At 70.3% G+C, this 57,671-nt stretch carries 41 protein-coding genes (2 of these 41 running past the window's edge); 15 read left to right on the top strand and 26 right to left on the bottom strand.

The window, feature by feature from the left end; all coding sequences use genetic code 11:
- The 3 genes from MID12_RS13350 to MID12_RS13340 all read right to left on the bottom strand — a co-directional run.
- Positions 1–1,946, bottom strand: the 5' end (the start) of a protein-coding gene (locus MID12_RS13350) for a DNA repair ATPase (protein WP_263167261.1). The gene continues 3,160 nt to the left of window position 1, outside the view; the window shows 1,946 of its 5,106 coding nt (coding positions 1–1,946); the start codon lies at positions 1,944–1,946; the stop codon falls past the left edge of the window.
- A 64-nt stretch (positions 1,947–2,010) separates the two neighbouring features.
- A complete protein-coding gene (locus tag MID12_RS13345; protein ID WP_040250273.1) occupies positions 2,011–4,056 on the bottom strand; it encodes an SPFH domain-containing protein in 2,046 nt (681 codons plus the stop codon).
- Between the two features lie 136 nt (positions 4,057–4,192).
- The gene (locus tag MID12_RS13340) at positions 4,193–4,804 is read right to left on the bottom strand and encodes a hypothetical protein (protein WP_040250271.1); all 612 of its coding nucleotides are present in this window, start codon (positions 4,802–4,804) and stop codon (positions 4,193–4,195) included.
- Between the two features lie 275 nt (positions 4,805–5,079).
- On the opposite strand from MID12_RS13340, the gene MID12_RS13335 reads away from it, so the two are divergent.
- The 3 genes from MID12_RS13335 (at position 5,080) to MID12_RS13325 (ending at position 8,525) form a co-directional block, all read left to right on the top strand.
- Positions 5,080–6,135, top strand: a complete 1,056-nt coding sequence (locus MID12_RS13335) for a PucR family transcriptional regulator (protein WP_040250268.1) — start codon at positions 5,080–5,082, stop codon at positions 6,133–6,135.
- A gap of 599 nt (positions 6,136–6,734) precedes the next feature.
- Complete coding sequence (locus MID12_RS13330) at positions 6,735–8,033, top strand: ArsB/NhaD family transporter (RefSeq protein ID WP_263167258.1); 1,299 nt, start codon at positions 6,735–6,737, stop codon at positions 8,031–8,033.
- 186 nt (positions 8,034–8,219) lie between these two features.
- Complete coding sequence (locus MID12_RS13325) at positions 8,220–8,525, top strand: hypothetical protein (protein ID WP_078844946.1); 306 nt, start codon at positions 8,220–8,222, stop codon at positions 8,523–8,525.
- 21 nt (positions 8,526–8,546) lie between these two features.
- On the opposite strand, the gene MID12_RS13320 is transcribed toward MID12_RS13325, so the two are convergent.
- Together MID12_RS13320 and MID12_RS13315 are read right to left on the bottom strand one after the other, a co-directional pair.
- Entirely contained in the window at positions 8,547–9,743 is a 1,197-nt protein-coding gene (locus tag MID12_RS13320) for a cation:proton antiporter (protein WP_052482307.1), read from the bottom strand.
- A 3-nt stretch (positions 9,744–9,746) separates the two neighbouring features.
- A complete protein-coding gene (locus MID12_RS13315) occupies positions 9,747–10,232 on the bottom strand; it encodes a cation:proton antiporter regulatory subunit (RefSeq protein ID WP_078844945.1) in 486 nt (161 codons plus the stop codon).
- A 358-nt stretch (positions 10,233–10,590) separates the two neighbouring features.
- Between MID12_RS13315 and MID12_RS13310 the strand changes: the two genes are divergently transcribed.
- On the top strand, positions 10,591–11,646 hold the full coding sequence (locus MID12_RS13310) for a sensor histidine kinase (RefSeq protein ID WP_263167253.1): 1,056 nt from the start codon (positions 10,591–10,593) through the stop codon (positions 11,644–11,646).
- A gap of 74 nt (positions 11,647–11,720) precedes the next feature.
- Positions 11,721–12,356 (top strand): response regulator, encoded by a 636-nt coding sequence (locus MID12_RS13305; RefSeq protein WP_040257030.1) that lies wholly within the window; start codon positions 11,721–11,723, stop codon positions 12,354–12,356.
- Between the two features lie 52 nt (positions 12,357–12,408).
- On the opposite strand, the gene MID12_RS13300 is transcribed toward MID12_RS13305, so the two are convergent.
- Both MID12_RS13300 and MID12_RS13295 read right to left on the bottom strand, forming a co-directional pair.
- Complete coding sequence (locus MID12_RS13300) at positions 12,409–13,650, bottom strand: FAD-dependent monooxygenase (RefSeq protein ID WP_040250262.1); 1,242 nt, start codon at positions 13,648–13,650, stop codon at positions 12,409–12,411.
- Between the two features lie 186 nt (positions 13,651–13,836).
- Positions 13,837–14,340 carry a tetratricopeptide repeat protein gene (locus tag MID12_RS13295; protein WP_263167250.1) on the bottom strand — a complete coding sequence of 168 codons (504 nt, stop codon included), beginning with the start codon at positions 14,338–14,340 and terminating at the stop codon, positions 13,837–13,839.
- Between the two features lie 513 nt (positions 14,341–14,853).
- On the opposite strand from MID12_RS13295, the gene MID12_RS13290 reads away from it, so the two are divergent.
- Positions 14,854–15,309 carry a tellurite resistance TerB family protein gene (locus MID12_RS13290; protein WP_040250258.1) on the top strand — a complete coding sequence of 152 codons (456 nt, stop codon included), beginning with the start codon at positions 14,854–14,856 and terminating at the stop codon, positions 15,307–15,309.
- 130 nt (positions 15,310–15,439) lie between these two features.
- Here MID12_RS13290 and MID12_RS13285 read toward each other — a convergent pair whose 3' ends face one another.
- The 6 genes from MID12_RS13285 to MID12_RS13260 all read right to left on the bottom strand — a co-directional run bounded on the left by MID12_RS13285 (position 15,440) and on the right by MID12_RS13260 (position 23,993).
- Positions 15,440–16,471 (bottom strand): ABC transporter substrate-binding protein, encoded by a 1,032-nt coding sequence (locus MID12_RS13285; RefSeq protein ID WP_052483132.1) that lies wholly within the window; start codon positions 16,469–16,471, stop codon positions 15,440–15,442.
- Positions 16,472–16,482: 11 nt separating this feature from the next.
- Entirely contained in the window at positions 16,483–18,477 is a 1,995-nt protein-coding gene (locus MID12_RS13280) for an ABC transporter permease (protein ID WP_263167249.1), read from the bottom strand.
- A 100-nt stretch (positions 18,478–18,577) separates the two neighbouring features.
- Entirely contained in the window at positions 18,578–19,759 is a 1,182-nt protein-coding gene (locus MID12_RS13275) for a glycine betaine/L-proline ABC transporter ATP-binding protein (RefSeq protein ID WP_040250254.1), read from the bottom strand.
- Positions 19,759–21,480, bottom strand: a complete 1,722-nt coding sequence (locus MID12_RS13270; RefSeq protein ID WP_263167242.1) for a GMC family oxidoreductase — start codon at positions 21,478–21,480, stop codon at positions 19,759–19,761. Before MID12_RS13270 ends, MID12_RS13275 begins: the two co-directional genes overlap by 1 nt.
- Positions 21,481–21,871: 391 nt before the next feature.
- A complete protein-coding gene (locus MID12_RS13265; RefSeq protein ID WP_263173123.1) occupies positions 21,872–23,347 on the bottom strand; it encodes an aldehyde dehydrogenase family protein in 1,476 nt (491 codons plus the stop codon).
- 301 nt (positions 23,348–23,648) lie between these two features.
- Positions 23,649–23,993: a zinc ribbon domain-containing protein gene (locus MID12_RS13260; RefSeq protein WP_263167241.1), complete on the bottom strand. Its 345-nt coding sequence runs from the start codon at positions 23,991–23,993 to the stop codon at positions 23,649–23,651.
- 122 nt (positions 23,994–24,115) lie between these two features.
- On the opposite strand from MID12_RS13260, the gene MID12_RS13255 reads away from it, so the two are divergent.
- Positions 24,116–25,678, top strand: coding sequence for an HNH endonuclease signature motif containing protein (locus MID12_RS13255; protein WP_263167239.1), 1,563 nt, complete (start codon positions 24,116–24,118; stop codon positions 25,676–25,678).
- Here the strand turns inward: MID12_RS13255 and MID12_RS13250 are convergent.
- The 8 genes from MID12_RS13250 to MID12_RS13215 all read right to left on the bottom strand — a co-directional run bounded on the left by MID12_RS13250 (position 25,675) and on the right by MID12_RS13215 (position 41,708).
- On the bottom strand, positions 25,675–26,565 hold the full coding sequence (locus MID12_RS13250) for a phosphorothioated DNA-binding restriction endonuclease (RefSeq protein ID WP_263167237.1): 891 nt from the start codon (positions 26,563–26,565) through the stop codon (positions 25,675–25,677). The genes MID12_RS13255 and MID12_RS13250 overlap by 4 nt on opposite strands.
- 122 nt (positions 26,566–26,687) lie before the next feature.
- Positions 26,688–28,088 (bottom strand): MGMT family protein, encoded by a 1,401-nt coding sequence (locus MID12_RS13245; RefSeq protein WP_263167235.1) that lies wholly within the window; start codon positions 28,086–28,088, stop codon positions 26,688–26,690.
- A 583-nt stretch (positions 28,089–28,671) separates the two neighbouring features.
- Entirely contained in the window at positions 28,672–33,060 is a 4,389-nt protein-coding gene (locus tag MID12_RS13240) for a hypothetical protein (protein ID WP_263167232.1), read from the bottom strand.
- Positions 33,061–33,267: 207 nt separating this feature from the next.
- Positions 33,268–34,548 carry a TIGR02679 family protein gene (locus MID12_RS13235; RefSeq protein ID WP_263167230.1) on the bottom strand — a complete coding sequence of 427 codons (1,281 nt, stop codon included), beginning with the start codon at positions 34,546–34,548 and terminating at the stop codon, positions 33,268–33,270.
- Entirely contained in the window at positions 34,545–38,075 is a 3,531-nt protein-coding gene (locus tag MID12_RS13230) for a TIGR02680 family protein (protein WP_263167228.1), read from the bottom strand. Before MID12_RS13230 ends, MID12_RS13235 begins: the two co-directional genes overlap by 4 nt.
- Positions 38,076–38,104: 29 nt before the next feature.
- Positions 38,105–38,800: a hypothetical protein gene (locus tag MID12_RS13225; protein WP_263167226.1), complete on the bottom strand. Its 696-nt coding sequence runs from the start codon at positions 38,798–38,800 to the stop codon at positions 38,105–38,107.
- Positions 38,797–40,122 carry a TIGR02678 family protein gene (locus MID12_RS13220; protein ID WP_263167224.1) on the bottom strand — a complete coding sequence of 442 codons (1,326 nt, stop codon included), beginning with the start codon at positions 40,120–40,122 and terminating at the stop codon, positions 38,797–38,799. Before MID12_RS13220 ends, MID12_RS13225 begins: the two co-directional genes overlap by 4 nt.
- On the bottom strand, positions 40,119–41,708 hold the full coding sequence (locus MID12_RS13215; protein ID WP_263173121.1) for a TIGR02677 family protein: 1,590 nt from the start codon (positions 41,706–41,708) through the stop codon (positions 40,119–40,121). The genes MID12_RS13220 and MID12_RS13215 overlap by 4 nt, the downstream gene beginning before the upstream one ends.
- 289 nt (positions 41,709–41,997) lie before the next feature.
- Between MID12_RS13215 and MID12_RS13210 the strand changes: the two genes are divergently transcribed.
- The gene (locus MID12_RS13210; protein WP_263167223.1) at positions 41,998–42,642 is read left to right on the top strand and encodes a DUF433 domain-containing protein; all 645 of its coding nucleotides are present in this window, start codon (positions 41,998–42,000) and stop codon (positions 42,640–42,642) included.
- Here MID12_RS13210 and MID12_RS13205 read toward each other — a convergent pair.
- Both MID12_RS13205 and MID12_RS13200 read right to left on the bottom strand, forming a co-directional pair.
- On the bottom strand, positions 42,606–42,902 hold the full coding sequence (locus MID12_RS13205; protein ID WP_263167221.1) for a hypothetical protein: 297 nt from the start codon (positions 42,900–42,902) through the stop codon (positions 42,606–42,608). The two genes, MID12_RS13210 and MID12_RS13205, sit on opposite strands and share 37 nt — an antisense overlap.
- Positions 42,903–43,196: 294 nt before the next feature.
- On the bottom strand, positions 43,197–43,949 hold the full coding sequence (locus tag MID12_RS13200) for a hypothetical protein (protein WP_263167219.1): 753 nt from the start codon (positions 43,947–43,949) through the stop codon (positions 43,197–43,199).
- A gap of 470 nt (positions 43,950–44,419) precedes the next feature.
- Here MID12_RS13200 and MID12_RS13195 point away from each other — a divergent pair, with 470 nt between their 5' ends.
- From MID12_RS13195 to MID12_RS13175, 5 genes are all read left to right on the top strand, one after another.
- Complete coding sequence (locus MID12_RS13195; RefSeq protein WP_263167218.1) at positions 44,420–45,208, top strand: hypothetical protein; 789 nt, start codon at positions 44,420–44,422, stop codon at positions 45,206–45,208.
- Entirely contained in the window at positions 45,205–46,524 is a 1,320-nt protein-coding gene (locus MID12_RS13190) for a 7-cyano-7-deazaguanine synthase (protein ID WP_263167217.1), read from the top strand. The genes MID12_RS13195 and MID12_RS13190 overlap by 4 nt, the downstream gene beginning before the upstream one ends.
- Before the next feature lie 362 nt (positions 46,525–46,886).
- On the top strand, positions 46,887–47,078 hold the full coding sequence (locus MID12_RS13185) for a hypothetical protein (RefSeq protein WP_263167215.1): 192 nt from the start codon (positions 46,887–46,889) through the stop codon (positions 47,076–47,078).
- 5 nt (positions 47,079–47,083) lie between these two features.
- A complete protein-coding gene (locus MID12_RS13180) occupies positions 47,084–48,580 on the top strand; it encodes an SAM-dependent methyltransferase (protein WP_263173118.1) in 1,497 nt (498 codons plus the stop codon).
- Complete coding sequence (locus MID12_RS13175) at positions 48,580–49,797, top strand: hypothetical protein (protein WP_263167214.1); 1,218 nt, start codon at positions 48,580–48,582, stop codon at positions 49,795–49,797. The genes MID12_RS13180 and MID12_RS13175 overlap by 1 nt, the downstream gene beginning before the upstream one ends.
- 274 nt (positions 49,798–50,071) lie before the next feature.
- Here the strand turns inward: MID12_RS13175 and MID12_RS13170 are convergent, their stop codons facing one another.
- The 3 genes from MID12_RS13170 to MID12_RS13160 are packed head-to-tail and all read right to left on the bottom strand — an operon-like array spanning position 50,072 to position 54,038.
- Positions 50,072–52,534: a hypothetical protein gene (locus tag MID12_RS13170; RefSeq protein ID WP_263167212.1), complete on the bottom strand. Its 2,463-nt coding sequence runs from the start codon at positions 52,532–52,534 to the stop codon at positions 50,072–50,074.
- Positions 52,527–53,300, bottom strand: a complete 774-nt coding sequence (locus tag MID12_RS13165; protein ID WP_263167210.1) for a hypothetical protein — start codon at positions 53,298–53,300, stop codon at positions 52,527–52,529. The genes MID12_RS13170 and MID12_RS13165 overlap by 8 nt, the downstream gene beginning before the upstream one ends.
- A 12-nt stretch (positions 53,301–53,312) precedes the next feature.
- Positions 53,313–54,038, bottom strand: a complete 726-nt coding sequence (locus MID12_RS13160; RefSeq protein WP_263167207.1) for a hypothetical protein — start codon at positions 54,036–54,038, stop codon at positions 53,313–53,315.
- A gap of 479 nt (positions 54,039–54,517) precedes the next feature.
- Between MID12_RS13160 and MID12_RS13155 the strand changes: the two genes are divergently transcribed.
- Together MID12_RS13155 and MID12_RS13150 are read left to right on the top strand one after the other, a co-directional pair.
- A complete protein-coding gene (locus tag MID12_RS13155; protein WP_263167206.1) occupies positions 54,518–56,629 on the top strand; it encodes a hypothetical protein in 2,112 nt (703 codons plus the stop codon).
- Between the two features lie 41 nt (positions 56,630–56,670).
- Positions 56,671–57,671, top strand: the 5' portion of a protein-coding gene (locus MID12_RS13150; protein ID WP_263167203.1) for a type I restriction-modification system subunit M. Its footprint extends 640 nt past the window's final position; only the first 1,001 of its 1,641 coding nucleotides appear in the window; the start codon lies at positions 56,671–56,673; its stop codon lies off the right edge, out of view.

Below are 57,671 nucleotides of genomic sequence, written 5' to 3'. Positions count from 1 at the left end.
AGTTCGGCGTGCGCGGAGGCGAAGGCGTCGGCGCGGGCGAGGGAGGCGGTGGCGCGGCGGCCGAATCCGGCGAGGTCCTCCTCGGTGCGGGCGTCGAGTTCGGCGATGCGCGCGCGGTCGGCGTAGCGCAGGTCCTTCAGCGTCAGCAGGCGGCCGCGGGCGCGGCGCAGCGCGGTCAGCCCGTCGACCCAGGCGGTGGCCTCCCGCGGGCTCTCGCCGCGCAGCCGCCGCACCACCGCGGTGATCTCCCGCTCGGTCTCCGCGAGCGCCTCGGCGGCCTCCCGGGTCAGCTCCCGTACGGTCGCGAACTCGGCGAGCACCTGCCCGGCGGTGGCCCGCAGCCGCTCCAAGGGCTCGGCGAGCGCGCCGAGTTCGGGCTCGGCCAGCCAGTGGTGGCGGTCCGCGGCGGCGGTGCAGGCGGCGGCCAGCGCCTCGTAGCCGGAGGCCGTGCCCGAGGACTCGGCGACGGCGCGGGTCAGCGAGAGGCAGTCGGCGATGCCGGACACCAGGTCGGCGTTGCCGATCCGGGCGAGCGGCCCGGAGCCCGGGGGCCGGGCGGCGGCGAAGGTGTCCGCGACGAAGGGCGTGCGCCACAGCTGCACCGGGTGGACGCGGGCGCCCTCCTCGCCCGCGGCCCGCGAGGTGACCAGGGTGCCGTCGTCGAAGAGGGCGTGGCCGTGGCACTCCAGCGGGGTGGCGAGCTGCTTGCGGATGAGGTTGTAGGGGAGCAGGAGTTCGCGGCCGCGCTCCTCGTCGCGGAAGACGTAGAGCACGTCCTCGCCGTAGGGGGAGCGCACCAGGCGGACGAAGCGGAGGTCGCCGGTGCCGGTGCCGAAGACCTTGTGGGCGCCGGTGGCCAGCACATATCCGCCGGGGAAGACGATGCCCTGGTCCTCGGGCAGGCGGCGGCAGGACTGGCCGATGCCGTCGAGCCGCAGCACCTCGCCGGTGAGGGTGTGGAAGACCAGGTGGCGGTCGGCGCGCTCCTTGTAGGGGCGCACCTTGAGGAGCAGCAGGACGCCGACGCGGGCGTAGGCGATCTCGGCGTCGGCGAGCGACTGGAGCGGCTCCTCGACCGGTTCGCTGTACTCGGCCCGCTGGTCGGTGGTGTCGTCGCGGGTCTTGACGGTGAGCAGGCCGCCGGTGGTGCCGACCCAGACCAGGTCCTCGACGCGGACATGCGGGTGGCGGCCCGGCACATGGTGCTCGCGGCCCGGCACCTGCCAGGTGAAGTCGTAGGGCTCGGTGGGGAGTTGGTCGCGCTCGCCCTGGGCGTCCAGGAAGGAGACCTCGCCCGTGGCGGTGAGCGACCAGCGCAGCACCCGGACGTCGCCCGCCGCCTCGCCGGTGCGGAAGACCGCGAGCAGCCTGCCCTCGGTGCGCACCAGGCGCAGCAGCCGGGTGCCCCGGAAGTAGCGGTGCAGGGCCGCGAACTCCCGTACGAAGGCGGGGTCGTCGAGGAGTCCGGGCACCGCCGAGGCGGGCAGCGGCGCCAACTGCCGGTCGTAGAGGGCGAAGACGTCGCCGGGGACCGCGTCGCCGCCGCCGCGCCGGGCGCCGTGGTGGCCGAGCAGCAGGGCCTCGCCGACCGCCACCAGGTCGGCGGGGGCGCAGTTCTCCGGGGTGCGCAGGTCGCCGGTACCGGTGAGGGCGAGCCGGGTCTCGCCGAACTCGGCGGTCCGGCGCTCGTTCAACTCCTCGGCGCGGCGCGCGAGTTCGGCGGCCTCCGCGTCGAGGCGGGCGCGCAGCACCTCGTAGGCGCCGGTGTCCTCTCCGGAGGCCGCGCCCGCGTCCGGTGCGGGAGGCGCCGCCGTACCCGTACCCGTACCCGCGCCCGTACCGGCGCCCGCACCCGTACCCGCGCCCGCTTCCGTACCCGTACCGGATCGCGTACCGGTGTCCGCCTGCCTGCCGGTGTCCGCGGCGGGTTCCGTGCCCCGTGCCATCCTGGCCAGCCTTCCTTCGTCTCGGGGAGCCCGGGCCGCCCCCGCGGCGGCCCGGGCAGGGGAGTCAGCTCCGCACCGCGCCGCCGACTTCGCCGAGCGGCATGTCCGCCAGGCCCAACTCGCCCGCACGCTTGAGGAGTTGGTCCAGCCGTCCGGAGTCGGCGCCGCCGGACTTCATCAGCTTCAGCAGGAGCGCGGAGACCGTCATGTTCTGCACATCGGCGGTGGAGATACCGCTGAGGACGCGGCCGAGGTCCTCGGTGAAGCTGGCGGTGCCGTCCAGCCAGGGGCCCGCGAGGGTCTGCGCGGTCCGGGAGCTGTCGAGGAAGGCGTCCACGCCCTTGCCCAGCGAGACCGAGCCGACCAGGCGGTCGAAGAAGACCGACTCGCCGCCGACGATGCTGATGTCGGCGTTCTCCAGGCCGGTCGAGAGGACCGCGGCCTGCGCCTCGGCGACCTGCCGCTGCACATCGAGACCGGCGAGCCGGACCTCCTTGTCGGCCTCCAGGCGCAGCCGGTACTCCTCGTGCCCGCGGGAGGCCTCGTCGAGGGCGGCCATCGCCGCAGCCTTCTCGGTGAGTCCGGCCGCCTCCGCCTTGAGCCTGCTGCTGACGCCCTCGGCCTCGGCGAGCGCCCGGCTGCGCGCCCCCTCGGCCTCCGCGCGCAGCCGCGCCTCGGTGGCGCGGGCCTCGGCCTCGCCGGTCTTCGCGATGGCGTCCGCCTCCTTCTCGCGCACCTGCACCCGCGCGAGGCCCTCGGCCGCGGCCTCGGCCTGGACGCCCTCGGCGAGCCGCAGCTTCGCCCGCGCGTCGAGGTCGGAGGACTTCAACCGGGCCTCGGCCAGGGTGAGTTCCTCGGCGGCGCGGTGGGCGGCCGCCTGCTCGGCCGCCTCCGCCGCCTTGATGTCCTTGACCAGCCGCTCCTGCGCCTCGGCCTCGGCGGCGATGACGACCGCCTGCCGCTGCCGCTCGGCCTCCTCCACGGCCCGCAGCTTCTTGATGGACTCCTCCTGCTCGGCGACCGTGCGGTCCACGGCCACCCGCTCCCGTACGACCTCGGCGATCTCCCGCTTCTGGGCCTCGACCTCCTTCTCGGCGGAGATCCGGGTCAGTTCGGTCTCCCGGTCGCGGGCGATGACCTCCAGGACGCGGTCCTTCTCGATCCGCTCGTTCTCCACCGCGATGACCCGCTCGCGGTTCTTCGCGGCGACGGCCACCTCGCGGGCCTGGTTCTCGCGCTGCACGCCGAGCTGCTCCTCGGTGTGCAGGAAGGCGGTCTGCGCGCGCAGCCGCTCCTCCTCGACGACGCGGGCGGTCTCGGCCTCCTCGCGGGCACGTACGGTGTCGATCTCGCGCTTCTGCTTGATCTCGGCGTCGGCCTGGCGGCGTTCGAGTTCGAGGATGGCCTCCCGGGCGTCGACGTTCTGCCGGGTGATCTCCTTCTCCTCGTTGCGCTGGTACTCGTTGGTGCGCACGTGCTCGACCGCGGTCAGCTCGGTGATCTTGCGGATGCCCTGCGCGTCCAGGACGTTGGAGGGGTCCAGCTGGGCGAGCGGGGTCTGCTCCAGGTAGTCGATCGCCGCGTCCTCCAGGCTGTAGCCGTTGAGGTCGGTGCCGATGACCTGGATGATGCGGTCGCGCAGCTCGTCGCGCTTGGTGTAGAGGTCGGAGAAGTCCATCTGCTTGCCGACCGTCTTCAGCGCCTCGGAGAACTTGGCGTTGAACAGCTCCTGCAGGATGGCCTTGTCGCTGGCCCGCGCGGTGCCGATGGCCTGCGCCACCTTCACCACGTCCTCCACGGTCTTGTTGACCCGGACGAAGAAGGAGATGCGGATGTCGGCGCGGATGTTGTCGCGGCAGATCAGCCCGTCCCGGCCGCTGCGGGTGATGTCGATGGTCTTCACCGAGATGTCCATCACCTCGGCCTTGTGCAGCACCGGCAGCACGACCTGCCCGGTGAAGGTCACATCGACCTTGCGCATCTTGGAGACGATCAGCGCCTTGCCCTGCTCCACCTTGCGGAACAGTCTGCTGACGACGAGGAAGACGGCGAGGACGAGGAGCAGGACGACGGCGGCGAGTACGCCGATGCCCAGGGTGAGCGCATCCATGGCGGGTCCTTGGTCTTGAAGCGGAGGTGGACATGGGCGGCCGCGCGGCGGGCCCGGCCCCGGACACCCCCCGTGGGAGCCCGTGCCGTGCGCCCTCGCGGACCTGAGGGAGTGCGGTGCCGGCGGCCGGCGCCGCTCAGTCCCGGGGGTCGAGCGCCTCCTCGAAGGAGGCGACCCAGAAGAACTCCCCGGTGGAGTCGTAGGCGTACAACAGCCCGGTGCTGCCCAGGCGCAGCGGGTCGGTGCCCGTCTGCCGGACCTGGACGAGAGCGGTGGAGCCGTCCGCGGCGGCGACCTCCGCCTGGCCGAAGGCGCCGTCCACCCGGCCGGTGCGGATGGTGCAGGTCCGGCCGAGGAAGTCCTGCCGGGACGGCCCGGGTTCGTCGGGGAAGAGCCGGGCGAAGGGGCGTACGAGCAGCCTCGTCAGCCGCCAGGCGAGGAGCAGTGCCAGTACGGAGGCGAGGAGTTCGCCGAGCAGCCGTACGGTGCCCGCATCTGCCGGTACCGCGTCCGCGATCAGCAGCGAGGAGGCCAGGCTCAGGAACCAGGCCAGCGCGGTCAGCAGCGAGAAGGCGATGCTGACCGGCACCCCGCCGAGGCCCCAGGCCCCGAAGTCGGCGTCCGCGTCGAAGCTCTCGGCCTCGCCGACGCCGACGGCCACCAGGACCCAGAAGACGAGCACCACCACCAGGGCGGCGGTGAACAGGATGGTCGGAAAGCCCGCGGCGGTCTCGACGAACGTCCGCATCCCAGCCCCCGGTCCTCTCCCGCGCCTCCGGTCAGGAGGGCAGGAGGCATCTCCGGGCCCCGGTACGGACACCTTGCCGGTGTCCGGAACCGGAGCCACCCCCGTGTGTTCCCCTGGCGTCATTGTGCCCGGCTCCGCAGGGTCCCCGCATTGCCGGAACCCGGCAGACTTCACTACTCTCCGGATGCCGGGTCACCGTAGGGGAGGCGTCAAGAGGCGCGTTAACGGCCCGTCAAGATTGGGGAGTTGGGCGTGACAGCGAGGGGGCGGACGTGATGGGGGCGGAACTGCCCGCCGACTGGCTGGACGGCTACACCCGGCTGCTCGCCGAGGTCGCCGCCACCGGCCGCCGCCCGCGCCGCGAGGAGCTGGACGAGCGCCGCGCCCTCGGCGAACTCGCCGCCGCCTCCGGGCTCGGGCTGCGCGCCATGGTCTCCAGCCACCTCGCCGCGGCCCGCACCGACTGGCCCGGCGTCCCCGGCTCCGCGGACAGCGTCCTCGCCGCCCTCCAGCAGGCGGTGGACGCCTTCGCCGAGGGGTACGAGCGGGCCCAGCGGCTCGCGGTGCGGCGCGAGGAGGCGGTGCGCCGCGAGTTCATCGACGATCTGCTGCACGGCCGCAGCGACCTCGGCCGGCTCGCCGCCCGCGCCGAACGCTTCGGCCTGCGCCTCGCCCAGGCGCACGCCGTCGCCGTCGCCCAGGGACCGGAGTTCTACGACGAGGGGGACTCGGTCGCCCGCCAGGTGGAGCAGGCGCTCCTCGGGCGCTTCGGCGGCCGGTCCGTGCTGCTCACCACCAAGGAGGGGCGGCTGCTCTGCGTCGCCCCCGGCGACCAGGAGGAGATCCTCAGCCACTTCGCCAAGCAGGCCTACGCCGCCACCGACGGCTGCCAGGTCGCCCTCGGCCGCCCCCAGTCCGGCGCGGGAGGCGTCATGCACTCCTACGAGGAGGCGCTGAGCGTCCTCGAACTCGCCCAGCGCCTCGAACTCGACGACCCCGTGCTGCGCGCCGCCGACCTGCTCGTCTACCCGGTCCTCGCCCGCGACCGGCAGGCCATGGCCGACCTGGTGCGCAACGTCCTCGGCCCGCTCACCTCGGCCCGCGGCGGCGCCCGGCCCCATCTGGACACCCTCACCGTCTACTTCGACTCCGGCTGCGTCAGCGCCGAGGCCGCCCGCCGCCTCTCGCTGAGCGTGCGCGCCCTGACGTACCGCCTCGAACGCATCCACCGCCTCACCGGAGCCAGCCCCGCCGACCCGGCCCAGCGCTACATGCTCCAGACCGCGGTGATCGGGGCCCGCCTCCTGGACTGGCCCGCGACCGAGCTGTGAACGGCGGCCGGGGCGGGCTCCGGCCGCTTCCGGTCCCGGTCCCGCTTCCGGTCCCGCCCCCGCCCTCGCTCCCGCTCCCGTGATCCGGCGGTCCCGGTGGAAATGGGTGCTGGGCCCGATGCGGGAGAAACCGGACATGGGGGAGAGTGGTGTTCCGGTGGAGGACTCTCCGCCGCGCCTCGGGACCCGTGGCGCGGCGCGCTTCCCCGCGGGGCCCACCCGCCCCGGGCGCACCGCCTGAGGTGCGCGTCCACCGGGAGCGGAAACCGTCCGGCGCGACCGGCCTCCATGGGCCTCCTGCGCCCCGGTCTCCCGCGCAGCAACTGCCCGGTCCACCCGTTCCCTTCGCTCCGCCTCGGCCGACCTGCCAACCGGCCGACCTGTCGCACAGCCGACCGCCGCACCGCCGCAGAGCGCTCGACCGGTCCGCCGCCCGCGGACCCCCGCCCGCCGCGCGGCCATGCGGCCGTGCCCGCCTCCGCCGCGGCGGCCCGCTCCGTCCGGGGCGGCGCCGACCGCCTTCGGCGCCAGGGCTGTCGCGGGGAGTGAGGAGACCGACGCCGCCGCCCGACGCCGAGGAGCCGACGAGAGGGGACGACGTGAGTGTCACCGCCATGCTGGCGGTGGCGGTGTTCGCCGCCGTGTACGTCCTGATCGCCACCGAACGCGTCCACCGGGTCACCGCCGCCCTCGGCGGCGCCGTCGTCATGCTGGTCATCGGCGCCACCGAACCCGACCACGCCTTCTTCTCCCGGCACTCCGGCATCGACTGGAGCGTCCTGGTCCTGCTGCTCGGGATGATGCTGATCGTCTCGGTGCTCCGGCGCACCGGCGCCTTCGAGTTCGTCGCGGTCTGGGCGGCGAAACGCTCGCACGGCCGCCCGTACCGGCTGATGGTCCTGCTGATCCTCGCCACCGCGGTGCTCTCGCCCTGGCTGGACAACGTCACCACGGTGCTGCTCATCGCCCCGGTCACCATCTCCGTCTGCGAACGGCTCGGGGTGCCGGTGGTGCCGTACCTCATCGCGGAGGTGATGGCCTGCAACATCGGCGGCGCGGCCACCCTGATCGGGGATCCGCCCAACCTGATGATCGGGGCGCGGGCGGGACTGAACTTCAACGACTTCCTGCTGCACATGACGCCGGTGGTGGCGGTGCTGATCCTGGTGCTGCTCGGCCTGAGCCGCCTGCTCTTCCGCTCCGCCTTCCGCTACGACCCCGAACGCGCCGACCGGGTCACGCATCTGCGGGCCCGCGACGAGATCAAGGACATGCGGCTGCTCGTGGTCAGCCTGGTGGTGATCGGCGCGGTGATGGTCTGCTTCGTGCTGCACACCACCCTGCACCTGGAGCCCTCGGTGGTGGCGATCACCGGCGGTCTGGCGCTGCTCGTCCTGTCCCGGCTGAAGACCCGGGAGGTCGTCGGGGACGTGGACTGGGAGACGCTCGCCTTCTTCGCCGGGCTCTTCGTGATGGTCGGCGCGCTGGTGCAGACCGGCATCATCGGCGACCTCGGCCGCTCGGCGGCGAGCGTCGCGGACGGTCAGCTGCTGCCCACCTCGATGGCCCTGCTCTTCGGCTCGGTGATCCCCTCGGCGGTCATCGACAACATCCCCTTCGTCGCCTCCACCAGCCCGATCGTCGCCGAGATCGTCGCCTCCTCCGGCGGCCGCGAGGAGGCCGAGGTGCTCTGGTGGTCCTTCGCCCTCGGCGCCGACCTCGGCGGCAACGCCACGATCATCGCCTCCTCGGCGAACGTCGTCGCCGTCGGCATCGCCGAACGCAGCGGCCACCACATCTCGTTCTGGCAGTTCAGCCGCTACGGCCTGGTCGTCACCGCGGTCAGCGTCCTGGTCGCCGCCCTCTACGTCTGGCTGCGCTACTTCGCCCTCGCCTGAGGGCGGCAGTCCACCGGGAAAGGAGCCCACCGGGAAAGGAGCCCACCAGGAAAGGAGCCCACCGGGGAAAGGAGCCCGCCGAGCCGAAGGGAGCCCGCCGATCCGCCAGGAGGCCGCCCGGCCCGCGAGAGCCCGCCGGGCCGCACCGCCCAGGAGCCCGCCCTCGCCCGTGCCGAAGGAGGCGTCATGCCCCACCCGTACGAAGACGAGCCCCCCACGGACCGCCCCCGCATCCCGCACGCCCGGGCACCGCAGGACCGCCCCGGCGCCCCGCAGCCCCGAGCCCGGCACCCCCGCGGCGGGCACCCGCGCGGACCGGTGCGCGGCCGTGGCCCGGCCTGGCTGACGCTGGCCGTCTCCCTCGCCGCGCTGCTCTCGGGCGCGCTGCACGGGCAGGGCCTGCTGCTCGCCGCCGGCCTGGTCCTCGCCGGGATCGCCGCGAACCTCTTCGATCCGCCGCGCAAGAGGCCGCCGGGGCCGCCGAGTTGGTGAGTCCGCGGGCCCCGGTGCGGCTCAGCGGGCCGCGCCCGCCTTCTCCGCGGGGACCTCGGGGCGGCGGCCCGCCGTCAGCCGGGTGGCCAGCGGCTCGGTCCAGCGGGCGGTGAGCGGGCCGATGACGACGAGCAGGAGCACGTACGCGGTGGCCATCGGGCCCATGTCCGGCTCGATGCCCGCCGAGACGGCGAGCCCGGCGATGACGATGGAGAACTCCCCGCGGGCCACCAGGGTGCCGCCCGCCCGCCAGCGGCCGCGCGGACCGACCCCGGCGCGCTTCGCCGCCCAGTAGCCGGTGGCGATCTTCGTCCCGGCGGTGGCGAGGGCGAGGACCAGGGCGGGCAGGATGACCGGCGGGATGCTCGCCGGATCGGTGTGCAGCCCGAAGAAGACGAAGAACACCGCGGCGAACAGGTCCCGCAGCGGGCTGAGCAGGGTGTGCGTGCCCTCGGCCGCCTCGCCGGAGAGCGCGATGCCGACCAGGAAGGCGCCGACCGCCGCCGAGACCTGGAGCTGCTGGGCGATGCCCGCGACCAGCAGGGTCAGGCCGAGCACCACCAGGAGCAGCTTCTCCGGGTCGTCGCTGGAGACGAAGCGGGAGATCACCCGGCCGTAGCGGAGGGCGACGAAGAGCACCGCGCCCGCCACCCCGAGCGCGATCGCCAGGGTCAGGCTGCCCGCGGCCAGGCTCACCCCGGCGAGCAGGGCGGTGATGATCGGCAGGTAGACCGCCATCGCCAGGTCCTCCAGGACCAGGATGCTGAGGATCACCGGGGTCTCGCGGTTGCCGACCCGGCCGAGGTCGCCGAGCACCTTCGCGATCACCCCGGAGGAGGAGATCCAGGTGACCCCGGCGAGGACCACGGCGGCCACCGGGCCCCAGCCGAGCAGCAGGGCCGCGGCGGCGCCGGGCAGCGCGTTGAGCGCGAAGTCGACGATCCCGGCCGGGTACTGCGTCTTGAGGTTGGAGACCAGATCGCTCGCCGTGTACTCCAGGCCCAGCATGAGCAGCAGCAGGATCACGCCGATCTCGGCGCCGATCGCGACGAACTCCTCACTCGCGCCCAGCGGCAGCAGCCCGCCCTCCCCGAAGGCGAGCCCGGCGAGCAGATACAGCGGGATCGGGGAGAACTGGAGCCGGCCCGCGAGCCTGCCGAGCAGGCCGAGCCCCAGGATGATCGCGCCGAATTCGATGAGAAAGACCGCGGAGTGCACGGCTCACTCCTGTCCGAGGATGGCCGCGGCGGCGTCGACGCCCTCACGGGTGCCGATGATGATCAGGGTGTCCCCGCCCGCGAGCCGGAAGTCGGGGGTGGGGGAGGGCACCGCGCCGGAGCGCCGCATCACCGCGACCACCGAGGCCCCCGTCTCGGTGCGCAGCCGCAGGTCACCGAGGACGCGGCCGTTCCACATCGAGTGCACCGACACATCGATGCGCTCCGCGACCAGGCCGAGGTCGATGGTGTGCAGCACGCTCGGGCTGTGGTGGGAGGGCGTCAGCGCGTCGATCAGCGAGCCCGACTCGGCCGCCGTCAGATGGAGCGACTGGGCGCAGGCGTCGGGATCGTCGGTCCGGTAGACGTTCACCGTCCGGGTGCCGTCCCGGTGCGCGATCACCGACAGGTGACCGCGCTCGCGCGTCGTGAGGTCGTACTGGACACCGATGCCGGGCAGGGGCGTGGTGCGCATCCGGGGAGCGGGCACGGCCCGTCCCTCCTTCGTCTCGTCTCGGGTGTACGGGGTTCAGCTGTGCGGGGGTGGCCCCGGCCGCTGGGAGCGGTCCGTGGGGCACCTCGCTGACCAGCCAGAACCTCTGCATGGTGCCATCCGCGGCGGGGCCTTGGGGATGGGTGCCGGCACGGATGGACAGGGCCGGGCTCCGGCGGGCAGGGTGAACGGGCCCCAATGTGCGTCCTGGCCGCCCGGCCCGCGTTTGCGTCCCGGGGCACGGCGGCGAGGATGGGAGACCGGGCGGCACCGACCCGGCGGGGGCGGCCCCGGCTCCACGAGACAGGAAGACGGCGCGGACCCCGGCGGTGCGGCCAGGACGGAGGACGACGCCATGTCGCTGTTCTGGCGGATCTTCCTGCTGAACGCCGCCGTGCTGATCACGGCCACCCTGCTGCTGCTCGGCCCGGTGACCGTCTCCACCCCGGTGCTCCTCGGCGAGGCCCTGGTGGTGCTCGCCGGCCTGGTCGCCATGCTGCTCGCCAACGGGCTGCTGCTGCGCATCGGCCTCGCCCCGCTGGCCCGGCTCAACCGCGCCATGACCACCGCCGACCTGCTGCGCCCCGGCGCCCGGCCCACCGTCACCGGCACCGGCGAGATGGCCCAGCTCACCGCCGCCTTCAACGCGATGCTCGACCGCCTGGAGAGCGAACGCGCCGCCAGCAGCGCCCGGGTCCTCTCCGCCCAGGAGGACGAGCGCAAGCGCCTGGCCCAGGAGCTGCACGACGAGGTCGGCCAGACCCTGACCGCGGTCCTGCTCCAGCTCAAGCACGCCGCCGACCGCGCGCCGGGACCCGTACAGCAGGAGCTGCGGCAGGTGCAGGAGACCACCCGGGCGGGCCTGGAGGAGATCCGCCGGATCGCGCGGCGGCTGCGCCCGGGCATCCTGGAGGAACTCGGCCTGGCCAGCGCCCTGCGCGCGCTCACCGACGAGTTCGGCACCCGCGCGCTCGCGGTACGCCACCACATCGCCCCCGGACTGCCCCGCCTGGACGCGGAGAGCGAACTGGTCGTCTACCGGGTCGCGCAGGAGGGGCTGACCAACACCGCCCGCCACTCGGGCGCCGACCACGTCAGCCTGGAGCTGCGCCACGGCCCCGGGGAGAGCGTGGAACTCCTGGTCCGCGACAACGGCAAGGGCATCGGCCCCGCCGCGGAGGGCGCCGGAATCCGCGGCATGCGCGAGCGCGCCCTGCTGATCGGCGCCACCCTCACCCTGGCCACCGCGCCCGGCGGCGGCACCGAACTGGGCCTGCGGGTCCGGCCCGCGGGACCGTACGCGGAGCCGGGGGCGGTGGCGTCCGGTGCGGCCGACTCCGGTGCGGCCGACGCCGACCCCAAGTCCTCCTCCCCCGACCGCCCGTCCCCCGACAAGGAGAAGCCCTGGTGAACCGGCCGTCCGTTCCGGCGCCCGCACCGGATGCCGCCGCGCCCACCGGCCGCGGCGGCCCGGCGCGTACCCGCATCCTGCTCGCCGACGACCACGCCCTGGTGCGCGGCGGCGTCCGGCTGATCCTCGACAACGAACCGGACCTGGAGGTCGTCGCCGAGGCCGAGGACGGGGCCGAGGCGGTGGCCGAGGCGCGCGCCCGGCACCTGGACCTGGCGATCCTGGACATCGCGATGCCGCGGATGACCGGCCTCCAGGCGGCCCGCGAACTCAGCCGCATCAGGCCCCAGCTGCGGATCCTCATCCTGACGATGTACGACAACGAGCAGTTCTTCTTCGAGGCGCTCAGGGCCGGTGCCTGCGGCTACGTCCCCAAGTCGGTGGCCGACCGCGACCTGGTCCAGGCCTGCCGCTCGGCCATGCGCGACGAGCCCTTCATCTACCCGGGCACCGAGACCGCCCTGATCCGCCGCTACCTGGACCGGGCGGAGGCGGGCCGCGCGCTGCCCGACAAGGCGATCACCGACCGCGAGGAGGAGATCCTCAAGCTCGTCGCCGAGGGCCACACCTCCAAGGAGATCGGCGAGATCCTCGTCATCAGCGCCAAGACGGTCGAGCGCCACCGCGCCAACCTGCTCCAGAAGCTCGGCCTCCGCGACCGCCTCGAACTCACCCGCTACGCGATCCGGGTGGGCCTCATCGAACCCTGAGCGGTACGAGGGCGAGCCCGGCCCGACCCGGGCGGGACCCCGCGGACCCGGCCTAGCCCCGCCCCGACCGCGCCCGCCCGCCGTGCAGGGCCCGGGCCACCCGGGGCCCCAGCCAGCGCTTGGCGCGGCGCAGCGACTCCAACTGCTCCACGGCGTGGTCCAGCCGGTAGTACAGCCGCGGCGGCAGGTAGGGGAGCAGCGGGGAGTGCCGCTGCCCGAGCAGGGCGAACATCTGCTCCGGCGGCAGCCGGGTGTACCGCGGCAGGTCCTCGTACCAGCGGGCGCTGTGCCGGGCCGCGCTCTGGGTGGGCAGCAGGGCGGACCTGCGCTCGCGCTCGTAGCGGGTGAAGGCGGCGGTGAGCTGGTCGCGTCCGGTGGCGCCGCGCAGGGCGCCGGCCAGGCCGACCGCGTCCTCCAGGGCGAGCGTGGTGCCCGCGCCGATGGAGTAGTGGGTGGTGTGCGCGGCGTCGCCGAGCAGGACCAGGCGGCCGCGGTGCCAGGTGCGGTTGGTGAGGGTGCGGAAGTTCAGCCACTGCGCGCGGTCGTCGGGCTGGGCGCGGCCGATGAGCGGGTGCCCGTCCAGCGGTTCGGCGAACAGCTTCTCCAGGAGGACCAGGCCCTCGGACTCGCCCGCGCGGTCCAGGCCGAGCCCCGACCAGGTCTCCGGCGCGCACTCCACCACGAAGGTGCTCTGCTCCTCGCTGAACTTGTAGCCGTAGCACCAGATCCAGCCGTGCTCGCTCTCCACGAAGGCGAAGGTGAAGGCGTCGAAGACCTTGGTGGTGCCCAGCCAGATGTACTTGTTGCGGCCGAGCACGGTCGCCGAGCCGAAGTCCGCCTCGTGCGGGCGGCGCAGCGCGCTGCCCACCCCGTCGGCGGCGACCAGCAGATCGGCCCCGTCGAGCAGCTCCTCCCCGGCGTCCTCGCCGGTCCCGGCCTCCTGCCCGAACTCCAGCCGTACGCCGAGGGATTCGGCCCGCCCGGCGAGGATGCCGAGCAGCCGCCGCCGCCCGATGCCGAAGCCCTCGTCGCCCCGGTGGCGGACGGTGGCGCCGTGGAGGTGGGCGAGCCCGTCGCTCCAGCGCACCGAGTGCTCCAGGATCTGCCGCGCGGTCTCCGGGTCGCCGCGGTGCAGCACGTCGAGCAGCGAGGCCCAGTAGGTCACGCCCCAGCCATAGGTGGACCCGGCCGGATTCCGCTCGTACACGGTGATCTCGTGCGAGGGGTCCTGCTGCTTCAGCAGGACGGAGAGATACAGCCCGGCGGGGCCGCCGCCCACACAGGTGACCTTCATGCGTGCGCCCTTCGATGCTCGATGCCTGATCGGCACACAGCATGCGCAGGGTGGAGAAAAGGGAGCAAAAGGCAACGCCGCGAGGTGCCGCCGCGCCGCCCGGACGGTCCCGCGCCGGGCGGGCGCGGATTCTCCCGGCGTCGGCGGACGCGCCCTCCCCGCCCCCTGCGGTCGCGTTCTCCCGATTCAGGCGGTCGCGTCCAGATCGTTCGCATAGTGAAGGAGCGCACGCCGGTACTCCCGTACGGACGGATCCGTGCTCGTCTCGGCGAGCAGCCGCAGCAGCAGCGTGGTCGCCTCGTGGTGCGCCCCGGTGTTGTACAGGGCCATGGCGAGGAAGGCCCGCAGGCCGCCGGCCTCGGGGAAGAGGCGGACGCCCTCGCGCAGGGTGCGCTCGGCGTCCTGGTGGCGGCCGAGGACGCGGTAGGTGCTGCCGAGGCCCAGGAAGGCGCCGCGGCGGTCCTCCTCCGGCAGGGCGTCCTGCGCGCTCAGGGCGCGTTCGTAGTGGGGCACGGCCTCCGCCTCCAGGCCGAGGCGGTCGTGGAGGTCGGCGGTCTCGTAGGCGAGCGGGGCGTCGTCGGGGCGGGCGGCGGCCAGGCGCAGGAACAGTCCGCGTGCGGCGCCGAGTTCGCCGCGTCCGCGCAACCGCCGCGCCTCGGTGAGGAGTTCGTCCCGCTCGGTGTCGTCCATGGGGCCATCGTCGCAGTACGCGGGGTGCGGGGAGCCCCGGCGAGCGGGATCGGGCGGATCGCCGCGTTGAGAACTTGCACGGACTCTTCCCGGAGTGCGGCTTCGGTGTTAACTTCTCGCACACCCCGGTGACGTGGGCTCGACCCCGGCACCGCACCGAAACCCCGCCCCGGCCGGGCGGAGGCCCCCCGCGGGGCCCCACGCGCACGTCCGGCCGGGGCGGTTTCGTGCGCCTGTTCCCGGTCTCGTGCGCCCGCCGGCCGGTTTTCGTACGCCCGCCCGCGTACGCCCGCGTGCCTCACCGGCGGCTGCGAACTCCCCTGCCCCGCAGGCCTCTTGCGGCCTCGGTGCCGTCTCGTCCACCGCTTCCGGGTGAACTTCCGCTGTCCGCCGGGAACTTGTCGCCGCCCCCGTTAGTTTCTACTTTGCTGTAGATATATTTCCCGAGCCGGGTGCGACGGAGACCGGGCTGCCCGGTGTGACGACCGGCCGATGTCGAGTGATGGAGAGTTCATGGCCCTGTGGGACCGCTTCAAGGAGTCCGCGTCGACGATGCAGACGCAGCTCCTGGCGAAGAAGAACGACCTGAAGAGCGGCGCCTTCCGCGATGCCTCCATGGCGATCTGCGCCCTGGTCGCCGCGGCCGACGGCCAGGTGGACCCGTCCGAGCGCCGCCGCGTGACCCAGCTGATCACCAGCAACGAGGTCCTGCAGAACTTCGACGCGAACGACCTGCAACGCCGCTTCGAGCAGAACCTCGACAAGCTCGCCGCCGACTTCGCCCTCGGCAAGGTCAGCGTCCTCCAGGAGGTCGCCAAGGCCAAGAAGAAGCCCGCCGAGGCCCGTGCCGTGGTCCAGATCGGCATCGTCATCGGCGGCGCCGACGGCGACTTCGACAAGGACGAGCGCGCCGTCGTCCGCGAGGCCTGCTTCGCCCTGGACCTGCCGCCGCACGAGTTCGACCTCTGAGCGGACCTCTGACGGGGCCGCAGAACATCTGACGCGGCCTCAGAACCATTGACCGGCCCGGCCGGAGCGCGGCGGACAGTGCAACTGCCCCCGTGCTCCGGCCGGTTCGGTGCGGGCTCGGCCGCCCCGGTCACTTCTTCGGCAGCCACCCCTTCCAGACCTCCGGGTTCTCCTCCACCCAGCGCTCGGCCGCCTCGTCGGCCGACAGGCCCTGGGAGGCGATGAGTTCGGAGACGGTGTTCTGGTCGTCCTTGGTCCAGTGGAAGGCCTTGAGGAACTTCGCCGCCGCGCTGCCGCTCTTCGCGAAGTCGGTGTTGAAGAACTTCTGCAGCGGGGTCTTCGGATAGGCGCAGTCGACCGTCGTCGGGTCCTCGGTGCCCTTCTCGGCGCACTCGTCGGTGTACTTCGGGAGTTTCACCTCGGTCATCGGCACCTGGTTGAAGAGCCACTGCGGCTCGTACCAGTAGGAGAGGAAGGGCTTCTTCTCCTTGGCGAACTGCTGGATCTGGGTGATCTGCGCCGCCTCCGAACCCGCGAAGACCACCTCGTAGTCCAGCTTCAGATTCTTCACCAGCGCCTTGTCGTTGGTGACATACGACGGCGAACCGTCCATCAGCTGGCCCTTGCTGCCGCTCTCCGGGGTGCGGAGCTGCTTGGCGAACTTGTTCAGGTTGCGCCAGTCGGTCACCTCGGGGTGCTGCTTCGCCCAGTAGGTGGGGACGAACCAGCCGATGTGCCCGGTGACGCCGAGGTCGCCGCCCGCGGTGATCGTCTTCTTGTCCTCGATGTAGCGGGCCTCCTGGTCCGGGTGGCCCCAGTCCTCCAGGATCGCGTCGACCCGGCCCTGGCTGAGCGCGTCCCAGGCGGGGATCTCGTCGATCTGGACGGTGTCGACGTGGTAGTCGAGCTCGTGCTCCAGGAGGTACTTGGCGACGGCCACATTGGCCTGCGCGCCCACCCAGGTCTGCACGGACAGCGTGACCGACTTGCTGCCCGCCGCGGCGGCGAACGGCGAGGCCTGCTTGGTCATGTCCGCCTTGCCGCAGCCGGAGAGCGCAAGGAGCGCCGCCCCCGCGAGCAGGGCGGCCCCGGCGGCCCGCGTACGGGTGCGGAGGCGCCCGCCCGCGGTGGCCGGTGGCTGGGTACGGGTCCGGTACCGGATACGGGACACGGTCAGGCCCCCTTTCCGGTGGAGCGGCGTTCGGTGGGCTGGGTGACGCGGTCGAGGACCAGGCCGAGGCAGACGATGGCGACGCCCGCGACCAGGCCGAGCGCGAGGTCGCCGGTGGCGAGGCCGGTGACCACGTCGTAGCCGAGCGCGCCGCCGCCCACCAGTCCGCCGATGACGACGACGGCGAGCACCAGGACCACGCCCTGGTTGACGGCGAGCAGCAAGGCGGGCCTGGCCAGCGGCAGTTGGACCTGGCGCAGGGTCTGCCAGCGGGTCGCGCCGAGCGAGCGCGCGGCCTCCACGGCGGCCGGGTCGACCTGGCGCAGCCCCTGGGTGGTGATGCGGATGACCGCGGGCAGCGCGTAGACCACGGCCGCGGCGACGGCCGGGGCGCGGCCCACCGCGAAGAGCGCCACCACCGGGATCAGGTACACGAACTGCGGCATCGTCTGCAGGACGTCCAGGACGGGCCGCAGCAGCGCTTCGAACCGCCTGCTGCCCGCCGCGAACACGCCCACCGCGAAGCCCAGGACCAGGGTCACCGCGAGGGCGGCGAGCACCTGGGAGAGCGTGTTCATCGAGGGCTCCCAGACGCCGAGGACGCCGATCGCGGCCATCGCGAGGACCGCGGTCAGCGCGGTGCGCCAGGTGCCGATCAGCCAGGCGAGGGCGGCGACGACGAGCAGGGTGCCGTACCAGGGCAGGGCGGTCAGGCCGTCCCGCAGCGGGTTGAGCACCCAGTCGGTGAAGCGCCCGGCCCAGTCCGCGGTGCCGCCGACGACGGGCACCCCGGAGTAGAGGTGGTCGACCATCCACTCCTTGAAGTCGTTGACGGGGCGGGCGATCTCCAGGGTCCAGCCGGTCGGCCACACCCGGGAGCCCGACAGCCGCCCGGCGACCGCGAGGACGGCGGTGACCGCGGCGAGCGCCGCCCACAGCAGGGGGCCGCGCAGCGCCCCGGGTCCCGGCGGGGCGCCGCCCGCGCCGAGGCGTTCACCGGCGGCCGCGGTGGTGCGGTCCATCACGATGGCGAGCAGCACGATCGGCAGGGCGGCGGCGAGCGCGGCACCGACGTCGACGGTGGACAGGGCCTGGTAGACGCGGTCGCCGAGACCGGCGGCGCCGATCATGGAGGCGATGACGACCATGGAGAGCGCCATCATGATCGTCTGGTTGAGGCCGAGCAGGAGCTCCTTGCGGGCCAGCGGCAGCCGGGCGGTCAGCAGCTTCTGCCGACCGGTCGCGCCGAGCGAGCTGACCGCCTCGATCACGGTGGCGTCCGCGCCGCGCAGGCCGAGCGCGGTGAGCCGGGCCATCGGCGGGGCCGCGTAGATCACGGTGGCGAGCAGCGCGGCGGGCACGCCGTTGCCGAAGACCAGGGCGACCGGCAGCAGATAGGCGAAGGCCGGGAGCACCTGCATGGTGTCGAGCACCGGCCGCAGCAGCCGGAACGTCCGCTCCGACAGGCCCGCGGCGAGGCCGAGCAGCGCGCCGACCAGCGCCGAGACGAAGACCGCCACGACCATCAGCGCGAGCGTCTGCATGGTCGGCACCCACATCCCGAGGCCGCCGGAGACCAGGAAGAAGACCAGGGTGAGCGCGGCGATCCGGGCACCCGCGAGGCGCCAGGCGAGCAGCGTCCCGCCGGCCGTCACGCCGATCCAGCCGAGCGCGAGCAGCAGCAGGTAGACGCCGCGCACGGACAGGACCACGGCGTTGCTGAGGTGGCCGAGGAAGTAGACGAACAGCGGGTGGCTGTCGCGGTTGTCGATGATCCAGTCGGTGGTGTCGCCGAGCGGACCCGAGACGTCGACGGTCAGGTCCGCGGGCCACTGGGCCCCGGACCAGGTGAGCGCCGCCACCGGCACCAGGACGGCGGCGAGCAGCGCCAGCAGGGCGAGCTTGCGCACCGGACGGGGGCGCAGCAGGGCGCGGGGCCCGCCCGCCGGGGGCGCGAGGTCGACGACGGGGCGGCGCGGGGGAGCGACGGTGCTCATGCGCACCACCGCCCGGGACAGCCGGGGGCCGCGGCGGGGAGGTGCGCGCGGGTGCCGGGTGCGGGGCCGGCCGTGGCGGGGGTCGGCGGGGTGGCGGACATCAGGCGGCCACCTCGTCCCGGGGGCCCGGCTGGTCGAGGCGGGCCACCACGTCGAGCAGGCAGGCGTGGTCGACGACGCCCAGGCAGCGCCCGTCCTCGACGACCCGGACGGTGCCGCCGGAGCGGACCACCGCCTCGATCGCCTCGCTGATGAGGGTGCCGGGCCGCAGCGCCGGACCCTGCTCGGCCTCGCCCTCGCGGGCCGGGCGCATCGCCCGGCGCACGCTGAGCACCTGCTCGCGCGGCACATCGCGGACGAAGTCGCGGACGTAGTCGTCGGCGGGCGAGCCCACGATCTCCTCGGGGGTGCCCAGCTGCACGATCCGGCCGTCCCGCATCAGGGCGATCCGGTCGCCGAGCCGCAGCGCCTCGGAGAGGTCGTGGGTGATGAAGACCATGGTGCGGCCCTCCTCGCGGTGCAGGCGGACCACCTCCTCCTGCATGTCCCGCCGGATCAGCGGGTCGAGCGCGCTGAACGGCTCGTCGAAGAGCAGGACTTCGGGGTCGGTGGCGAGCGCCCTGGCCAGGCCGACGCGCTGCTGCTGGCCGCCGGAGAGCTGTCCCGGGCGGCGCTGCTCCAGACCGTCGAGGCCGACCTTCGCCACCATCGCGGCGGCCTTCTCGCGGCGCTCCGCCTTGCCCATGCCCTGGATCTCCAGGCCGTAGGCGACGTTGTCGAGCACGGTGCGGTGCGGCAGCAGGCCGAAGTGCTGGAAGACCATCGAGGCGCGGTGGCGGCGCAGTTCACGCAGCGCGGTGCGGTCCATGGCGCGGACGTCCTCGCCGTCCATCTCCAGGCCCCCGCTGGTCGGTTCGACGAGCCGGGTCAGACAGCGTACGAGGGTGGACTTGCCGGAGCCGGACAGGCCCATCACGACGAAGACCTCGCCCTTGTGCACGTCGAAGGAGACGTCCCGGACCGCGGCGGTACAGCCGGTCCGCTCGCGCAGCTCCGCCGCGGAGAGTTCGGCGAGCGAGGCGTCCTCGGGTATCCGCTCCGCCTTCGGCCCGAAGACCTTCCACAACTTGCGTACGGAGAAGACGACTTCACGCCCGTCGGCGGCGGACCCGGTGGTCGCGGACCCGGGAGCCGCGGGGGCGGCCTGCCCGGGAGTGCTGCTCTTCGCCGGGGTGTTCTCGGACTTGGCTTCGGCGGATGCGCCGCCGGAGGTGCCGGTCATCACGCGTCACCTCCTTCGGTGCGGGGCTGTTGTGGTGCCGGGGACTGTGGTGACGTGGACTGCTGTGCCGGAGCCGGGGTCTGCCTGAGCAGGTCGGCGCACTTCTCGCCGACCATCAGGACGCCGAGCATCGGGTTGACGGCGGGCATCGTCGGGAAGACGGAGGCGTCCGCGATCCGGATGCCGCTCAGCCCGCGGACCTTCAACTGCGGGTCGACCACGGCGAGTCGATCGTCCGCCGCGCCCATCCGGCAGGTGCCGGCCGGGTGGTAGACGGTGTGCGCGGCCTTCCGCACCAGCTCGCTGATCTGCGCGTCCTCGGTGACCTCGGGGCCCGGGAAGACCTCCCGCTTCAGCCACTTGGCGAAGGGTTCGGCCTGTGCCACCTTCCGCGCCAGCTTGATGCCGTCGACCAGGGTCTGCCCGTCGTAGTCGCTGCCGTCCGCGGCGGGCTCGAAGTAGCGGAAGTCCAGGGCGGGTTTGACCTCCGGGTCGGCGGAGGTCAGATAAAGGCGGCCGCGGGAACGGGACTTGGGGATGTTCGGCGTCATCGAGACGCCGTGCTCGGGCCGTTCGTAGCCCAGCCGCTCCGGATTGTCCGTGAACGGGATCTGGTAGAAGTGGAACATCAGGTCCGGGCCCCGGTGCTCCGGGTCCCGCTTGACGAAGAGGCCCGCGTCGGAGTCCATCGCGGAGTTGTCCGGGATCGGCCCGTGGGTCTCCCAGACGATGACCGACTCCGGGTGGTCCAGCAGGTTCTCGCCGACCCCCGGCAGATCGAGCACGCAGTCGATGCCCAGCGCCTCAAGATCCGCGCGCGGCCCGACACCGGAGTGCAGCAGCAGCCGCGGGGTGTCCACCGCACCGGCGCAGACGATCACCTCGCGCCCCGCCTCGACGTAGACCTCCTCGCCCTCGGCGGTCCGTACGTGCACGCCCTTCGCGCGGCCCTCGGCGAGGTCCAGCCGGTGCGCCCAAGTCTCCAGGAGCAGACGGAGGTTGGGGCGGTCCCCGGCCTTCAGATGCGGGTGCAGATAGGCGACCGAGGCGGAGGAGCGGTGGTTGTTCTCCGGGTGGTAGGAGAGGTCGAAGAAGCCGACGCCCTCCTCGAAGGGCCGGTCGTTGAAGCCGACCACCTCGGGCACCCCGAGCGCCGACTTCACCGCCTCGATCCAGTCCGCGGCGACCTCGTTCTGGTCCTTCTTCGCCACCCGCACGATGTTGTTGCGCAGCCTGCCGAAGTACGGGTCCATGGCCGCCGCGTTCCATCCGGCGGCGCCCGCGGCCTCCCACTCGTCCCAGTCGGAGGGCAGCGGCCTGAAGGAGATCAGCGTGTTGTGCGAGGAGCAGCCGCCGAGGACCTTGGCCCGGCTGTGCAGGATGTGCGAGTTGCCGTGCGGCTGCTCGGTGGTCGTGTACTCGTAGTCCAGCTCACCCCCGAGCAGACCGAGCCACCGGCGCAGCGTCAGCACCTCCTCGCGGCCGAGGTCGCTCGGACCGCCCTCGATCACGAGGACGCTCAGCTCGGGATCCTCGGCGAGCCGCGAGGCGATCACAGACCCGGCGGTGCCGCCGCCGATGACGACGTAATCGGCGTGGAGGGTGCGGGGCGGGTGGGGGGCCGTCCCCGCGGCGGGATCCGCGGCGGGATCCGCTGCCGGATCTGCCGCGGGATCTGCGGACGGGTCGGTGGGTGAGGCGTTCGCGGGCGAGGGGGGCATGGGGAGGGCTCCTTCTGCGCGGGGACGGGGACGGGACGGCGATGCGGGACGGGAGACGGGGAGAGGGAACGAGGGGCGGGAGCGGGATGCGGGAGGCGGGAGGCGGGTTGCCTGTGGCCTGTTGTGCCTGTGGCGGACGGTCGTCGGTGCCGCCGGGCCGGGTCGCGAGGACCGGGCCAGGGGGTCCGATCACCGGTACCGATCACCGGTACCGATCACCGGTACCGATTCACGGGCCCGGATCACGGGGCCCGGATCACGGGGCCCGGATCACCGGGACCGGTGACCGGTCCCGGTGCCGCGGAGACGAGGTCGTCATCGGCACGAGGTCGTCATCGGCACGGGAGAGCGGCCGGGCGGGCGCGGGGCCTGCCCGGCCGGACGGCGCCCGTCAGCCGGCGAACCACTTGACCGGCTCCGGCCGCAGGTTCTCGTAGATGTGCTTGCTCTCCCGGTACTCGTCGAGCCCCGTGGGCCCCAGCTCCCGCCCGATCCCGGACTTCCCGAAACCGCCCCACTCCGCCTGCGGCAGATACGGGTGGTAGTCGTTGATCCAGACCGTGCCGTGCCGCAGCCGCGCGGCGACCCGGCGGGCCCGGGCGGTGTCCGCGGACCAGACGGCACCGGCGAGCCCGTACTCGGTGTCATTGGCCAGCGCGACCGCCTCCTCCTCGGAGGCGAAGGTCTCCACGGTGAGGATCGGCCCGAAGGTCTCCTCCCGGACCACCTTCATCTCCCGGTGGCAGCCGTCGAGGACCGTCGGCGCGTAGAAGTAGCCGCCCGCGGGCCGTACGTCGGCGGGCTCCGGCCGGGAGCCGCCACAGCGCAGCCGGGCCCCCTCCGCGAGCGCCGAGGCCACGTACGCCTCCACCTTCTCCAGCTGCTGCCGCGAGACCAGCGGCCCGCACTCCACGCCCTCCTCGGTACCGCGGCCCAGCCTGATCCGCTCGGCACGGCGGGCCAGCTCGGCGACGAAACGTTCGCTCACCGAGGCCTCGACGATCAGCCGGGCCCCGGCCGAGCAGACCTGCCCGCTGTGGATGAAGGCGGCGTTCAGTGCCTGGTCGACCGCGGTGTCGAAGCCCTCGGCGCTCGCGCAGGCGTCGGCGAAGACCACGTTGGGGTTCTTGCCGCCGAGTTCGAGGGCGATCTTCTTCGCGCCCTTGACCGCCGCGGCGCCGGCCGTGGTGCCGCTGGCCAGACCGCCGGTGAAGGAGAACAGGTCCACGTCCGGGTGCTCGGCGAGGCGCTGCCCGACCGGCACCCCCGCCCCGGTCACGAGATTGGCGACCCCGTCCGGCAGCCCCGCCTCGGCGAGCAGCCGCACCAGGTGCACGGTGGACAGCGGGGTGACCTCGCTCGGCTTGACCACAAAGGTGTTCCCGGCCGCCAGCGCGGGCGCGATCTTCCAACTGGCCTGCAGCAGCGGGTAGTTCCACGGCGTGACCAGGGCGCACACCCCGACCGGCTCGTGCACCACCACGCTGTGCACCTCGGCACTGCCCGCGTCGACGACCCGCCCGCCGCTGTCGTTGCTCACCGCGTCGGCGAAGTAGCGGAAGGCGTTGGTCACGTCGTCGACGTCGACCCGCCCCTCCTCCAGCGTCTTGCCGGTGTCCCGGCTCTCCACCAGCGCGATCTCCTCGCGGTCGCGCTGCAGCAGCTCCGCGACCCGCCGCAGCAGCGCCGCCCGCTCCGCCACCGGCGTGGTCGGCCAGGCCCCCGCCCCACCCCCGAAGGCCCGCCGCGCCGCGGCCACCGCCGCGTCCACGTCCTCGGCATCACCCTCGGACACCACCCGGAGCGTGCTCGCGTCCGCGGGGTCGAGGACCTCCCGGGTCCCACCGGCCGCCGCCGCGCGCCACACCCCGTCCACGTGAATGGTCTCGATGTCCACGGGAACGCTCTCCACGTCCACGCCCACGTGACCGGTCTCGATCGACGCCACCTTGTACTGCCTTCCGCTCACACAGTTCTGCCACTGGTCGAACCAGCGACCTGGTTACCTCCCCGGCTCCGCCCGAGATATGCCCAAACCTTCACGGAAAGTGAGGCTGCTCACGGGGGAGGCGGAAGGAACGCGCTTACTGGGGAACGTGTGTACGGGCGGGCGGGCTGCTCGTGGTGCCGGTGATCTCTACGAGCTGCTGGTCGGGCTGCGAGTGGGGCTACTGGTAGGGCTGCTGCTGGGGCGGCTGCCCGGGCTGCCCGTACTGGCCCGGCTGCCCGTACGGGTTCTGGCCCTGGGCCTGGCCGTAGCCCTGCCCCTGACCCTGCATGTGCGCCTGAGCTTCGAGCTGCTCCGCCTGCGTCTTGGGGACCTGGACCTCGGCCCCGCAGAAGGTGCACTGCGTCGCGTACTTCGTCGAGAACGGAAACAACGGCACAAAGAACAAGGTGAACTTCGTGACCCGCTTCCGCAGCGTGTGCGCGGCGGGGGTCCCGCAACGCCCGCAGACGAGGGTGAGTATGGCCAACTGGTAGAGGTAGCCCTTGGTGCCGAAGATGATCAACGGTGCACCTGCCCTTCTTGGTTGAGTCCCGGACGCGGCATCGCCCTGCGACCGCGATATCGCACTCCAGCCCGTCCTACGGAACGCCGCTGTCAGTGTCGTCTGATCAGATAGTCCCACTAGTGCTGGTACTGGAGGAGTGGAGCGACGACGTGACCGAGGGCCGGACCCTGATCAAGCGCATCGGGCAGTTCAAGGACTTGGACGCTTCTCAACGCACCGGCCGGCGCCGCCATCGCCCCTTGCTCCTGCTGTGGGCAATTGCTCAGGCGGTCCACGGACACCCGAGACAGCACTCATGGACAACAATCCGCGATGCCGTCGGCCCACTGCTCACCGAGTTCGCGGGCGCCGCCGAGGGTCCTCAGGCCACGCTGCGCGCCTTCTGGGAGCTACAGAAGATCAAACGGGAGAACAAGCTGTGGGAGGTGGCGGAGTCCGCTGATCTTCTCCCGGCGAGCGGGGGAGGAACCCCAAAGCTGCCGGCCATGAATAAAGCAAACCCACTCGCCGGTCTTCCGGAGCAGGACTACGACCGCCTCACCACAGACTTTGCGTTCGCTGCCTGGGCGGTCAGCACGCTGCTTGTACGCTTCTTCGATCACGAACCCGCGCCCCTGATCAACGCGTTGGGCCTCCAGGCACTGATGGCCGGAGAGGCCGTCGATGGTCTCCGCCCCCTGCGCGGGGAGCCGTATCGGCACCGCGGAGAAATCGGAGATGCCTACGGTGGAAATCGCGTGCTCGGCATCACCCCTCTCGCCGACGGAATTCTCACCGTCTACTCGGACGATAAGGGTCCCTACGATGACCAGCGTGTGCCAGATTCGGACTGGATCGCCTATACGGGAGACGGCCTTTCCGGCGATCAGACCTTGTCAGCCGGCAATCACAGCATGGCGAATTACCAGATTCAGAAGAAAGCCCTGCGCTACTGGCACAAGCCCCATAACGGTGACTGGACATTCGAGACCTGGGCGGTCATCGTGCAACGCCGCCGGCGCTGGGGCCGAGGTGAAGACGGCAAGCAACGCCGCGAGTTCGTCTGGATCCTCGCCCCGGTTCCCTCGCCCCTACGCGACTCATGGCCTCCCTCGGTGCGCGAAGCCCTCGAGCAGGACGACGGAATGCTCCACGATGACTCTGAAGATGTCGTACCCCTTGAGGCGCGGTCCGCTCCTACGGTTACCCCTAGTACGGCATTGACCTCAGACTCCGCATCGCCGTCATCGAAGGCACCAAAGTCGAAGGCACCAAAGTCGAAGGGGCCAAAGCCGAAGGGGCCACGCCTCAGCGACCGCGAGCTGTACCAGCGGCTCACCGCGGCAGCAATTAACACCGCGAGCAGTCGTTCAACTCCCGCCAAGCTGGCTCACGTAGAGCGATATCTCCGCTCACCGGCAGCCCGCGATGCCGTGCTGATTCGTAGCAAGGGCAGCTGCGAAAACCCTTCCTGCCTCGGACATCCCACCGAACGCACCGATAAGGGCGCCCCTCTCCTGGAGGTCGACCACGTCAACGACTTGGCGCGAGGCGGCCCTGACGTCCCCGACGCGATGGTGGCACTCTGCCCAAACTGTCACGCCCTCAAGACACGAGGAGAAAACCGACGCGAGCTGACAAAAAAGCTCCGCACCGAAGCCCGCGCCCGTCATGCGGCGTTTCTCAAAGAGGACCTCGACTAGGCAACGCTCCGCGGGGAACCTTGGAAGACCTGGCTGGTATGCCACGAGCGGTGCGTCGCCGCGACGGGTGGGATACCGATTTGCGGACCGAGGATCGGACGGTCCGCGAGCGCGGTGACGTGTTCGCGGGCGGCGGCGCTTCGGCCCACAAACCGCTGCGAGACCAGGATGCGATGGCCGTCCCCAATACCGAGGACGCCCTTGTCGAAGAGCTTGTGGTGCAGCGAGCACAGGCACAGCCCGTTGTCGATATCGTCGGGCCCGTCGAACGCCCACCACCGCACATGCGCCGCCTCCAAACCGACCGGCACCGCCCCGATCATGCCGTCGTAGCCGCAGAAGGCGCACTGGTACTCGTAGGCCGTCAGCACCAATTCCCTCATACGTCGATCCCGCGGCTGCCGCGTGGAGGGAGCGAGGGCATCCGTCTCCGCCAACTCCAGCTCCAGGCCCACAGCTTCGCACAGGTCCTGGTGCAGCGAGGGCGGGAAGTGCAGGTCCAGCAGCACCCGTGCCATACGGCCCAGCAGCGACGGTTCCCGGTGGAGCGCCGCCCGCAGCTCCGGCACCAGCCGCCCGGTGGCTCGGCTAGCCCGAAGCTCCCGTACTCCGGTGCCGGGACTGCCGACCCCACGGTCGGTCCGTACCTCCCACACACCGTCGTTGACCAGGTGGTGAAAGGGATAGGCGGGCGTGGTGCCGCGCGCCGGACCGTACTCGACAAGCAACTGCTTCAGATCCGACTCCACCGCGCTATAGGCCAGTTCCCCCTCAGCATCCACCTGAAAACGGCCCATCGCATACAGCAACAACAACGGCTTATGCGGCGCCCGCACCCCATCCCGACTCCACTGCCGCAACGTCGCGGCGCGCTCCAGCCAGTCCATGGGGGGTGATCGTAGTGACGCCTTGGCTCACCGCAGGTCGTGAGGTCTCCCTTCGACCCTCATCGCCCGGACCCTGCCGCGATTCCCGTCCTCCGTAGAGTTGTTGAGAGCGGTGAAGGCTCTCAGGCATCGAGGAGCTGCCGGAGTTCTTCCTCGCACATGCGCTGCTCCGGGTCGGCGGTTCCTCCGTCGAAACGCACGCCTTCCCCCGCCAGGACAGAAGCGGCCGTGTCCGTACGCGCGGGGTCGGGCCATTGGAAGCCGGGGCTGACTTCTCCGGTGGCCGTGAGAACGCGCCAGGGGCTTGGACATCGGCCGCAGGCCCTGAGGTGCTGGCCTATGGGGACCGGATGGCTGCCGACCACCGCCGCCAGATCGCCGTACGTGGTCCACCGACCTGCGGTGACACCGCCAAGCAGGGTGTGCAGCTCGGTCCAGTCCTTGCGGGTGCCGGTGACCTGTCGGGCCAGAGCGGTCAGGTCGGAGCCCGCCAGCGTCGCCCATGCTTCGGGGTCGACACCGGCGGGCACGTGGGCGGTGTCCACGTCCCACCACTTCGTTCCCTGGATGCCGTCCACGCTGCGGCCGGTCACACTGGTGAAGATGTGGTTGGCGAGCCCGGTGGGGGAGTAGGCGGCTCCGTCCGCGTCCCAGAGCAGGGGTTTGGCGGTGTCATTGGTCCAGGTGGCGGCCGCTCGGGCAGTGTCCTGCGCCACCCAGGACCGGATGTCGGCGCGGATGGCCTCCGTGACGCCGTGGCGCGGCGTCATCAGCAGCCTGGTCCCCTCGGGCAGCAGGCCCGCATCGACGAGCACATGGACGGCCTTGCGTGAATGCGAGCGCTCCTGCAACTTCCTGGCCACCGCCTCGCCTTCGACCCGGGCGGGAGCAAGCGTGAACTCCTCCACCTCCGGAGTCGGGTACACCTTGGTGAATCCGGCGACGAGATGCCCCTCCACCCGCCACAGACCGACCTGTACGAGATCGATGTCGATGCCCATCTCGGAGAGCCAGACCACGGAGTGCGTGACCTGTTTCGGAAAGTCGGCGGCCACGATGACCTGCCGCGGACGCTGGAGCAACGCGGGGCTCCACTCGCCGTCCACATGGTCCAGCAGCCGCTGCCTGCACGCCTCGACGTCAAGTGCCTCCCCTCTACGGGACAGGAAGGCGCAGTGCGCATGGGCGAGGGTGTCGAGGTCGAAGCGCGAGACCAGGGCGGCGTACGTGATCGCCTGGAGGTGGACGTCCCGGTCAGCCGTGCCACGCTTCAGCTCGACCACGACGAGGCGCCCCGTCGCATCCAGCCCGAGGACATCCAGCCGGTCACGAGCCGGCACCCCGTCGGTGTCGGCCCATCGGTCGTACTCCGCGGTGATCACGAGCACCGACTCCCCGAGCACCTGGGGATGAGCGATCACCCACTCCTGAAGGTGCTGCCGCTCCAACAGGTTCTCGGCGGCCATCCCGGTCCGCGATATCGGCGTGGCCCGCTGGCCGTCGACGGTGAAGAGATGATCCACGGTGTCCCTGGTGCGTCCGTCCGGCTGGTGAGTCGGGCGCACTGAGCGTACGCGGGCGGTGGCACCCGTGAGGGCCGCCCCACGGAATCACCGGATCGCCGAACCATCGAAAACCGACTGCTTCGAGAATCAAGGGGGAGCAGGACTGAGAGGGGCGGTGACTCCCCGACGATTCCCAAGAAGGCCGAGAAACCACTCAGGGACCCGACCCGCCACGCGGATCAAGTCCCTGATCTGGTACTTCCCTGTCGGGGTGGCGGGATTTGAACCCACGACCTCTTCGTCCCGAATGAGGTTCGGATGGTGATCTTGCCAGCGTAGACGCTGTTCTACCTGGTCAGAGCGTTGAAGGGGTTTGGGGAGCGGGTCGGCTCCCGGATGGCTCCCAAGGGGCCCAGCTCTCGGGCAGTAACCAATCGGCGGTTCTGTGCGTTGTCCGCAGTTCGGCGTCGAAGCGTATCGACGTAGTCCGTGCGGAGCCTGCGGCGGCATCGTGGACGCTTCCCTGCGTTGATGTCGGTCAAGCCTCTTGCGCTACTTTCGCCTATCTCGGGCTGAGCAGCCGGGTCTTGGGTCATCCAGATCAAGGCTGACCGAGTTCGACCGCCCACGCCTCGGGGCCGTCGTAGCGGAAGGCGATCAGTGCGGTAACAGGCCAGTTCTCATGCACGCCACGCACCAGCCCGGCCCGGCTTGGCACGGTGAATGCCTGGATGCCCCGACCGAAGTCGATGGTTCCTGAGGCCCGGCTCTTGATCTGGGAAACGCGGCCTTGCAGGCGAGCCAGATGAGCAGGTGGCGGTTCTCCCTCTCTGCGGTTCCACTCCTTCAAGTCCTGGTGGGAGACCAGCCGACCTATCTCCTGTCCCTCCCCCAACCACTCGTAGGCGGTCGAGTGACGGTTGGCGAAGCCAGTAGTGCGATCGCGGCACCTGTTCAACTTCGCGCGGTACTCCTCGATAGCCGAGTCCTGGCCGTCGAGAACTCGCAGACAGGCGAGCACGTAGTCATAAAAAAGGGCATCCCGGGTGGACTCCGTCCGAGCCCACGTGGTCACGTAATCGGCCGCGCGGTCGAGAGACGCGGGCAAGAACCGCGCCGCCTGTAGCCATTCCCGCAGACTCGTAAAGTCGCGCGGGTTGTCCACGAGGTTCGCGTTCAGAAGCTCAACCGCCTGACGCACGTCACTCGTCGGCGCCTTGCGCCACGACCCGCTGCGCTGGCGGTACGCACGGGCCAGCCGACGCCGCACGGGCGGCTTGTACACGTCGGCGCGGGAGAGGAGATTCCGCCAACCCTGCAATAGCGCCTGGTAATTGTCGTAGAGCTTCTGCAGTTCGACCTCCGCTTCCTCCGCCCGGTAGGACAGGCGGTCCGAGCCGCGAATCTCCAGCACCGCGTCGAGAGCGTTCTCGGCCTCCTCCAGCAGTGCCCGATAGGCGCCAGCACTCTGCCGGGCAAGGAACTGCGAGTAAGTGGCGGCTCCGGACTGCGAGAACCCGAACTCGATGACCTTGATACACATCTGAGCCACGGCGATGTGGCCGTACTCGCTGGAGTCATCCAGCTCTGTGGCCTTGTCGAAGGAAGCCCGGGCGGACTCCACGAGCTCAAGAATGCGGCCCTCGCGAGTCTTCATGTCCAGGCGGGAGTAGGTCCGGTTTTCAATCACGGACCTGATCTCGTTCCGGAAGACCATACCTCGCATGTGGTGCAGCAGCGGGTCGCTTGGAGCGAGCAAGATGGCCTTGTCCACCGCGCCCAGGGCCCCCTCGAAGTCCCTCGAGTCGTAGGACAGCAGGCGACCGTAGTGGCCCCAGTAGTGCGATTCGTTCGGGAACGCCTGTACTAGGGCATGCATCACCTGCTTGCGCCCGGGCACGGTCATCTGCTGAAGCAGCTCCGTGTAAGTGCCGGTCCGCTGGAACTCCACGGGTTCCCGGGCATCCCTCATGATGAAGAGGCGGTCCAGCAGGATCTTCATGTCGTCCGGGAGGCGGTTCTGGAAGACCCGGCCAGCTTGAGCGATGAGCGTTTCGGACCAACCCGGCAGCGCGGCTTTCCAGTCCTCCGGACCCGTGGTCGCTCCAGACGGTGCCAGCAGCTGACGCAGCACCTCCTCGGCGATCAGGCTGTGCGACAGCCGCCACATTCCGTCGCTCTCCTCGATCAGAAGTGGCAGCACTCGATCGTCGACATGCAGACGGAGATCCACGTCGTCGGCTGGCGCCACCCCGAGCAGGTCCGTGAACAAGTCCGAGGACACCGGAACACCACTGAAGCGGTGGGCCAGGGCCAGCAGTATGCAGATCTCCCGGTCGACGTCCGAGATCTGGCCGAGGAACGGGGCGACGTAACCGGGCAGCCCCTCGAACTCATTGTTGAATGCAGTCAGGGCGAAGAAGAACGGAACGCTGTGGTCGGAATCCTCAGTGAACAACTCAAATAGGGCGTCCTCTCGGTCCGGTACTAGATCAGTGAAGTGCCGGGCCATCTTGAACCGGTCGTCCCGCTGCATCGCCCCGACCCGCAGGCTGCGCTGGGTCGACGCCTGGGCGACACCGTGGCCGACAGAACTGCGGCGTGCGGTGATCAGCATTACGACCGGCACACTGCTCGCCCGCAGCAACTCGTACAACCGCTCCTGGGAGGACTCAGAGAGCAGCTCCAACAGGAGAAGGACAGGGCTTCCCGTCTCGGACGACAGGTCGGACGCCAGCTGAGAGAGGACTGCTTCGTCCTGGCTGCTGCGGGCCACGACCGTGGGGAACTCGTCCTTGAGAGTCCAGGCCACCCGGCGGGCGATGGTCGTGCCCCCGGCGCCGGGGCTGTGGGCGAGCATCACCCGCAGGGTGTCGCGCTGTTCCAGAGCCGTGCGCACCTGGCCGATAAAGTCCTCAGTGATCGCCCGCGGCAGATCCAGGTGGAGGTCCAGCTCGAACCACGAGATGGGACGGCCCCGGTAAAAGGCACCCACCTCGTACTCGCCCGCCTCCGATTCGACCCCGACCTCGGAATGCAGCAGTACCGCCGCGTCCTCGAAGCGCGACAGCAACCCGTCGGGGACATTCACGAAGCCCTTCTCGGCCGGCACCCTCGGCCGCCGACGTAGCGCCTCAACCGACGAGGGCTTAGGCAACGCGCCCAGAAGGTCCGCGGGCTCGCACGCGAGGAGTTCGGCGTCGTACTCGGCAAGGCTGCCCTCGCCGGTGCCCGAGATCGAGAGAATCCTCGCCCGGTCGCCGAAGACGTCGATGCAAGCTTCGACTAGAGCTCGTTCAGCGCTGCCGCCCTCGCCGAAGCAGACGACGGTCGCTGGCCTCCCTGAGTGACGGTTGAGCGCTTCAATTGACTCCCGTACGAACGGCAGATACGTGGAGCGCCAGCGGCGCAGGGCGGTGGTTGGAGAGACCGGGTCCGCGCCGCGGATCCCTGCCGCCGCGATCCAGTTGGTGCTGTTGCGGCCGAACATCATGTCCTGATCACGCAGCTGGAGCCGGTGGATCCGGCCGCCGCCCGTGGAGGTAGCCGCTTTCCAACCGCCGTCGACATCGGTGTCCGGGTTGAGCTCCACGACCAGGTTCCAGCCGAGCCCGGCGAACTTTTGGAGATCTTCCTCCCCGAAAGCGGCTGAATCGATGACAGCAATGGTCGTACGACGGGCGGTCCAGCGGTCGCAGTTCTCGGCAAGCCGGTCGACTGCGGCCGAGACCTGTGGAGTAGCTTCGACGGCCCGAGTGAGGGTGCATCGCGGAGCAGTCGCTGTGGGCGCGTGCAGTCCGTGCATGGAGAAGAACCGACCCAGGGACCTGCAGGCCAACTGGAAGCACCACGCCCGCTCCTGAAGCCCAACCGTCGTGTCCCGCGTCGCGAAAAGCAGCGCGTTCCCCGCCAGCGACAGGAGGTACTGGTCCTGCCAGTCGTCCGGCATCGACAGCTGTCTCGCGTACACCTCACCGGCCTGGGCGATGTCATTTGAGAGGTTGCCCAGACCCACAACATGGAGCACGGCATCCGTGTCCGCCTCAGGATCGACCAGGAACTCAGCCAGGACGCTGCGTTGGCGTTCCGTGAGCTCCGGCAACTCTCTGAGAATGAGAGCGAGCGTCAGGTGGGTGAGGTCTTGGGAGAGCGGTGCATCAGCCCGGTATCCGGAGAGATCGATCAGCCGGTACGCGGTGGCGTCCGCGACTGGTGACATCGGCAGCAGAATGTTGTCGGCGTGAAGATCGCCGTGGGCCCGGCCGAGGATCGCGAGCACGTGGGCGCTGTCCAGACCGTCCCAGATGGGGCGTTCTAGCCAGGCAACAACGTTAGGTACGACCCCACCGGTTGCGAACGTGATCCATAGTGGCACTTGATCGTCCACCGGATCGTAGGCCAGCTGCTCGGCCAGCTTCGCGACCGGGCCGTCCTTATCCGTCCGGGTGCCCACATGGTCCAGAACGAAGTCTCGCACTGCCATGCGGCGGATGTCCGTCAGAGTAGGGTTCCAGTCGCTGAGGATCGAGCGCGCCACCTCCCCGACGAGTTCCGGCAGTTCACGACCACGCAGAGTGGCCGAGAGCGGCCGGACATCGCGAATGCTGCCGCCGGCGATCTCCTGGAACATCACCTTGATACCACCCGGAACGCTGACGGGTTCAACTGGCTGCCTGACCAGATGCCGCTCGGCGAATCCCTCGGGGGCTTCCTCAAGTGCCTTGGCGTGCCGACCGGGCTCCCGGCCAGTGGTCGTACCCGGAGGACACACCTTCATGACGACTTTGCCGTTGAAGACCGGGCCAGTCAGTGCGACCGCCGCCAGAACTGCCCTGCTCTTGCCAGGGGTGAGCCATCGGTCGAAGACGATCCGCGTGTTGTGTGCCTGCTGCCACTTCTCGAGCTCGGATGCGACCACCTCGCCGACCTCGGCCTGTCTCAAGACCTCCGTCAGCGCCAACTCGTTCTTCTCTGCAGGCACTTCCGGCATGCCCCATCCTTCCGTCACACGTGTTTGTCCACATTAGTGCTTCGGCAGGAGACAACAGGCGGCCTTCCAGAATCACCGCGTTGCGCCCATGGACTGCTGCTGACGCTCCGGACAAGGTCGGCCGGGATCATGCGTCTGGCGGCGGTGACGGACCGGCTGAGGGACGCTGGCGATCTTCCCCAGAACCCAGCATGGCGCCGCCGCCCCCTACGTCTGACGCGACAGGTCGTCCACCAGAAGGTCGAGAGTGGCCTCCTCATGGAGCGCGACGCCGAGGGCGATCATGGCGTGGGCGAGATCCGGGTCCCAGTCCGCGTCGACCGGCTGGCCGTCGAGGGCCAGTTGAGGGATGCCCTCGGCCTGACTGCGAGCGGCCAGGTGCTCGTAATCCGCGGTGCCCATGCGCCACGGCCGGGCTTCGTAGCGGCGGATGACCCGGTTGGCCAGAGCGATCCCCGGCCAGTCGAAGTCGCCGTGGTACGCGAAGCGGCAACCCGTGGCGGCGAGGGCGTCGAGAAGTGTGAAGACCACGGTGGCCGCGCTGCCGGAGGTGCACACCAGGGGCTGGACGCAGGCCGCGTCCGCCGCGGCTTCCACCACGCGCGGGTTCTCACAGATGTGGATGAGCGTTCCGGCGGGGAGCTGCAGCCGCAGGCCATGCAGGTCGCGTGGCGTGACGTGCACTTCGGCGTGATGGTCGGCCCGCTCCCGCAGAGCACGCTCCCGCCAGCCCTCGCCGTCGGATCGCAGCCCGTACGTCAGCACCGTGCTGGAGACCTCGTCCGGCGTGACGGACACCAGCCGCCACAGAGCGCGTCGGCCGGCCGCGTCGTCGGGGAACTCGGTGCCGTGCGCGAGGGCGACCCCGCGTTGGACGAGGCGTGCGAGCCAGGTGCCGTCGTCCAGGCCGTGCGCGGAGCCGGTCGTCATGGCGGCGAGTTCTCCTCGACCGCGTGTGCCGTTGCGTTCAGGTCCGTCGGGTCCGAGGAGAGCGGTGAGGACTTGGACCGCCTGCTGGAGGGTCCATGTCGCCGCTTCGGGCGTCACTCCTCTCGGAACACCGGCACGGCGCAGCAGGTCGTACCACTGCCGGGGCCATTCCTGGTCGGCGAGCGGGGAGGCGTCCAGTGACGATGCAAGGGACGACCACACCTGCTCCCGCCGTGCCGCCACGTCCGCGCGGGCGGCACGGCGGTCGGTGAGTGGTGGGCCGAGTTCCTCCAGGGTCCGTCTGAGTCCGAGTCCGGCGGCCGAAGCGCGAAGCCGTGCATCGAGCACGTCGAGCCGTATGGTCACGGCGGCGCCTGTGAGAGGTTTGCCCAGCAGGAGAGACAGGTCGTTGCGTTCCTGGGCGTTCATCGCGGTCAGCCGGAGCGAACCCGTGTCCTGTACGCCGTTGCTCTCCAGGCGTTTACGTGCACCCTGCCAGAGCCGGGTGAGTCCAGGTCCCGTCAGCCAGTCGCGCGTTGCGGCGGGCAGCCCGCTCATACGGACACCAGACGCCGGTGCCGACCGTTCCAGGTGTAGTGCAGGGTGGCCACCCCGCGCACATGGGGATCACGGAGGCACTCGTAGATGTGCAGGGACGGAACCTCGGGCCAGTTGCCCATGAGCCGCTCGCTGGTGAGGACGAAGTCGAGATCGAGGTCGACGAGGATACGGCCCAGCCGGCCATGGGTGGGTTCGTCGACCTTGGCGAAGGCGTCGTCCAGGAGGATCAGGCGCGGCGCGTGCGGTGCCGACTCGGCGAGGCTGGTGAAGTGGGCGGCTGCCGCGGCGAAGAGCACGAGGTAGGAGAGGACTCGTTGTTCGCCCTGGCTGAGACCGGTCCGCCCGGTGAGTTTCCTACGGCGGCCCGGGGCCGCGTCCTCGACCACGAAGGTGTGGAAGCGGAACCAGTCGCGGTAGTCCAGCGCGGTCCGCAGATGGGCGGCGTAACCGGCTGAGGGGTCGGCGCGGCGGGCGTCCTCGATCCGGCGTTGCAGCACCTCGCGCAGCTGCTCGGTCTGGTCGCGCGTCCTGAGGCTCGACGGACTGCGCAGCAACTCGACGGCCGCGCGCACATCCGCGTCCACGTCCTCGTCCAGCTTCCACAGCAGCTCGACGCCGAGGCCGTGGGAGGTGCGTACGGTCTTCAGAGTGTCGTTGAGAGCCGCGACCAGGTTCGCCGCGGTGATGACCTGCGCCGAGAGGTGGTCGCCGAGCTCACCGGTCAGGAACCGCTGGAACACTTCGCGTTCGCGCTCGGTGAGCCGTCCCCGAGCCTCCGCCGCCTGGACCGCGATCCGCTCGCCCACGGCCGCGACGTCATGGGACCCGTGGTCGTCGACCAAGCGGCACACCTTGATCCCGTCGCGCTCCTCCAGCTGCGCGTCGAACCCGCCGGCCAGTTGGTCGCGCAGATCGGTGTGGCGGTTGAGCAAGGTGCTGTCCGACACCTCGCCCTTCGGGCGGCCGAGGGCCTGCGCCACGGCTTCGGCGAGGGCCCGCAGCGCATGCAGACGGCTGCGGACGTCCGCGCCGGGATCGTCCGAGACGTACTCGGGCAGCGAGGACCGGTCGAGGCCGGCGCCGAGTACCACCTCCGGTCGGCCGAGAGCACCGCGGAGAGCGCTGCCGGTGTCGATGACCGCCGTTTCCTGGTCCGCCAGGGTCCCGCGCAGGCGCTTCTCGTCCTCTTCCGCGCGCACGCGAAGGTCGTGGAAATCGTCGCGAGCTCGTTGTGCCGCGGGGAGCGCTTGGACGGCGTTCGTGATGCGCTGCTTGGCGTCCTGCTCGCGGGAGAGGATTTCCTCCTCGGACGACCCGATGGCCTCCTCGCGGGTGCGCAGGTCCTGCTCGGCGGTGCGCAGTCCGGCGAGGTGGAGCCGGTAGCTTTCGTCCGCGGCCAGGCGATCCTCGCGGGCGCGTCCGTACCGGTCGGCATCGGCTTGGTTCGTACCGAGCCGCTCGCCCGTGCCGCTGACGGCCCTGCGCAGATGCCCGATACCACTGAGCAGACCGGCCAGTGCGGTGCGCACACGGTCCAGGGAGGAGGAGTCGCCGGGCAGGTCGTGGGCGGTCGCGGTGGCCTCCGCCTCGGTCCGCGCCGATACCGCGAGAGCGCGTGTCTCCTCGGCCAGCCGTGCCGCCCGGGTCGCCTTGGCGGTCAGGTCGCGCAGGGTCCGCTCGGCTGATTCAGTCCTGCTCCATGCGTCCGCGAGATTCCGTGCCCTGGGGAAATCGCGTTCCGCGAGCGTGAGAGCCCGACGCATGGCATCGGCTACGGCGAGCTCTTCGCGGACATCGGCCAGCCGCTGTTCCGTATGCGCGATCCGCTCCTCCAACTCGGCGAGGGCGCGTCGCCGAGTCTCGGCGCGTACGGCGGCCCCCACGTACTCGGTGTCGCCCTTGTCATGACGGCCGCTGAGTACACCCAGGCGCCAACTGCCGTCGTAGAAAACCGTGTTGTGCGCGGAGGTCTCCTGTGTCGATGCGAGTGCGATGGTGGCCAGGAGACCTCTGACCTGTTCGGAGGTGACGCCGCAATCCGGTTCAGGGGCTGGGCGCAGGGCCGAGTCGAGAGATGGCCCGTCGGACAGTACGGGACCCGACTGGAGAAGGGTGTCCCGGGTGCGCGGATCGAGAAGGACGCCGTCCGCACTCACCCACGCGTCCAGGATTCCACTCGCCTCCAACGCCCCTTCCAGGCCAGCCCGTTCGGCCGGAGCCAGGTCGTCCGCGAAGTCCACGAGCCGGTAGAAAGGGGCTCCACTGCCCGGCGTCCTCGCGGCGGCGCGATGGTGCGGGGCCGGTGGCTCGGGGTCGGTACGTTGCTCCCAGTCCCGCTTCTGCTCCGCCAGGTGGTCGAGTTCCTCGCCGAGCCGGTTGACGCCGAGTGCCAGGGCGTCCCGGCGTCCGGTGAGTTCCTCGCCGTACGGCTCCAACGCGGCCTGAGCTGTCCGCCGCGCCTGGCTGTCGACGTCGGGCGGCAGAGTGCGGTCCGCGAAGGGTGCGTCGGTAGAGGTCTCGTGGCCGACGGTGGCGTGGACGGCGTTCAGCGACGGGCAGTCGGGGCCCAGCGCATTCTGCGTGCGCGCCGCCCACTCAGCGACTTGACGGGTGTAGGCGCCGCTCTCGTCGGCGACCTTCTGACGGCTGCCGTCGAGATGGCCGGCGGCGTCTTCCGCCTCGCCCTCCAGCCGTTCCCGCTCGGCATCGGCCTGAGCCGCCGTGGCCCGGGCCTCGTCCGCCCGTGAGATGAGGCGGGTCACCTCCTGAACCATCCGGGCCCGGTTTTTCGCGACCGCCTCGGCGTCCTCCAACTGGGCCTGCCAGGACCGCAGCCCTTCCCGCGCCGTGACCGCGTCCACGCGGGCCACCGACCGGTGCCGTACGGTACGCGTCTCCCCTTCCGGAGTCGTCAGCTCGGTCTCGGTGGCCTGGGCGAGAACCGTGCGCGGCAGAGCCACTGCCTCGCCGAGATGGCCGGTGGGAAGCTCGGCCTTCTCCGCCTGCGTCAGCAGCTCCCGGTGTTCGGTTCCCAGCTCGGCCAGCCGACTTCCGAGGTGTTCGACACCTTCGGCCAGCCGCTCCGCCGAGCCCTCCTCCGCGTCGTGGGCGTTGCGCAGGGTGGTGAACGCGGCCGCGGCTGCGGTGTGCAGCGCCTCCACCGTGCCGCGGCGCTCCGACAGTTCACGCAGGCTGCGGTAGGCGTGACTGGCGTGCAGGGCGGCCAGGTCGGTCCGGGCGTCCTGTTCCTCCTCGCGCAAGGTTTCCAGCCGGCCTTCCGACTCCTCCTCCTGCGTCCTCAGGTCGCTCGTCCGCTGTGCGGCGTCTCCCGCCGCCCGGCGCCGCTGAGCGAGGACACCCAGCTCGTGGCTCACTCTCTGGGCGGAGGTGCGCAGGACCCCCGCCAGGTAGCCGCGGTAACTGGTGAGGAACGTGCGCAAGGCCGCGTCGGTGCGTTCCAGGCGGCCGAGTTCGTCCCGTACGGCGTCCAGGTCGTGGAGGTTGCGCGCCACCTTCTCCACCACGTCCTCGTCGAGCCCCGGCAGGGTCTCGCTCAGCAGGGAGACCAGGCCCCATGTTCGATCCGGTCGCCGACCGTCGGGCGCCGCAGCCGGTGGAGGAGCTGGGTGAGGTTGCGGTAGCGCGTCGTGTCGGTGATGCCGAACAGTTCCCGGGCCACGCGTGAGCGGTGCTCGACCGCACGGTCGGTCGTGTTGTCGGAGCCGACGATCTCCTTGAGCCGGTCGACCGGCAGCGGCTTACCGGCCTCGACCAGATGCAGGTCCTCACCGATCCGCAGCGGGGTGACGAAGAACGTCGGCAGCGCCTTCTGCGTCGACTTCGAGGCGCGGATGGCGGCACCGAGCGTCAGGTGGCGGTGACCGCCGTCGTCGTCCGTGCCCCGGAACTCCACCCACAGATACCCGAGACGGTTGGTCTGCTCGAACCCATCCAGCATCAGCCAGGCAAGTGTGGTGCGGCCGGTGCCTGTCGCGTCCAGTGCCCGGGAGTCGCCGTCCAGAAGATACGGAAGCAGCATCTCCAGAGCCTTGGACTTGCCCGCGCCGTTCTTGCCGCGCAGCAGCAGCCGTCCGTCGCCGAAGGAGAACTCCTGCTCGTCGTACTGCCAGACGTTCTGAATGCCCGCCCGGTGCAGCCGGAAGCGGGTGCCGGCGGTCGTCGCAGGGCCGGCGGTTGTCGCAGCGCCGGAACGCGGCAGCGGAACGAGGTCACGCGCGTCGGTGGTCATAGCGGCAACTCCTCTTGAATGTCCGTGCCTTTGCCGACTGCGGTGGCCGGGCGCACCGTGACTTGGGTGGCGTAGCGAGCCGCTGCGGCCAGCAGCACCCAGCCGTCGCCGCCGGGCCGTGCGCCATGGACATCGGTCACCGTGCGTCCTTCCGACGCCTCCTCGGCGTACCCCTCCGGCAGTCCTTCGCCCTCGGCGCGCAGCCGGCCCGCGCGGGCCATCAGCCGCATGCGGACCAGCAGGTCCAGTACGGCTTCTCGCAGGGAGGGAAGGTCCTCCAGGTAGCCGCGTTGCCAGTTGCTGCGCTGCCCGTACTCGGTGATGAGCTCGGCCAGCACCTCATCCACCAGGCCGTCCGGGACGGCCACCCCGATGACGAGCGTCCCGCCGGTCGCCGGATGCCCCGGTTCCTGCGGCCGAAGCCGTTCCACGAGCCGTTCCGCCAGCAGCAGCGCGGCCTGTGCGACGGTCCCGGTGCCCGGCAGGTGCAGATCCGTCAGCTCCTCGTCGGGGTCCACCAGCGCCACGCCCTCGGCACGGATCTCCATTTCCAGGCCCAGGAGTTCGGAGAAAGCCTGGGCCTCCCGGCGCTGCCGGGTACGCAGCCAGTCACGCTCGGCGTCCGTCAGCTCGTCGAGGTGGACGACGGGTGTCTCGACGAGCATCCGGCGCACGTAGGTGCGTGGTCCGCCGAAGCCCGGGTCCGCTGCCCGCCGGACCAGGTCGGCGCCGTCCCGTGCCTGGGAGAGCGGGCCGGCGACGACCACGCGTGCCAGCTCCCGATCTATCGTGATCAGGGCTTCTCCGCCCGCCTCCTGCGCAAGCGCGGCCACCTGGCCCTCGGTCTCGATGAGCACGCCCCAGTCGACGAGTTGGCGCAGAGCCGCGACCAGGGTCCGCTTCCCGGCCGCCCGGCCCGTTTCCTCCAGCTCGATCCCGGCGTCGGCTGCGGCAGCCCTGATATCGGCGACCAGGTGTGACAGCAGCATCTGCTCGGGCGCGGTCACCAGCACGGACAGGGCCAGCGCGAGGCAGGCGTACGTGTGTGGGGTGAACGGGGTGCCGGTGGAGCGCTCCAGCCGATGACCCGAACCCGCCCCCAGCCCTGCCTTGAACAGCCGGGCGTAGGAGCTGTCGACCAGCAGGCGGTAGCCGAGCACCTGCTGGAACCGTTTGCCCAGCCAGTCGGCGTGCCGGCGGATCAGCGGGAAGAGGTCGGCGTGGGGGCCGTCCGACGCGACCAGCGGGTGGGCGAGCAGCAAGCGGGCGGCGGTGCGGCGCTCAGCTGCCAGGGCTACGTCGTGAGTCGAGGGGAGGCTCATGACACGCTCGCCTCCGCTTCGCCGTCGACCGCGGCGGAGGTGCGCCCGATGTCCAGCTCCAGGTCGTCCAGCAGCAGGTCGCCGTCGGCCGAGTACAGCACCGTTCGCGAGCCTGCCGTCCGGCGCACGGTGAGGCGGATACGCAGTTCGGCGTCTTCACTGCTGGCCGAGTCGAGGTCGAACCCCGCCGTCCTCTCCCCGTCCGTGCTGACGGGCCTGCTGAGCTGTGCGTTTCCGAGCGCTGTGGCCAGCAGCTCCAGGAGCAGGCTGAGTGCCGCTGACGTGAGGCGTACCTCGGCGAACCGGCCGGATGCGCTGCGCAGTTCGTCCGCCGCCGCTGCTCTGGCCGCTGCCCGCTGACGGGCTGCCTCCCTCAGCAGCTGCTTCTGCGCGGAGTGGTCCTCCACCGCGGAGGCCCGGCCCCGCTGGGCGCGGCTGCCTCTCTCCCGCAGGGCCACCGGTACCTCGACCATCGGACCGGTCCACCAGCTCGTGTAGGCGGGCACCACCTCGTCGGCGGCCGGAGGTATGCCCAGATGGCGGGCGCCGTACAGCCCGAAGGCGGCGACGGCGATGTCGTGTGCGTCCCGCGGCGCCGCTTCGTCGAACCAGCGGGCCAGCCGCAGCAGATCCTTGCGCCGGGACATCTCCCCGGTGGCCGACCGCAGCATCCGCTTGGCGTTGGCGAGCAAGGACTGCAACGCGCGCAGGGTGGCATCGCGTAGCTGGTCGACCTGGCTGCCCTGGCCGTCGGTGTTGCTGAACCAGCCGCGCAGGCCCTCCCAGTCCGCGAGCTCGCGGCCCCGGCTGCGCTGGATCCGGACATCCGGGCGACTTTCGCCCTCCGTCTGCGCCTGCACCTGCGTCTGCGCCGAGAGCCCGGTGAGCCCTTGGGCGTGGGAGTCCAGCCGGTCCAGCAGAGCCGGGATGTGTGGCCACAGGGTGTCCAACGCCGCCGAGATCCGGGGCGCGCGGAACGCCACGTCCTCCGTGATCGCCTCGACGTAGTCCAGGAGCAGCTCCTTGAAGCCCTGGTACTCGGCGCTGTCCAGGTCGTAGCGGGACAGCACCTGGCCGAGGTAGGCGTAGAAGTCGCGTATGGAGTCCGCGAACTCGGTGAACTGCACGAACAGCGTGCTGATCCGCTCCAGTCCGTCCTGCGGTTCGACGCCACCCGGCGCGGTCACAAGGTCGGCCAGCTCGCGTAGTCCGCGCTCGACCAGTGCCAGCAGTTCGTTGCTCACCTCGCGGGCGGCGTCGGCTTCGGCCAGGACTCCGTCGGCGTCCCGCTGGATACGTTCGCCCAGTTTCGACAGCTGGTAGCGCGAGCGGGATCGCTGGTACTCACTGATGCTGGACGCGTTCACCGTGTGGCTGCTGCGGAGCAGGTTTCCCCACTGGACCAGCTGTTCCAGCCGGACCGTGAGAGTGTCGGCGTCGAGTCCTGCGGCGGAAGCACCGGCCTGGCGCAGTTTCGCCATGATGTCCGGGACGGCGAGATCCGCCAGCAACGTTCCGCAGAAGACCCGCATGATCGCGACGTGCTCCAGCTGCTCCGGCGCGCTGAGGTACGTGTACGCGTTCAGCCGCCGCCGCGCCTCCTCGTCGGCGTCCTGACCTGCACCGGATGCTTATGCCCCCATGCCCGTGAGGTTACGCGGCGCATACGGGCGCCACCGGTGGGTGGCCGAAAATGCCACAGACGTGTGCCGGCCTGTGGCGATTCCCGTGGCAGCGGCGTGTGCGGCATGGGGGCGGCCGACGTCCCCGGCTCACCCTGAATGGGCCCTTCGGTTTCTGTGCTGAGTGGCCTCCAGGAGAATGGGGTACGTTCAGGCCGATATCGATGGGGGCGGAGACGGAAGGAGGCACGCGGTGTCGTACGAACCCAAACTCGCCGCGGCCCTTTCCGGCGCGACGCTGCGCCAGCTGTCCCACTGGCGCCGAGCCTCCGGGCCCAAGGGCGCCGTGCTCGTGCCCGAGATTTCCAGCGAGAGGCCGATCCTCTACTCGTTCCGCGACGTTGTTGCACTCCGTATCTGTGTGCAGCTGCGCGAAGAGGCTTCGTTGCAGAAGATCCGCCGTGCGCTGAACACACTTCGAGAAGACCTCGGCGAGTGGGAGCACCTCTCCTCTTACAAACTCGTCGCAGGCCCGGACACGATCTATCTGGCTGAACCCGACCACGCCGTGTACCTGATCAAGGGGGGCAACGTGGTCATCCACCAGATGGTGGATGTTCTCGCGCCCTTCTATAAGGACGGCCGCAGCATTCCCGCTCTGCTCACCCCCCGTGAGCATGTCGCGGTCGACGAGTCGGTCCGCGGCGGAGAACCGGTCATCCAAGGCACCAGGATCCCGGCGTCAGATGTCGCTGCCCTCGTAAGAGACGGCATCCCGCCGGACCAGATCGGTGAGTTCTACCCAGGCGTGACGGCCGAGGCCGCCCGGGACGCCGCCGACTTCAGCGAGTACGTCGACAGCTATGGCAGCAGCGAGCCCCGGCAGGTCGTCGCTTGAAACTGCTGCTCGACGAGAACGTGCCCCGCCCCATGGCCGAGATCGTGCGCATCCTGTTGAAGGCACATGAAGTCGTTCACGTCCACGAGCTCAAGGGCTGAACGGGCACGAAGGACATCGAGCTGTACGCCAAGGCCAAGGCCGACGGCTTCGAGGTCGTCATCACCAACGACACCAAGCAGCTCGGCCGGCCACTCGAAGTAGCCGCCATCGCACAGTCGGGCCTGCATCGCATCGAGTACCGCCAGAACAACAAGCACGGTGGTCTGGTGGGCCTGGGCACGGCGATCGCCACTGTCTGCGCGGCCCTTCCTCACGCCCTGTCCGAACTCGAAGCAGCTGACGGCCAGCGTCTCGTCTCTCTGACGTCGATCGACCCGACCCGGCAGAAGCGCCTCCAGATCACGGACCGGCCGTCGCCCTGCCTAAGCACTGGCCGGGGCGCGATTCGGCCGCTGAGTCCTGACGCCTCGATACACGAGGGTTCCCGGCCGGTACCCCATGGGAAGCGATGCCGGGAAATGATCTGGCATCGCCGCCTGAGCTGCGTCTCATCAAGACTCACTGCCGAGCTCTTCCTGGAGTTCGGCGATGCGGCGTTGGGTTGCCGCCGCGTTCTTCTGCTGACGGGTCAACTTCGCCTCGGCGGCAGCCAGTTCCCGGGCAAGCCGCTCTCGATCAGCTGCCGCCCGCTCACGGATGGTCCCGTCATCGCGGTACGCCGGCCCTACCCGCTCACTGCTCACTACACCGCGACGCTCTCCGCACTCCGGGCAGTCGACGAGGCGGGTGGAGACGTAGGTGTTCTCGCGATGCTGAATATAAGGCACCACGTGGTCGCAACGGAGAGTGGGATCCCAACTATCGAAGTCCTTCTTGCGTTCCTCCCGTGAGGGCCAGGAAGCGAACAGCCTGGCGAGCTTCTCCATCTGCTTCGGCCCCATCGGCGGTGGCGGGCAGCAGAAACAGCAGTGCGTTACCCGAGAACCGCTGACGGTCCACCGGGCGTCCCGGCAGTCGGCGTGCCGCTCCCGGAACTTCTGGTCGGCTTCCTCGTATTCGCGCTTCTCCGCCTCGGACAACTTCAGGAGGGGTGGCCAGCTCCCCAGCTCATCCGTCATGGGCAGTCCGCATCCGCGGCAGGGCTCACCAGCCACGTACTCCGCCCAGCTTAGGCGTGTACCTTCTCGCTCCCACCGCTCATCCCGCTCGCGGCGCCGCCGGTCATCCGCTTCGGCTTCGAGGGCCGAGCGCAGAGCACGCTTGGCGGCTCGTTGCCGCTCCTGCTTCTCCGTGAGCTTGGCCATGGGCTTCACCCTCCGCTCGCCGGGTTCCTGTGCACGACCGCGGGAATCCATGCTGGCGTGGCCGCTCCGTATGCCGACTGTCCGTGTGGTGGATGACAACTTGCAACCGGACTCGGATCGCAAGCGGCCTTCAGGCGACTGATGTCGTCTGGTGCGGGCAGTCGGAGGTTGCTGATTTGATACGCCGTCAGCGAGCCCTCTGCGGAGGGCATGAACAGCAGGGCAAATGACGCAAGGGGCAATCTTGCCAGCCCGGCACCTGCCCTGAACGGGGATTTGCGTGATGTCTGTGACTAAGCGCTACGGCTGGTCACGCTTCTAGGTGTAGGTGTCACGGGAAGTGATACCCCCCGGCTGTTTCAGCACCTGGCTGGTCCGTGAGGCCCTGGCCGAGTCCCGCCCTACCTGGGGATCGTCCGGTCTGATGCCATGGACGAAGTGCAGGTTGGAGCACCATCGTTGGGGGCGATGTGGGGACATCCACGCGATGGAAGGGGCCGAACGGCGATCCGTGGAGCTCCGCCGGGAGGCGGCTGGCGCGCTGGCGGGATGACTCGCGCAACGCGGATCAGCGGCTGGAGGAGATCGCGGCGGACCACCTGAGCGCCCTGCACGAGACACTCCGTGCCGATCGATCGGCCTTCGGATTGTACGACACGGCCTGTGCGGCCGGTGAAAGGCTCGCCGGGGCTCTGGGATCGCTGGCCACAGAGGGCGCGGAGTCGGAGGACGCGCTTGTCGCACGTCTCGTGTCGGAGGTCGGAGGGGACGGCGGCACACTCGCCGACGCCGCGGTGCGCAGGGGCATGGCCGCGGCGGTCCGCGATGTCCGGAGCAGACGTCCCGAACTGGACGACGCCATGGGCGGAGGCGCCGGCGGCGGTGGCTTCACCTGGGACATCCTGTGCGACCTCTACCAGGTGTTCTTCGCCGACATGGTGGGGGAGTTCCTCAGGTCCGTTGTCGCCGAGCACGTCAAGCTGTCGGTCCCGGTGCTCATCGCGACCGATCCGGAAAGCAGGATCGCCGACTGGGTCGCGGAGAAAGTGGTGGACCTGGTGCCGAATCCCTGTGAGGAGTCCGCCGAAGCGACGGACCTCGCACAGGCTGTGGATACCGCGCAGTCGGTGGTGGGCGCTGTGCAGGATCCGGCGGCTGCACTGCCCAAGATCGCCGAGTCGTTGGTACCGCGGGCGGTCGGAAAGGTACTTGGCCTGATCACTGAGGAGATCACCGGAGAGGAGGGAGCTGCGGCGTGACCGATTCCGACGACTTCTTGTGGTGGCGCGGCCCCCAGGGCGACCGACCTCGTAGCGACCGCTGGACGGAAATCGGCGAGGAAGCCTTCCAGGAACAGGAGCGCCGCATCACTGGCCGGCACCATCTGCCCGGTCCCGTCCCCGACTGGGCCGAGGATCTGTTTCGCGTCGCCAGGGCTGCGTTCATCGCCGACAAGTACGTACGCCGGACCGGAGTACGGGACCGGTGGACCCGGCGGATCAGCCTCGCCGTACCTGTAACGGAACACGAGCGATGGGGAAGCGCAGCAGTCCGTACCCACCTCACCGCGCTGCTCCAAGTCCTCACCGGAGACCTATGGAATGTGGACTTCCGGCCTCTCACCGGTCACTACGTCGAGGAGGCACTGGTCTCTCCGGACGAACCACGCGCCTCGGAAGTCGCCCTGTTCTCCGGCGGACTGGATTCGCTCAGCTGGGCCGCCACCCGTTCGCACGCTGACGACTCCCGACCGCTGCTGCTCGTGATGTTCCGCGAGATCGGCTTGCTGCGTCTCCAGCAGCGGGTGTACAAGGCCGTCGAACGGCTGGGCGCAACACGACCGGTGCTGCTGTTGCCGATGAGCCAGACCCCGGCGGGCGACGGCTCGGGGTCACGGCTGGAGACCTCCTCCCGCACGCGTGGCCTGCTGTACGCGGCCGGCGCGATCCGGGCCGCTACTGCGCACGGGGTGGGCACCGTCCACATCCCCGAGAACGGCCAGCTTGCCCTCAATCCGCCTCTGACACCCGCGCGTTCGGCTGCTTGCTCCACACGTTCCGTGCACCCGCGGACGCTGGCCAGTCTGAACGCCTTGGTAACTGCCGTGAGCGACACGGAGAGCACGGTGCAGGTGGTCAACCCCTTGGCACAGCTCACGAAAGGCGAGGTGTGCAAGGCCGGACGTACTGCGGGCCTCACCCCGTTCGACCTGGAGTCCACCCTGAGCTGCGGCAAGCCGCCAACCCGCCGAAGCGGCGGCCCTCCCATCGCCAACTGCGGCGTCTGCTTCCCGTGCCTCGTGCGCCGCTCCGGGCTACTCCACGCCGACGGTATCGACGGCACCGAGTACGAGGCATCGCCATGGGCGGACGACCTACCACTTGACCGGGGTGCCGACTGGCGGGCGCTGCAGCGGTGGCTGCTGGGCCGGTACACCCTTACGGATGTCTTCACCGATACCCCGCTGCCGCCGGACACGGACCCGGCGCTGGCGTTCGATTTGATCAGGCGCGGGCGGGAAGAGTTGGCCCGGCTGCTTCAGATCGCGGATGCGACAGAGGCTGACGCGGCGTAGGCGGCGAGCGAGATCCAGGTCGCACAGGGCCGCCTTGGTGGTTATGGGACGGCATTGTCGAAGTGTCCTGGACGCAGTCCCTGCGCAGAGCGTCCACTGATCCGGGGCAAGGCTTTTCGCCTACCCCTTCGGGTCGTGAGTTGAGGGCCCAGACGCACCCTGTCGTAGACTCGCTGTCTCAAATCCCAAACGACGTGCACTCGACCACAGTGCTTGAACTCTGAGCGTGCGCCCAGAGAAATCCCAAACGGCGTGCACCCGGCGGTGCGTGGCCTACGTCTTCTACTGTCCTTCCTGAAGCCAGGGATCACCGGCTCACTCGTCCGGTGGGAGATCCCCCGACCTCAGGAAGGAACCACGTCGTGCAGCTGAGGCTGATGTACGTGATCATCGCGGTCCTCGCGGCGCTTGTTGCCGCTCTGGTCGGCGGCGTCGTGACCGTCGTCGAGGGAGAGCGCCCCACGGCGGCCTTCAAGACTGGAGCATTGACCTTCGCTGGCTCCCTGACGCTCCTTATGGTGGTCATGGGGGCCCTGGGGGTGGTGGGCTCGTGAGCGACATGAGTGCCCTTGGAGGACACGTGCAGGCCGAGAGTGCCTCCTCGCTCGGCGAGGTGCTCGCGAAGGTGCGCCGCCACCGCATGCATCTCTCGCGGCTGATGAACGCTCACGACGCGACCCGCCTCGTCCTCGGGTTGTTGTACCTGAGCCGGAAAGCGCACGCCGAGCCCGGCACCGGCGTACCGACATGGTCGTGGTTGATGGGGCAGCCGGCAGAGCGTGGCTCGGGAATCCGCGCTGCCGTGAGCAAGTGTCTGAGCCACTGGCTTCCCCCAACCGACGAACAGGGCGCTGACGCGGGCACGACGAGCCTGATGCCCGTTCCGCACTCTGGTTCCGAAGGACACCTGCACGCTCTCGTCCAGGCCATCGGTTCCATCCAGCGGGTCGGGCCCCTGCTCGATCAGTGCCTCCGTGACCTCTCGGCGGACCAGGCTGAGGGAAGCCGCTACTTCACGCCGGATGACATGGCGCGTCTCATGGTCGGTGTGGCCGTCCCCCGTGACAGGCACAGAGTGCTGGACCCGGTCTGCGGTTCAGGGGGACTGCTCGTCGAGAGTCACCGCTACGTCCGCGAAAGCGTCGGGCTGGACCCGACCATGTCCTTGCAGGGAAAGGAGCAGCACGCCCACACCTCACAGGTGGCCCGCATGAACTTCGCGGTACGTGGGATCGCGGCTTACGTCTTCCCGCCCGGGGACAGCCTCGCGGAGCCCGAACCCGAGCCCCACGACATCATCCTGGCCAACCTCCCCTTCAACCAGCGCGATTGGGCACCGGAGGACAAGACGGAGCGGGGCGTCCGTCGGCCGCCTCCCCCGGTCCCGGTCGATCCCAGGTGGCCGGAGGAGTCTCCGTCCAGAGGATCCGCCAACTCCGCGTGGATTCAGCACATCGCGCACGCGCTGGCTCCGGCCGGACGTGCCGTCTTCCTGATGGCCGACAGCGTGGCCAACAGCAGACAGCCCGTCAACCGAAGGCTCCGCGAACGCCTCCTGCGTGACGATCTCGTCGAGTGCGTAATCGCTCTGCCACCTCGCGTGTTCGGTCACTCCAAAGCTCCCGCCTGTCTGTGGGTGCTCAACAAGGACAAGAGCGCGCGCCCCGGCTGGGGTGTCCGGGACCGACGCCAACAGGTGCTGTTCGTCAACGCGCGGCGAGCCTTCGAACCGGTCCCGAATTCGAGAGCGCGGAGGCTGAGCGAGAAGAACACAGCATCGGTCCTGACCACCCTGGCGGCCTGGCGTGGCCTCTCCGAGAACGGTGCCGCGGCCTCGCCGTACAACGACGTAGTCGGCTGGTCCCGAAGCTGCTCCACCAAGGAGATCGCCAACCGGGAGTCCAGCCTGATGCCGACCTCGTACGCCGTGGAGCCTCCTGGACCAGAGCGGGACACACGGAGCCGGGTCGAGCAGCTCAAGCTCGAACTAACCGATCAGTTCGAGCAGATGCGCGCCCTGGAACTCCAACTGTTGGACGCCTTGGAGGAGATCTGATGGAAGCCAATGCCGACCATGTGGCCTCAGGTGAAGCGGATTGGCAGACGACCTCCATCAATCATGAGCGGATCCACGGGCGCATCTACACCACTTCCGGTTTCCTCGACGACGCGACTGGCGATCAGACTGCAGGAGTCGTCAGCTCGACGTTCGTCCAGAACGGCAGGATCCTCTCGCCCAGGGCCAATGCGTATCGGCCCAGCGAATCCCCGCCCAGCCGGGCAACCCTCAGGGAGGGCGATCTGGCCGTCGTACTCGTTCGACGGGTGGGCGATTCCGCACTGGTCACCGCCGAGCACGCGGGATGTACAGCGACCAGGTCAATCGGCATCATCCGCGCTGAGCCGCACATAGTGCGGTGGCTGCGTATCTGGCTACAGACACCGACGGCGAAGGCTCGCATCGACGAGGATGTGACGGCACATATCGAGCCCACCATCAGCCTCGAAACCCTCCACCGCATTCTGTTTCCACTGCCTCCGCCAGACGTCATCAGCGCGTACCACCGGGCCTTCGGCCTCATCGAGGAGATGACCGCCCTCTACCAGGAGGCCGCCCGCAAGGCGGTGGAACTGGCCGACGCCCTTCATGACGACTGGGCGTCGACGATTCCGCCGTGGGAGACACGATCACTCGCGAAAGTCGCCAAGTCGAAGACGGGCAAAGGTTCCGAACGCTCGCTTCCCTCGCTGCCCACAGAACCCACCACCGACGTAACCGATGCAGTCGCCCCTAAAGATCTCTACGACCTCCCAGTGCCCCATGTCCAGGGGTTCCGTCTGTGCAGTCCAGCGAACGACGGCGAGGCATCCCCTCCCGGCACCTTGCTGCTGAGCACCCGTTCCGACGGTGCACACATCGTTGTGCTGAGCCAACCAGCAACACCGCTCAGAAGCGTCGTGGCCATACGACCTGGTGAGGACGAGGACGGTTGGTGGCTGCTCCACGAACTCAGGAGCAGGAGCAGCGACATCGCGCGGCTGGCGCAGGGCCAGAACGGGCGGGAAATCTCGGCCGGCGCCCTCAAGCGCCTGGAGGTCACCTGGCCAGACCGGTTCACGCGCACCGATTTCCACGCGGTGGCCGATCCCCTGCACGCCGCGGCGCGACTCCTCGGCGCCAAGATCGCGACGCTGCACACCCTGCGGGAGGCGCTCCTGCGCGACATCTCAGCGAAGGCCGGCGTCCTCCGGGAACCGACACCGATGGCGTGACCAGCCGAGCCCTTCAGACCCGTTGCCGCTTCGGCGGTCGATCAATACCCATCACCTCGCTTCACCACGGGCTATGGCTCGCAGTGTGGTGGCCGAGGTCCGACCAAGCTGAGGTCCAACAGGACCTGCTGAGCCAGTTCGAAAGGCTGGTTGCGGGGACCGTGGTTGACGGAGGCGGCGGATTCGAAGCCGCGTTGTGCGGCGAGGGCTCTGGGGCCCACCAGCCCGGTGAGCCGGTAATGCCGCCAGAGGGGAATGGCCTTGCGGGCATCGACTACACGAGGTCGGGCCGACGCCAGACGACCAGCGCCCAGGCTCCTCCGCCGGAGCCCGAGTCGGCCCAGGCCCCGACCAGGGGCGCATCCTCGGCGGCGCCGACTGCTTCGAGTGCCACCAGCGCGGGGTTGCTGAAGCGGCCGGTGACATGGAGCAGGAGTTGCCCGTGGCGGTGTACGTCGCGTCCCTTCTCGGTGAGGGACCATACGGCGTCGGCGAGGGGATCGTCCTGGACGACGTCCGACGCGACATCGAGCACGGCGGCTTGGTCGACGGCCGGGCCGAAGGCTGTGTCGAGCAGCGCCGTGTATTGCGCGACGTACGCAGAGTCCACTGCGGGAAGCAGGTGGCCGACTGCCTGGGAGGCTTCGTTGAAGGCGAGTGTCTCAGGGGTGATCTCGTAGCGTGGGGCGTGGCTGCGGAGCACGGCGAGGGCGACTGCGACGAGGCTGCCGACCTGGGGCTCGATCCGCTCGGGGAGATCGTTTCGGTTCAGTGCGCGGACGGCGTGGGAGAGCAGCGGCAGCCAGTCGGTGTGTGCCGGAGGCCAGGCGCCTGCCGCGACGGTCCACAGGGTCAGCCGGACGACGAGCATGCGCTCCGGAGGGCCCAGGTGGGGAGCGAGGGCGACGAGGCGTTCCACCCAGCGCCGGTATCTGCGGCGGATTTCCTGGTCGGCCTGCCGGAGGTCGGGCAGGGTGGCGGTGCTGCTTGCTTCGGCACTGGCTGCCTCGGGGTCGTGCTCTGCTGCCAGGGCCTCGGCGTCGTCATCGTCGAGGGCGGCTTCGATGTCGTCGGTGAACCGCTCGTCCCAGGAGACGGGCAGCAGGTCCTGAAAGGGCGTGCTGGTGTCAGCGGGCAGTGGGAGCCCCAGCGCGAAGCGCGTGAGCGGGTGTCCGACACGCCCGGCACATTCGTCTAGGTAGCGCTCCCAGCCGTCCTCGTCGCCGTCCAGCGGGGCCGTCGTGACCGCACCGCCAGTGCTGCTGCTCACGGATACGCCCGCTGGGGTGGGGGTCAGCCCCGTGCGGAGGGTTTCCAGGTCGCCCAGGAATCGTTCGGCGAGCCGGGGATCCGCGAACAGGTCGGGTGGCCGTGTCGTGGGGGCCTGGGACTGGGTCGGGGTCATTCGGCGCAGGGTGCGGTCAGGGTCGACGACGAACACGATGTTGCCGAAGCTCGGTACGCCGTCGCTGTCGACTACGACCAGGCGCACACGGCTGCCCGCATCGGCCGGAGCCGTCACCGTCAGCGTGGCCTGTCCGGGCGGGATGTCGGCGATGCGCTCCCATGCCTCCGGCGGTGCTGCGGCCTGAGACAACTCCAGGTGAGTGGTGTCGGAGAGGGGCCGGGCCACGCTGATCTCCAGGCCGTCCGGTACCCGTAGGGCACCGAGCAGCAGCGGCCCACTGCTGGCGATGGGGCGGGGAAGGGGCGGGGCCGTGTTCAGCCGGGCAGCGGGCTCGTCGGTACCGTCCGGAAGGAGGGTGGCGGTGATGGGGGTGATGATGCCGAGTTCGCAGTTGCCGCCGTCGCCCTGGGAAAGCAGCAGGGCCGCGGCGGAGAGGTTCGGGCTGCCGGTCAGGGCCCACCGCTGCCCCTCGGAGACCCACTCGACGAGTTTCCCGTGGCGGTACCGCTGGTCGTTGTCGCTGATGACGCGTCCGTCGTACTCCTTCACCACGGCGGCTACCGACGGACCGTCGAGATCGCTGAGTCCGGGCTGGTAGGCGAGAGTGAACCGGCTCGGACGGAAGCGTTCGAGCAGCCGCCGCAGTGCCATCGAGCGCCGGTCGTAGAAGGGCGCGAACACGGCGAGTTCGTCGACGGGCCCCTGCGGCAGCTGATCGATGATCGGCGAACGCAGGCTGCTGACGACGCGAACCTGTGGCGCCGTGGGTGTCCTGTCCCGGTGGAGCCGGTCCAGCAGTGCTGCGACCCGACCCAGCGCCTGTGGCACTCCGGCGGAGAACCTCACCTTTTCCGGGAGGTCGCGCAGCCATGCCGACAGCTCCAGAACCGCAATGGGACTCTGCTCGCCGTCCACCCGCAGAACCGTCCACAGTTCGGCGTTGGCCTGCCACCCGGCCAGCGTGGTGTTGCCGGAGCCGAGGGCGATGGTGGCATGCTCCGGTCCGGCGAGGACCATCAGCTTGGGATGGAACGCGGCACTGTGGGCGTATGCCAGACCGGCGAGGTAGCTGCGGCCGGCCCGCCGGACGGAGCGGGGATCGTTCCGGGCCATGGAGACGTCTCCCGCCACCGTGACGCGTGCGCCAGTGGCCTGGGTGACGCCGAGGGCGACCTCTTCGAAGAAGCCAAGATCGGCGGTGAAGCTTAGGAAGAGGGCTTCTTCCAGGCTCCGCCCGCCCGTGCGCTCCTCGTCGAGGATGAGGGTCAGCGGAGAGGCGAACGCGGTTGATGGCTCCACCACGACCGGTGCGGTTGCGGTCTCAGTCAACGAGTGCCCTCCCGCTACTGGTCACTGACCAGCGCTGGTCGTGGAAGTGCAGTACGCCGCACGTGGCCAGCACCGTCCCGAGCTGGTCCAGCCGTAGCCCGACGTCACCGCGCCCCTCCTGGCTTGTCCGGTACAGCAGCCCGCCCCGTTCGTGCAGCCGGGTCGGTAACCACAGCGTGCCGTCAGCACGTCGGCGGGCCTTGGCCAGCGCGATCCGCTGCGATCGCGCCACCAGGTCGTAGGTGAGTCGGCGGGCGACATCGCGCAGTTTCATGGCCCGGGCTTCGTCAAGCCGCCGCTGGACCCATTCCGGGCCGAGTTCGACACCGCGTTGGCCGAGGAACGCGTCCCGGACCCGACCGGTGAGTTCGTCCACCCGACGGGCACTGGCGGCGAGCACTCGCAACTCGGCGACAGGCAAGGGATCACCCGCCCACCGCAGGTCGTGCTCGGCGGGCAACGGCGCTCCAACCGTGCTCTGCGTCGCGGGAAGGGAGGACAGGAAGGCGTCCACCGTCATGTCGGGAAGCTCCGCGGCGAAGCGGTCGGCCACTTCCTCGATCGGCACCAGCCCGTCGACCTGCTCCACGAGCCAGGACCACAGGCGGCGCCAGGCCCCGACGGAGTAATTGCGCAGCACCACTCCGCGCCAGGCCCCGGCCGCGTCGATGCCGCTGGTGACGGGATCAGTGGTCAGGAAGTCGCCGAAAGCGAGCACATGGCCGATGTCGCGGGTGAAATATCGGACGGGATGTGTGGCGATCACACGAGCCAGAAGCTAAATCGTCTGGCGTCGCGTTGCCGAGCGGGAGCCTGCTTCGGCCGGCCCACCGGGCTCGCACATGAGGTTCGCCAGCCACTCCCCATCAGGATGCTCACCGCCCGCGCATACGCACAGCCGGTCCCCGAAGGAGGCGAGATCATCCACGTTCAGCGTGTCCTCGGCGGCCAGTTCGAGCAGCGCGCCCAGCCCCGCTCGTAGTGCCGCGGTCTCCAACCGCGGTCCGGGAACCGGCATGGGGCCCGCACCGAGGATGCCGAGCGCGACCTCGGATCCGGCGTACGGTGCCCAGAACCCCCACGAGTTGCCCACGTACCCGTTCTTGCCCGGGCCCTCGGCCTCGGACATGGTGACCGTTCCGGAGTGCAGCCGCCGGGCAAGGGCATCGACCCCATGAGCACGCGGCAGCCACTCCAGAGCCTGTGGGTGATGCGCGAACGACAGGGCGGCCAACGCCACTTCCGCGCGGCGCAGCAGAGTCTGGGCAGCCGGGACCGTCAGGTCTTCCGCATCGGCTTGCGCCGCGACCAGCCCGTGCAGAGCGTAGTAACGCGCGTGCGGGGTCAACGTGGTCACCCCTGGCACCAGGTGATCGACCATGCGCCCCACATGCCGCTCCACCGAGAGCGGATAACGGCCCGCGGCGACATCCAGTCCGGGGCGGCTCCAGCCCGGTCCGTCCACGAGCTCCGGTGTTTGCCCCTTCCCACCGATGGCGACCATGCGCTCAACCATCGGACCGAGAGCAGCTGAACGCCGCTGGCCGGTGGGTGCGCCGCGCAGTGAGCCCTTTTCGGCAAGACGGACCGCGGCTGTGCTCGACCATTTCCCGCTGCCACCCCCTCAGTGCTGTTCAGCCGGGAAACTGATCCGTCATTCTGGCGCATCTCTCGGGGGAGTGACACTTCGGACGTGAATCACCCAGCTGGTCGAGACAGCTCGATGGGGCGACTATGCATCCAGGGTCTGATAACCGCCATTATCAAATGAAGCTGCACTCGCGTTGCCGGGGTCGGCGTATCGTCTTGTGGCGTCGGGCGGGAATCCGCTGCAAGCGGAGCCGTGACGTGAGACAAGGCCCAGCCTGGTTGCCGAAGCGGCTGATGCGACGATAGATGAGCGGGGGAGGGATGCGCACAGTGGTCACTGGTCTGCCGGACCCAGCACTCCGCTTCCCAGGGCCGCTGCCCCTCCTGGTGTCGATGGCCGACATCGCGACGTTCGCCCGGGTGAAGCGCCCTGTCGTGTCCACCTGGCGCCGACGCCACCCGGACTTCCCCGCCGCCGTGTCCGAGAACTCGGGACGGCCGCTGTTCGACGGCGCACAGGTGACCGACTGGCTGATCGCCTCCGGCCTTGGCAACGCCGCCCCGCAGGAGCTGCGATCCGAGCTGGCCCTTTTCGGCATCATCGCGCTGCGGGACCGTTTCACGCCGTGGCAGCTGGTCGAGACGCTGGGCAGCTTGCTGTGCCTGCGCCGGCTCGATGGCCGGCCACTTGCCGACGATGCGAACGTCTCCCCGGCCTCCCCGCCCGACGCCGAAGCCGACGAGGCCCTCTGGTCCGCGCTGCTGCGCCGAGCCGAACGGATCGACGCCGAGGACGATTTCGTACTCCGCGAGCTTCGCGCGATCGACGCCACGGCGGCCCCACTCGCCCGCCTCGCCGAGGACCTGGTCGAATCCGCCTACGACGAGCGCGGCGCGTACGAGTGGTTGCTCGCCGCACGCTCCCGGCTCGGGCTGGACTCCCTCGCCGCTGACGCGGTCAGCCCGGAGCTGCGGAGTCTGCTCACCCAGCTCACCGACCTCCGCGTCCGCCTTGAGCGAGGTGAGTCCCTCACCCTCGCTGACCCGCACGCCCGCGCCGGCGACCTGCTCGCCGCGCTCCTCGACGACGCGGAGGACCGCGACCGCGTCACCGTCCTCGCCGCCGACCCCGACGACCGGCTCACCCGCATCACCCGCCGCCGCTTCCTGCTGGCGGGCGTAAGCGAACTTGACCTGGACGTGCAGACCGGCTCCGACCTGGAGGAACGCTTCGCGGACCCGGACCTCGTCGTCACCCAGCTCCCGTACCGCCCCGGCGAGGACCGCTCGGTAGCCGTCGTCCTGACGGAGCTCGAACGCGTCGCCTACCTCCTCCGCCCCGGCTGCACGGCCCTCGTCCTCGGACCGGCCGACGCACTCGTCGACGAACTGAAGAGCACCGAGGCCGCCCAGCTTCGCTCGGCCCTCCTGCGCGAGAACATCGTCGAGTCGATCATCGCACTTCCCGGCGGGGTCCTGCCCTTTCGCCCCGGCTACCGTCCCGCGCTGTGGACGCTCACACGCGGTCCCGTCCGGGAGGCGGAGGGCATGGTCTTACTGGCCGACATCAGCTCGGAACAGCTCACGCCGGGTGTGCGCATGCGGCTCGCCGAGGACGTCCTCCTCTGGCGGGCAGAAGGCTTCCAAGGACTCGACGGTCACGACCCGCGCTACGGCCGTGTGGTCCCCGTCGCCGACCTGGACCGGGCCTTCGGCGGTCCCCTGACCCCACCTGCGCCGCCCGCCTCCGCGATCTGGTCCGACAAGGTCACCGAACGCCCCGCCCTGATCGCCGAGGCCGAAGCCCGCCTGGAGCGCGCGACAGCGGACACCCGGGCGTACGAGGACGAGCGAGGCCCTTACCGAGGGGCCGCAATGCGCAGGGTCGGTCGCCTCCCCAGGCGCACCACCCTCGGCAAGCTGATCACCGCACGCAGGGTGACCCGCCTCCCCGGCCACCGTATCGACGAGAAGCAGCTCACCCGGGACGGCCACCACACCGTCCTGGGTCCCGAGGAGATCACCGGCGAACGACCCGTGGGCGACCGCCGCATCGACCGCCTGCTGCTGGCGACGGCCTACGAACGGGCGGCGCTAACCGAGCCCGGTGACGTCGTCTACACCCTCGCGCCCCGCCTCGGCGTGTACGTCGACCACGACGGTTTCTCGGTCGTCGCGTTCCCGGCCCGCGTGCTCCGCGTCAACGCCGACGCCACCCGCCCGCTCACCCCCCGGGTCCTCGCGGCCCTGCTCGGCGCGGCCCGTGGCACTGCGCGCAGCCCCAGCGCCGTACGCCCCGCCCGCCGTATCGAGGACTACCAGCTTCCCGACCTCGACCCGGACGAGGTCCTGCGCTTCGACACGCTGCTGGCCGAGACTGAACGCCGGGAACGCCTGCTGCGCACCCAGTCCGACGCGCTCGCCGAGGCCCGCCGCCTGACGGTCGCGGGCCTGGCCGACGGCACCCTCACCCTCGGCGAAGCCCGAACCATCAACCGCACGTAACCAATCCACACCCACCCACCGACGAGTCGGAAGAAGGAACGATGCCACCCCGCAAGCGAGCCGCGGCAGCCGCCGGACAGGGCGAACTACTCAGTGTCTCCAGCACCAAGGAGATCCAGGACATCCTGTGGAAGGCCGCGGACAAGCTCCGCGGCTCCATGGACGCCGCCCAGTACAAGGAGTTCGTGCTCGGCCTGGTCTTCCTGAAGTACGTCTCCGACGCCTTCACCGAACGCCGTGAGGAGCTGGCCGCCGACCCCGAGCTGGCCCAGATCCCCGAGCACCGCCGGGCGGCCTTCCTGGAGGAGAAGGACGAGTACACGGAGAAGAACGTCTTCTGGGTGCCCCCGACCGCCCGCTGGGACCACATTTCCGAGAACGCGGCCAGTGCGGAGAGCGGTGTCGGCGCGCTCCTGGACACGGCCATGGACGAGGTGATGAAGGCCAACAAGACCCTCACCGGCGTCCTCCCGAAGATCTTCAACCGCGACAACGTCGACCAGAAGCGCCTGAAGGAACTCGTCGACCTCATCAGCGACGCGCGCTTCACGGGCCATGGCGACCGCCCGGCACAGGACGTGCTAGGCGAGACGTATGAGTACTTCCTGGAGCGCTTCGCGCGGGCGGAGGGCAAGCGGGCCGGCGAATTCTACACGCCGGCGAGCGTGGTCCGCCTGATCGTCGAGGTCCTGGAGCCGTACGAGGGTCGGGTGTACGACCCGGCGTGCGGCTCGGGCGGCATGTTCGTGCAGAGCGGCAAGTTTGTCGAACGGCGCAAGGGCAAGGACCACACGCACGACATCGCGGTCTACGGCCAGGAGGCCAACGAGCGTACGTGGCGCCTGGCCAAGATGAACCTCGCCATTCACGGTATGGACCCGAAGGGCGTCGGCGACCGTTGGGCGGACACGTTCGCGGACGACAAGTTGCCTGATCTGAAGGCCGACTTCGTGATGGCCAACCCGCCCTTCAACATGTCGGACTGGGCGAGGAAGTCGGACGACAGGCGGTGGCGGTACGGCACCCCACCCCAGTCGAACGC

It is taken from the genome of Streptomyces sp. SCSIO ZS0520, from assembly GCF_025643355.1.
GTDB classification, from domain to species: Bacteria; Actinomycetota; Actinomycetes; order Streptomycetales; family Streptomycetaceae; genus Streptomyces; species Streptomyces physcomitrii.
Note: the sequence above shows the minus strand (reverse complement) of the source record. Positions and strands in the feature narration are given on the sequence as shown.

Coding starts and splice junctions, on each gene's coding strand:
- MID12_RS13160 (WP_263167207.1), bottom strand. CDS start 54,038: ATGGTCGCCATCGGTGGGAAGGGGCAAACACCGGAGCTCGTGGACGGA.
- MID12_RS13280 (WP_263167249.1), bottom strand. CDS start 18,477: ATGAGCACCGTCGCTCCCCCGCGCCGCCCCGTCGTCGACCTCGCGCCC.
- MID12_RS13270 (WP_263167242.1), bottom strand. CDS start 21,480: ATGCCCCCCTCGCCCGCGAACGCCTCACCCACCGACCCGTCCGCAGAT.
- MID12_RS13175 (WP_263167214.1), top strand. CDS start 48,580: ATGGAAGCCAATGCCGACCATGTGGCCTCAGGTGAAGCGGATTGGCAG.
- MID12_RS13220 (WP_263167224.1), bottom strand. CDS start 40,122: ATGAGCCTCCCCTCGACTCACGACGTAGCCCTGGCAGCTGAGCGCCGC.
- MID12_RS13275 (WP_040250254.1), bottom strand. CDS start 19,759: ATGACCGGCACCTCCGGCGGCGCATCCGCCGAAGCCAAGTCCGAGAAC.
- MID12_RS13325 (WP_078844946.1), top strand. CDS start 8,220: ATGCCCCACCCGTACGAAGACGAGCCCCCCACGGACCGCCCCCGCATC.
- MID12_RS13180 (WP_263173118.1), top strand. CDS start 47,084: ATGAGTGCCCTTGGAGGACACGTGCAGGCCGAGAGTGCCTCCTCGCTC.
- MID12_RS13340 (WP_040250271.1), bottom strand. CDS start 4,804: ATGCGGACGTTCGTCGAGACCGCCGCGGGCTTTCCGACCATCCTGTTC.
- MID12_RS13310 (WP_263167253.1), top strand. CDS start 10,591: ATGTCGCTGTTCTGGCGGATCTTCCTGCTGAACGCCGCCGTGCTGATC.
- MID12_RS13300 (WP_040250262.1), bottom strand. CDS start 13,650: ATGAAGGTCACCTGTGTGGGCGGCGGCCCCGCCGGGCTGTATCTCTCC.
- MID12_RS13335 (WP_040250268.1), top strand. CDS start 5,080: ATGGGGGCGGAACTGCCCGCCGACTGGCTGGACGGCTACACCCGGCTG.
- MID12_RS13240 (WP_263167232.1), bottom strand. CDS start 33,060: ATGCCGGAAGTGCCTGCAGAGAAGAACGAGTTGGCGCTGACGGAGGTC.
- MID12_RS13290 (WP_040250258.1), top strand. CDS start 14,854: ATGGCCCTGTGGGACCGCTTCAAGGAGTCCGCGTCGACGATGCAGACG.
- MID12_RS13295 (WP_263167250.1), bottom strand. CDS start 14,340: ATGGACGACACCGAGCGGGACGAACTCCTCACCGAGGCGCGGCGGTTG.
- MID12_RS13155 (WP_263167206.1), top strand. CDS start 54,518: ATGGCCGACATCGCGACGTTCGCCCGGGTGAAGCGCCCTGTCGTGTCC.
- MID12_RS13225 (WP_263167226.1), bottom strand. CDS start 38,800: ATGACCACCGACGCGCGTGACCTCGTTCCGCTGCCGCGTTCCGGCGCT.
- MID12_RS13200 (WP_263167219.1), bottom strand. CDS start 43,949: ATGGCCAAGCTCACGGAGAAGCAGGAGCGGCAACGAGCCGCCAAGCGT.
- MID12_RS13250 (WP_263167237.1), bottom strand. CDS start 26,565: ATGGACTGGCTGGAGCGCGCCGCGACGTTGCGGCAGTGGAGTCGGGAT.
- MID12_RS13345 (WP_040250273.1), bottom strand. CDS start 4,056: ATGGATGCGCTCACCCTGGGCATCGGCGTACTCGCCGCCGTCGTCCTG.
- MID12_RS13235 (WP_263167230.1), bottom strand. CDS start 34,548: ATGAGCGGGCTGCCCGCCGCAACGCGCGACTGGCTGACGGGACCTGGA.